Source organism: Microvirga sp. KLBC 81 (assembly GCF_003075415.1).
In the GTDB taxonomy this organism is placed as follows: Bacteria; Pseudomonadota; Alphaproteobacteria; order Rhizobiales; family Beijerinckiaceae; genus Microvirga.
This window is the reverse complement of record NZ_QDAH01000011.1, coordinates 1-55,426: the sequence shown is the minus strand read 5'-3', so window position 1 is coordinate 55,426 and position 55,426 is coordinate 1. Positions and strand designations below refer to the sequence as shown.

Sequence of the window (55,426 nt, the reverse complement as noted above, 5' to 3'; positions counted from 1 at the left end):
CGATCGGCGGGCCGTTCGTGGGTGCCCGCAACCCCTTCCCGACTTTCGGTGTTCCGGATGTCGAAGCCACGGGCTCGATCCGCTGACAAGCAGAAAGCCCCGGCATGAACCGGGGCTTTCCTGTTCCTGACGCTTCGCGCGGGAGCTTTCAGGAGAGAGCCTCCAGCTCCTTCACGATGGCATCGCCCACATCCTGCGTACCGACCGCATTCGTGCCGGGAGCCGCGATATCCTTCGTGCGAACGCCGGAAGCGAGCACGTTGGCGATAGCCTTCTCCAGACGATCCGCCTCCTCGATGAGGCCGAAGGAATAGCGCAAGGCCATGCCGAAGGAGCCGATCATGGCGATCGGGTTGGCAAGGCCCTTGCCGGCGATGTCGGGAGCCGAGCCGTGCACCGGCTCGTAGAGCGCCTTGCGCTTAGCCGTTTTCGGGTCTTCCGCGCCGAGCGAAGCGGAAGGCAGCATGCCGAGCGAGCCGGTGAGCATGGCGGCGATGTCGGAGAGAATGTCGCCGAAGAGGTTGTCGGTGACGATCACGTCGAACTGCTTGGGCCAGCGCACGAGCTGCATGGCGCAGTTATCGGCGAGCACATGCTCGAGCTCGACCTCCGGGAACTCCGCCTTGTGGATGCGCGTGACGGTCTGACGCCAGAACACGCCGGTCTTCATGACGTTGAACTTCTCAGCCGAGGAGACCTTGTTGCGGCGCTTCTTGGCGAGATCGAAGGCGACGCGAGCGATACGCTCCACCTCGTGGGTGGTATAGACCTGCGTGTCGACGGCGCGCTGGGAGCCGTCCTCGAGCGTCACGATCTCCTTCGGCTCGCCGAAATAGACGCCACCCGTGAGCTCGCGCACGATCATGATGTCGAGGCCTTCCACCACCTCGCGCTTGAGCGACGAGGCATCGGCCAGGGCGGGATAGCAGATGGCCGGACGCAGGTTGGCGAAGAGGCCGAGATCCTTGCGCAGGCGCAGCAGGCCGGCCTCGGGGCGCACCGCATAAGGCACGTTCTCCCACTTGGGGCCGCCGACCGCGCCGAAGAGCACCGCATCGGCAGCTTGAGCGCGGCCCATGGCCTCCTCGGAGATGGCTTTGCCATGCGCATCATAGGCCGAGCCGCCGACGAGGTCCGTCTCGGTTTCGAAGCCGACACCGCGCTTGCGGAACCAGCCCACGATCTTCTCGACCTCGCGCATGACCTCGGGGCCGATGCCGTCGCCGGGGAGAAGGAGAAGCTTGTGCGTTGCCATGGGATGGATCCCTTGTTGTGCGAAAATGAGTGCTCGTTCTTAAAAAGCCGAATGGGCCGCTTGGCAAGCGCTTCCCGCCTTCGTCGTTAGGTGAAGGGCCGAAAAGGGAAGGGTTTTACCCTTCCGCCTGCCGCCGGTCCCTGGGCGTACGGACCACGGTGACCGAACAGGAAGCCTCCGCAACGACTTGCGACGAGACGCTGCCGAGATAGCGCCGGAGCGCCGAGGAGGCCCGCGCGCCGAGGACGATGTGATCCACGTTGTTGTGGCGCGCGTAATCGATGAGGGCGGTGGCCGGGTCGGTCGCCTCCAGCACGCTGTAGGTGATCCGCTCCTTCGGGATGTCGAGGGCCGCGCCCCAGTGCTTGAGCTGGACGAGGCGCTGGACATGGAGGCTGCGCCCCTCCTCGTCCTCCAGCACATCGACGGCGATGCGGGAGAGTTTGAGAACGTTCACACAGGCGACGCGCGCCTGCTTCTCCATGGAGATGATGCGTCCGATCAAATTGCGCTGCGCCTCCACCAGATCCTCGTTGCCGGCTGAGAGATCGATGGCGACGAGGATGATCGGCGCCCGCGAGAGCTGGCCGACGATATTGGGCACCTCCAAGGTTTTCGCCTTGCGGGCTTTGAGCCAGCGGCGAAACGTCTTCATGCCGCTGTCGCGCTCGAGCCGCTCCGCCCGCTCGGTGAGCGTCACCTGATCCGGGTTTTCGAGATCGAGCGCGAGCTGCGCTGCCGTGGCATAGCGATCGTTCGGATCAACCTCCAGGCAGCGCAGGATGATCTCCTGGAGCCAGGGCGGACAATCGGGGTTCCTCGCGCGCGGCGGCACCGGATCGCGCCACAGGCGGCGGCGGATCTGGCCTCCTTTCGGCGTGCCGAAGGGGCGCTCGCCGGTGACGAAGAAATAGAGCATCACGCCAAGCGCGAAGAGATCGCTGCGCGGATCGGCACGGTCCTCCAGCACCTGCTCGGGCGCCATGTAGGGCGTGGTGCCGAAGGGCTCGCGAAACTCTTCCGCTAGGAGATCGGGCAATTGCTCGTGCCGCGCGAAGCCAAAATCGATGAGCACGGCCTCGCCGGTTTCGCGGAACATGATGTTGCTCGGCTTCACGTCGAGATGGATGACATGCTGGAGATGCAGATCGTGCAGAGCGCGCGCCACTTTCGCGCCGATCTCCACCACCTCGCGCCAGGGCAGCGGCATATCCGCGAGGCGCGCTTTGAGCGAGTGACCGGGAATGCGCTCCATGACGATATAGGCCTGCGGGTCGAGCGGGCCTGCGGCGACGAAGCGGGGCACGTGCCGGCCGCTCAAGCGCGGCATGATCATCTGCTCGGTCTCGAAGCAGACGATCGGGATCGGATCGTCGCTGTCGATGAGCATCGGGAATTTCATCACGAGAGCATCGGACCCGAAAGTGGATTCCACTTTCGGGTCCGATCCGATGCTCCCTTTTTCAAGAGGCGCATCGCTGACGCGGACCTCCGGTTCCGCACCATGCGCGAGCGGCGTCGGATCGCCCTCTCGCTCCACCGACCAGATCTGGGCCATGCCCCCGGTGCTCAAATGCTCGTGAAGCGTGAACCCGTCGATCTCCATGCCGGGCTCGAGGCGAAGCCGCATGCTCAGCGACCTTCCTCAAGGCGCTGGGCAAGCCTTTCGGGCAGGCCGGCCTCCCGTACCTTCTGCGCCGCCGTGCCGTTATCGTACGGCACGCGGAAATAACGCAGGCTCTGGCGGCCTACGTCGAACACGGCATAGTTCGCCGCCGGTACTCCATCGCGCGGCTGGCCCACGGCGCCGATGACCGCGAGCCATGAGCGCGTGGCAAGCAGGGGAATCTCGTTGTCCGAAACGGGCGAGAAGGAGCCCACCTTCGCCGTGGTGCTCATGTGATAGAGCATCGGCACATGCACGTGCCCGCAGAAGGTGATGTGGGCCTCGACCCGGCTGAAATGCCGTGCCGCCTCCAGCGTGTCGGTAATGTAGTGCCAGCTCCGCGGCGCATAGCCATTGGCATGGACGTAGAGAACATTTCCCTCCTCGTGGATCAGAGGGAGATCGGCCAGGAAGGCACGCTGCTCCATGCCGAGCTGACCTCGGGTCCAGCGGATCGATTCCCGGGCAAGGATGTTCATGTCCTCGTCGGACCCATCGATAGCGGCGTCGTGATTGCCGAGGAGCGCGATGGCGCCCTCGTCCACGAGCGTCCTGACGGTATCGACGACCCAGGCCGGATCGGCGCCATAGCCGACGTAATCGCCGAGGAGAATGAACCGATCGACGGGGAGCGAGCGCGCATGCGCCAGGCAGGCCGAGAAAGCCTCGCGATTGCCGTGAATGTCAGTCAGGAGCGCAATGAGCATGCGCGCACTAAACTCCCAACATTGCTCTACCGCAAGCTAGCCGATGGGCGGCTGTGAGAGCTTATTATCTAAGCGGGCCGCCTCGTGAGCAAGAGAGCGACTCCGAAACCGATCATCGTGGTGCCGGACAGCCTGTTCAACCAGCCAAATACATTCCGGTTGCGCGACAGGCGGTTGAGACGATGGCCGAGCACCGCATAGAGAAAGACGGCAATCACCTCGAGCGCGAGGAACACAGCACCCACGATGGCGAAGCTGAGCCAGTAAGCGCCGGGGTCGATGAATTGCGGCAGAAAGGCCGTGAAGATCAGGATCGCTTTGGGATTGCCGATCGCGGTCCAGAACTCCTGCAGCGCCAGCACCTTCAGGGGCCGCCGGTTGCCGGATGTCAGGGACGTATCGATAGCGGCGGCGCCTCTTAGGATCCTGATACCGAGCCAGATCAGATAAGCCGCACCCGCCCATTTCAGGATCGTGAACGCCGTCTCGGAGGCTGCCAGCACGGCTCCGACGCCAAGCGCCGTCAGCGCGATCATGAAGGCGAAGGCCACAAGGCGGCCCGCCGAGGCCATCACGGCGGTGCGGACCCCGTCGTGCAATCCATATGTCAGGGAGAGCAGGTTGTTGGGCCCGAACGCCATGTTGAGCGCGAAGCACGCGGGCACGAAGAGAAGCAGGACGCTCCAGGACACAGCCGTTTACCCCCGCAGCGCTTCGAGCACCTTGCCGCCGGGGCGGCCGCGCGGTTCGAGTCCGATGCGGCGCTCCACGTCCTTGATGGCCTCGCGGGTCTTGGCGCCGATCTTGCCGTCCGGCTCGCCGACATCGTAGCCGCGTGCGGTGAGAAGCTGCTGCAGCTCGCGACGCTGGGCGCGGGAGAGCGGAGGATCGTCCGTGGGCCATGCGGTACGGATACCGGGCAGACCTTTCAGGCGGTCGCCGAGCAGCGCGATGGCGAGGCCGTAGGACTCGGCGGCGTTGTAGGAATAGACCGCGTCGAAGTTCTTGGTGACGAGGAAGGCCGGGCCGTTCACGCCGGCCGGAATGATGATGCCGGCCTGGTAGTTGCCCTGCACCGGCTTGCCATCCATGCGGGTCACGCCCATGGCGGCCCAGGACGATACGGGCCGCTTGTTCTTGCGACCGGCCAGGCTCGCGTTGAAGTTCTGCGGCAGGCGCACCTCGTAGCCCCAGGGCAGGCCGTTCACCCAGCCCGCCTTCTTGAGGAAGTTGGCCGTCGAGTGCACCGCATCGGGCACGGAGGCCATGATGTCGCGACGCCCGTCGCCGTCGCCATCGACGGCAAGACGCTGGAAGGTCGAGGGCATGAACTGCGTGTGACCGAAAGCGCCGGCCCAGGAGCCGCGCAAGGCTGCCGGGTTGATGTCCCCGTCCTGCACGATCTTGAGCGTCGCCATCAGCTCGCCCTTGAAATAGTCGTTGCGGCGTGGCGCGTAGCAGACAAGCGTCGAGAGCGACTGCACGAGAGGCCGCCCGCCGATATCCTTGCCGAAATTGGATTCCACGCCCCACACGCCGGCAATCGCATAGCGGTCGACGCCGAAGCGTGCCTCGGCGGATGCAAGGGCCTGCCCCCATTGGCGCATGGCGGCCTTGCCGTCCTGCACGCGCTCGTCATCCACCAGCGCCGCGAGATAATCCCAGATCGGGGTCTTGAACTCCGGCTGGTTCTTCATGAGGTCGAGGATCGTCAGGTCCGGCTCGACGCCGCTGGTGGCGATGTCGAAGGCTTGGCCCGAAATGCCCTTGGCGGCGGCTTGGCCGCGCAAGGAGGACAGGCACGAGCGGAAATCGGCCTGGGCGGAGGCCGAAGGAGCGGCAGTCAGCGAGAGGATGCCGAGGAGTGCGGGAACAAGGATGCGTTTCATGCCCGCGACCTTGCAGGCAATTTGGTTAATCTTATGGAAACGGGGCTGCATTCGCTGGGATCGCCAGCTTCGGCCGGTGATCCCGATGGGGTGAACCGTAACGCTTTCCTGGATGCAAGAGGGCCGGACAAGTCCGGCCCTCTTGCATCCTCTCAATTGACAGGAGGTTCGGGCTTCGGGCCGTATTCCCGCACGCGCTCCTGGTGCCGGGTCCTGGTGTGCAGGAACTGGGGGTACTTCCAGTCGAACAGATTTTGCGGGTTCTGGTCGATCGGCGGCTCGGCGTTCCAGAGAAGCGAGTATCCGTTGTACAGCCCTTGACAGGTGTGCACGAAGACCGAGAACACCGCCGTCACGGCGAGCACCGCCGCCGCGATCCGCAGGCGCCGCGTGTCGAGGGCCGTCGGCCAGGCGCGCAGGGTGAGCAGGAACAGGCCCGGCAGCACATCCATCAGGAGGCGCGGACCATAGGACCAGCCCGCCCACCAATGCGGGAAGCGCGAGATCACGATCAGATGCAGCACCGGCCAGGCGAGGCCGAGGCCCCACCACAGGGGATTGAGCCGGAACGTCTCAGGCGCGCGCCGGGCGCACAGCCACACCGCGACGAGGAAGGGCGAGAACACCAGCAATCCCCGCGCCGGGCTGAACAGGTTGCCGTACAGGGCGGTGGTGACATCCGAGGCGCCGCTCACGCGGCTGGGCAGGTAATAGCTCGGCAGCACCTGGCCGAACTCGTGCTGGCTGAAGGCCACGAAGCCGCCCAGCAGCGCCGCCAGCACCAGGCCGGCCTTGACGGCGGCGAGCCGGTGGCGGGCGAACAGGAACAGCAGCAGGAACGGGCTGAGCAGGGACAGGGTGGGGCGGCAGAAATAGGCCAGGAACAGGCACAGGCCGATCCGGGCCCAGGAGCGGCTGTGCTCGGCTTTGCTGTCGCGGATGGCCAGATCGAGGGCGATCAGCCCGAACAGGGTGGCGAGATTGTGCGACCAGAGGGCGGTGGCGCCGGTGGAGGCCAACGAGGTGCCGAACCAGAACAGGCCGGCGGCCAGCGCGGCGTTGCCGGGCTCCAGGAACTGCCGCGCCAGCCGGTACAGCATCGCAATCATCAGCATCGCGACGACGGCCGTCATCACCTTCTGCACCTGATGATCGTAGCGCGTCATCTCCATGCCGAGCAGATTGGCCACGGCCACAAAGGGTATGCTGGCGATCGAGGCACCTAAAGGGAAAACATAGTAGAAGTGCTTGTTCTTGCGAACGAGCCGATAGCTCAGTATTTTTCGGACGTCTTTCTTGTAGTGATCGAGTTTGATGGTTCCCTTTTGCAAGATTGACTCGGCAACAAGGGTTGTTCCTCGAGGATCACTCGTCTCATTCTCGATTACGGTCGTGCTTACGACCAGTAATGCCAGCGCACATAGAATAACAATAATGACATAGTCGTTCTTCAGATAAGTATTTATTATCTCTCTTTTATGTTCCAGACTAAATAAATACATGAATTTATGTGCCACGAACCTCAGAAGGCTCAAGCAATAATTTGTACTCCGAGCCAAAGGCCGTGTTGTTTATAATGCCAAATGGCTCGGATGCGTGTGAGCTTTAAGCCCAAGCGCGCTCGGAGAGCTTCTTCTCGAAGCTGTCAATGGCGGAGGCCTTCTCAAGCGTCAGGCCGATGCCGTCGAGACCGTTGAGCATGCAGTGCTTCTTGAACGGGTCGATGTCGAACTTGATCTTGCCGCCGTCGGGACCGCGGATTTCCTGGTTCTCCAGATCGACGGTCAGCGTGGCGTTGGCGCCGCGGCTCGCATCGTCGAAGAGCTTTTCCAGGTTCTCGGGGCTCACCTTGATCGGCAGAATGCCGTTCTGGAAGCAGTTGTTGTAGAAGATGTCGGCGAAGCTCGTGGAGATCACGCAGCGGATGCCGAAATCGAGCAGCGCCCAGGGGGCATGCTCGCGGGACGAGCCGCAGCCGAAATTGTCGCCCGCGATCAGGATCTTGGCGTTGCGATAGGCGGGCTGGTTCAACACGAAATCCGGGTTCTCCGAACCGTCCTCGCGATAGCGCATCTCGGAAAACAGACCCTTGCCGAGCCCCGTGCGCTTGATGGTCTTCAGGTACTGCTTGGGGATGATCATATCGGTATCGATATTGATGATCCTCAGCGGCGCCGCGACGCTTTCCAGCACGGTGAACTTGTCCATGGTCCAAACTTCCTTCAGGCGGCAAAGGGCCGTCGTGGGATGCCTCATATCAAAGGCTTGGCGAAACGGCTAGCCTCACGATGGTCGCGCCTGGCAAAGATTTGGTCGTAAAGACCGGGCTCGAAGCAAGCTTCGGATAAGAGCCCATCGCCTCCGTCGGAGGCGCTGCCAGAATGTGGCGGCGGAGAACCATCCGCTTCGTCCCTGCACGAAGGTCAACATTCACAGATTCGAACTTGCCTCGAAACATCATTGAAGCAACTTTATCGCAATGAATGGCTGATCGAACAAAATCCTGTCCATCGTCCTTGAGGACGTCGGTGCTCGCCTGATCGGTGGAGCCATGCTTGCCGGATGGATTCTGGCCCGCGGCTTGGCTGGCAAGTGTTTCTCGCATTGCTCACGGGTGTCGCCACCCTTGTGCTTGCCGCACCGTTTTGGCGCTCTGGCGATATCTGCAGAAAGATTCCTCTTAACGCCCAAGCTATATCACAAGGCAGCCGCCTCGATGGCTTCCATGTCGTCCAAGAAGCCGAAATGGCGGCCTTGGCTCTCCTCGTGCTCGGCCCAATCCCAGGAGCGGGCGGTGGTGATAGAGCCGAATCCAGGATGGCCGAAGGGCGCAAGCTTGGTCAGTCCTTCAGCTGACTGGACACTTCCGACTTCGGGCCGTATTCCCGCACGCGCTCCTGGTGCCGGGTCCTGGTGTGCAGGAACTGGGGGTACTTCCAGTCGAACAGATTTTGCGGGTTCTGGTCGATCGGCGGCTCGGCGTTCCAGAGAAGCGAGTATCCGTTGTACAGCCCTTGACAGGTGTGCACGAAGACCGAGAACACCGCCGTCACGGCGAGCACCGCCGCCGCGATCCGCAGGCGCCGCGTGTCGAGGGCCGTCGGCCAGGCGCGCAGGGTGAGCAGGAACAGGCCCGGCAGCACATCCATCAGGAGGCGCGGACCATAGGACCAGCCCGCCCACCAATGCGGGAAGCGCGAGATCACGATCAGATGCAGCACCGGCCAGGCGAGGCCGAGGCCCCACCACAGGGGATTGAGCCGGAACGTCTCAGGCGCGCGCCGGGCGCACAGCCACACCGCGACGAGGAAGGGCGAGAACACCAGCAATCCCCGCGCCGGGCTGAACAGGTTGCCGTACAGGGCGGTGGTGACATCCGAGGCGCCGCTCACGCGGCTGGGCAGGTAATAGCTCGGCAGCACCTGGCCGAACTCGTGCTGGCTGAAGGCCACGAAGCCGCCCAGCAGCGCCGCCAGCACCAGGCCGGCCTTGACGGCGGCGAGCCGGTGGCGGGCGAACAGGAACAGCAGCAGGAACGGGCTGAGCAGGGACAGGGTGGGGCGGCAGAAATAGGCCAGGAACAGGCACAGGCCGATCCGGGCCCAGGAGCGGCTGTGCTCGGCTTTGCTGTCGCGGATGGCCAGATCGAGGGCGATCAGCCCGAACAGGGTGGCGAGATTGTGCGACCAGAGGGCGGTGGCGCCGGTGGAGGCCAACGAGGTGCCGAACCAGAACAGGCCGGCGGCCAGCGCGGCGTTGCCGGGCTCCAGGAACTGCCGCGCCAGCCGGTACAGCATCGCAATCATCAGCATCGCAGTCAGGATGGTCAGGATCATCTGAACGCGATGCTCCGACTGAACCATCTCGATTCCGATGGCATTGGCCGCAGCAACGGCCGGAATGCTGAGAACCGATGTCCCCAAAGGAAAAAGATAATAGGAGTGACCCGCATTCTGGTAAATTCGGGTGCCAAGGTCCTTGAGGTAATTGGCGTCGTACTGGTCGAGCTTGATCGTGCCATTCCGCAGGACCGATTCTGCGACAACCAGGGATCCCCGCGGATCACTTCCGGTATATCTCACTTTTGAAGTGACGATCGCGACGGCTACCAGGAGCGACAGCATGAGAGCTATCGCGATTTCATATTTTTCCCCGATGGTCCGTGGCATCGATTGACTCTGTTAAGGCTGCGTCTGTGTTCAGGCGTGCGTCGCTCCTCGTGTCACATCTGAGAGACATCGAAGAAGCGGAGCTCGTTACATCATTTCCGGATTTTCGCCCAGAGGACCAGAACAGGAGCGGCAATTCATCCGACCGCCGCCTCGATAGCCTCCATGTCCTCGTCCGAGAGGCCGAAATGATGGCCGATCTCGTGCACCAGCACATGGGTCACGAGAGCGCCCAGGCTCTCCTCGTGCTCCGCCCAGTAATCGAGGATCGGGCGGCGATAGAGCCAGACCATGTTGGGGAACTGGCCCGTCTGCATCATCGCGCCGCCTTGCGCGAGACCGATGCCGCGAAAGAGGCCGAGGAGATCGAAAGGCGTCTCGCAGCCCATGGCCTCCATGGTCTCGTCGTCCGGGAAATCCTCGACGCGGATGACGACTCCCTCACAGAGCGCGCGGAACTCTTCCGGGAGGCGCGCGTATGCCGCTTCCGCGAGAGCTTCGAAATCCGCAAGAGAGGGAGCGTGGAGACGGGCCCAGTCGGTCATCGACTCAGAGAATGCCAAGCTGGACCAGAAGCCACAAGCCGAGAACGACGACGCCGACCAGCGACAGCCCTCGCCCGATGCGGCGCCCCCAAAGCTCGATGGGATCCGTGCCGCCGTCCTCGCCCGCGCCAACGGCGTCCCGGCCGCTGAAATGATCCTGCGCCTGCCGGCTCATGCGTGCGAGTGCCGAGGAGCCGAGTGACTCCGAGTCGCGCTGCACACGTTCCAGTGCCTCGCGGGCTTCGCGTTCGCGCTCCTGGTCGTTCATGAAGGGCTCCTCAAGCGTTCACCGTTCATCAACCATAAGTCCTGGTGCGGCCTTACGCCAACGGAACGCCTCGCGGGCTATGCCGTTGATACCCCCGAATAGGCAACTCGAAGTGAGGCTTCAATGCGTAAGATTCTTGGTATCCTGGCATTCGCCGGGCTGGCCGCTTTCGGCTCCGCGACGGCGTCGGCCCAAGGCGTCGGTGTGCATGTCGGCCCGTCCGGCGTTCGTCTGGTGCAGGAGCGTCCCGCTTATCGTGAGCGTATCGTCGAGCGCCGCATCGTGCGTCCTGCTCGCACGCGCACCGTGTGCCGCACGGAATATCGTGAACGCGTGCGCCCGAGCGGCGTCGTGGTTCGCCGCCCGGTGGAGATCTGCCGCCAGGTGGTGGGTAGCCGCCGGGTCTACGTGGACTAACCGCTTCCATATTCAGGCGTGAAAGGGCGGCGGTTCGCAGGAGCCGCCGCCTTTGCGTTTGTCGCCTCCGCTATGAGGCCGGAGGGGTCAGTTCATAGACGACATATCCGTGGGATGGAGGCTCGCGCAGGGGCCTCAATCCCCATCCATGGCGCCGCAGGTCATCGGCCAGATCGCCCCAAAATTCATCGTTGAGAATAACCGCGTGACTCACGCGGCTGCGCCTGGCGATCTCGTGCACGGCTACGTGCCGCTCCTGTGCGCGGCTCGGCAATGTCCAGCGGCGATGATCCGCGATCGAGCTCGGCGTCTTGAGCCCCACGATATCGAACAGGGCAAAGGGCGTGGCCCACGCGAAATATCCGGCATCGTGAATGAGAATGCGTGCTCCGGCGGGCAGATGCTCCCTGGACCATCGCGCAGCCTCGTCCAGCTCCGCCGTGAACCGCCGTCCGCCCGCCACGTGCGGCCACGTATTGAACCCGATGACGACATAGATCGCGGCCAGCGCGCCAAAAGCCCATCTCATGCCCCTGCTGTCCCGCGTGGCGATGCCCCAGCCGAGCAGGCCGATCGGCAGGAGCGGGTAGCAATAGCGATAGAAGTTATGAAACAGGCCTCCCGGAAAGGTCACGGCGAACATGAGGAGGATGACCACCAACGAGAGCAGCACCGGAACGCCTATGGACATACGCCTGACGAACAAAGCCGCCAGCAGAAACGCTCCGACACCGGACTGAACCGTGAAGATGAGCGCGATCTTGAGCTTGAACCAGAACGGATAGAGCTCTTCCGCGAAAAAGGCGCGCTTGGCCGATGCCGTCAGCGGCGTCACGGACCCGGTTGCGATCCATGACCAGAGCAGCCAGGGCGCGGCCGTAAGAGCGGCAAGCGCGAAATCGACGGCGATGCGATCCATCGTGTTTCGCTGTTTCCAGGTGCGCCACACCAGGAGCGCGCCCGCCGGAACAGCAAGTTCCGGCCGGATGAACGGCATCAGGCCGCAGAGAAGCGGCAGGAGAAAGCGTGAGCCGGAGAGGGCCAGCACCAGGGCCCAGGTGACGGCTGCCATCGCAAGGCCGGTCTCGAGTCCGTTGAACAGGTGGTAGGGAACATGGGCGGCCGACAGGCCGAGCGCGACAAGTCCTGCCGCAATCCGGCGCGACGGCTGCACCCAGAAGGCCAGACGGGCGAGGCCCACCCCATAGAGAATGGTGGCCGCGAGATTGAGGAGATAGCTGGCGAGCGGCAGATCGAGGATCAGCCCCAGCCCGGCGACGAGGGCCAGATGCACCGGGCTCGTTGCGCCCACGAGAGCCGGAACGCCAAAGCCGCGGTCAACGCCTTCGAGAAGGACCCGCGCATTGTGGAGCGTGATGTAGGCATCATCCAGCGGAAAGACGATGGGCCAGCAGAGGACGAGCCCCACGAGACCCGCAGCCGCGACCAGTGCCGCGACGGCCCATTCAAATGTCCGGTGCCCCTGCACGTTCTTCGCGCCGCCCGCGACGGCGCCCCTTGTTCAATAAAAAGACGGCGGCTCGCCGGAGCCGCCGTCTCATTCTTCGTCGTCTGACTGAAAACTTTGTTACTGCCAGTTGCGAATATCCACGAACCGACCCGCGATCGCCGCCGCCGCCGCCATGGCGGGGGAGACGAGGTGCGTACGGCCCTTGAAGCCCTGGCGGCCCTCGAAGTTGCGGTTCGAGGTGGAGGCGCAGCGCTCGCCGGGAGCGAGGCGATCCGCGTTCATGGCCAGGCACATGGAGCAGCCGGGCTCGCGCCAGTCAAATCCCGCTTCCTTGAAGATCTTGTCGAGACCTTCGGCTTCGGCCTGCATCTTCACGATGCCGGAGCCGGGCACGATCATGGCGTTGACGCGCTCATGCACTCGTCTGCCCTCGACGACCTTCGCGACAGCGCGCAGATCCTCGATGCGGCCATTGGTGCAGGAGCCGATGAACACACGGTCGAGCTCGATATCGGTGATCTTCGTGCCGGGCTTGAGGCCCATGTATTCGAGCGCGCGCCACTTGGAGAGACGCTTGTTCTCGTCCTGGATGTCGTCCGGGTTCGGCACCACGCCGGCCACCGAGATCACGTCCTCGGGAGAGGTGCCCCAGGTGACGATGGGCGGCAAGTTCGCGGCATCGAGCTTGATCTCGGTATCGAAGAACGCGCCTTCATCGGTGCGCAGAGAGTCCCAATAGCGCACGGCCGCTTCCCAGGCCTCGCCCTTCGGAGCCTTGGGACGATCCTTCAGATAGGCATAGGTCTTCTCGTCGGGAGCCACCATGCCGGCGCGTGCGCCACCCTCGATGGACATGTTGCAGATGGTCATGCGGCCTTCCATCGACAGCGAACGAATGGCCTCGCCCGCATATTCGATCACGTGGCCGGTGCCGCCAGCGGTGCCGATCTCGCCGATGATGGCGAGGATGATGTCCTTCGCCGTGACGCCGGCGGGCAGCTGCCCGTCCACGGTCACGCGCATGTTCTTGGCCTTCTTCTGGATCAGCGTCTGCGTGGCGAGCACGTGCTCGACTTCCGAAGTGCCGATGCCGTGGGCGAGCGCCCCGAAGGCGCCGTGGGTCGAGGTGTGGCTGTCGCCGCAGACGATGGTCATGCCCGGCAGCGTGAAGCCCTGTTCCGGGCCCACCACGTGGACGATGCCCTGACGGGTATCGAGCTCGTTGTAATACTCGACGCCGAATTCCTTGGCGTTCTGGGCCAGCGTTGCCACCTGCGTTGCGGATTCGGGGTCCTCGATGCCGTGCGACCGGTCGGTGGTGGGCACGTTGTGGTCGACGACCGCGAGGGTCTTCTGCGGCTGGCGCACCGTGCGGCCCGCCGTACGCAGGCCTTCGAAAGCCTGGGGCGAGGTCACTTCGTGGACGAGGTGGCGGTCAATGTAGAGAAGGCACGTCCCGTCATCCTGCTGATCGACGACGTGGTCGTCCCAGATCTTGTCATAGAGGGTACGGGCTTTGGCCATAGGTGTCTTCCAACGGTGAAAAATGTCGTGGTCGTCTTCTAACGGCACCCGCGCAGAAGGAAAAGGCGTCCTGAACGCGCACCGCTTTGAAAGTATCGCATAGCCGATTGCCCGAAACGCGCAATAAAATTCTTTTGCGAGGAGCCAGCAGCGACGCTTATCGCCATAAGCAAAAAGCGCGGTTCGCACCGCGCTTTTCGGGAAACTTGCTGAATGAAGGCCTCACTCGGCGGCTTCGGAGGTCTCGCGGCGCTCGGCGCGCTCGGCGATACGGGCCGACTTGCCGCGACGGTCGCGCAGATAGTAGAGCTTGGCGCGACGGACGGCACCGCGGCGCACGACCTTGATGGACTCGACGTTCGGCGAATAGATCGGGAACACGCGCTCCACGCCTTCGCCGTAGGAAATCTTGCGGACCGTGAAGCTCTCCTGGAGGCCGCCACCGGAACGGGCGATGCAGACGCCTTCATAGGCCTGCACACGGGTGCGCTCGCCTTCCTTCACCTTCACGTTGACGATCACGGTATCGCCGGGCTGGAAGTCGGGGATCTTCTTGCCGAGCTTGGCAATCTGCTCCTGCTCGAGCTGCTGGATGATGTTCATGGTCTTGCTCCTGCCGTTGCATGGTCTTGAGACATGCTCAAGCCAGCGGGATTTCGGCGTCCTGTTTTAAGTTGAGGCCGGCGCTATACAGGAGTTTTCCCACTTTGTCGATGGGGATCTAGCCCCAGCCTTCACCCTATCGGCGGGAGCCTGCGCCTGACGGGCGATGTCTTGACGATGGAGGTGCTCGTCTGGGCACGCTGGGCGATCCGCTCAAGGATCGGGTCGAGTTCCTCGATCGACCGCAGGAGGTAGCGGGCCACATAGCAGTCATCGCCGGTGACCTTGTCGCATTCCACCACCTCGGGGCTCTCCACTAGGAGCTTCTCGACGGCGTGGAGCTGGCCCGGCAGGGGGCGGATGCGCACGATGGCGGTGAGCGTATAGCCTAAGGCCTTGGGGTCGATCTCGACCCGATAGGCCTTCACCACGCCGTCCTCCTCCAATCGCCGCAGACGCTCCGCCACGCTGGGGGCAGACAGACCCACGCTCCGGGCCAGTTCCGCCATCGGAAGGCGCGCATTCTCCGAGAGAAGCGCGATCAGGGCTTGGTCGACCTCATCGAGAACATCGCTTTTGTTTCTGAGGTTCTTTGCTGGTGCCGCCATCGATTCATAAGCCAAAAAGGTTGATTCGGCTTCGAACCATAAAGTACATCGCCTCCTGAAGAGGGTAAAGTGCTGCCTCGTTCAGGAGGACGAGCCATGAAGACATCATCCGCGCTGTCCGGACGGCTGGAAATGATCGCCGCAATGACGCTTTCGGGCACCATCGGCTTCTTCGTCGTCGAATCCGGGCAGAGCGTCTGGAACGTGGTGTTCTTCCGCTGCCTGTTCGGCGCCGTCGGTCTCTTCGTCTATTGCGCAGCCAGGGGCCTGCTGCTGCCCTGGCGCTTCACGACCAAAGCCTTGAGCCTCACGCTTGTGGCCGGTGCGGCCATCGTCCTGAACTGGGTGCTGCTCTTCTCATCCTACGGCCATGCGTCGATCTCGATCGCGACCGCCGTCTACAACACGCAGCCCTTCTTCCTCATTCTGCTCGGCGCGGTTCTGTTCGGCGAGCGGCCCACGGCGGACATGCTGGGCTTCGTGGCCCTTGCCTTTGCCGGCCTCCTGCTGGTGACGCAGATCGACGCGGCAAGCCTTAACCTCACGAGCGGCTACATGATCGGGCTCCTCCAGGCCTTGGGAGCAGCCCTGCTCTATGCGGTGGCTTCCGTGATCATCAAGCGGCTCAAGGGTTTTTCGCCTCACGTGATCGCTCTCGTGCAGGCGATCCTCGGCACGTTGCTGCTTCTGCCTCTCGCCGATTTCTCCCACCTGCCCGTCGATGCGGCGCAATGGGGGTGCCTGGTGGTGCTCGGCGTGGTTCACACCTGCATCATGTACATCTTCCTGTACTCGGCCCTTCAGAAGCTGCCGACGACTGTGATCGCGGTGCTCTCCTTCACCTATCCGGTGGTGGCTATTCTGGTCGATCACCTGGCCTTCGGCCGCACGCTGTCTCTGAACCAATGGAGCGGCATCCTGCTGATCCTGATCGGCAGCGCGGGAGTGAATCTCAAATGGCAGCTGGGCCTGAACCGCCTGACAAACCGCGCGGCGCTGGAGCGTGGATGATACGACACTAAGATCGCCCGCAGGTACGATGCGTTCGCGGGCGACGAGTCCAGCTCCCTATTTGGTATCCGGCGGAGCCATAGCGCCGATCTTCGTCGCCATGTCCATGCACTCGGCTTCCTTGCCTTGCTGATCGAGTTGCTTGGCCCGCTGGATCATCTGCATGGCCTCATTGCGACTTTGGCTCCGGGCGGTAACGTTTACCCCCTGTCCTGGACTGGGAGATGCCTCTGATCCCGTAGAGCCTGTCGTCGCGGGCGCATCCAGCGCAGGTCCTGCCCCCTCCTGTCTGGCCGAAATGGATTTTTCGAGATCGGCCAGACGCTGCGTGCATGGTCCGGCGATACCAGGTCCGGCAAGAACGAATGCAAATGCTGTTCCGAGGATGAATTTGCTGACCATGTCGATCTCCTCTGATCGAAGGCCCCGCCTTGTTAATCGCCCCGTTCGGATCGACGTTCCGCGTGTGGAGACGCTTTAGAGCTGTTTCCATTGGGATGGAATCAGCTCTCTTCTTTGCTGAGCCGCATTGTTTGACGGTGAACCGGATCCACTTCACCGAAAATGCGCTAGCGCTCCATGGCCGCGTGATCGTCGGGGAGCGCAGGTCGGGAATGATGCCCTCCTCTCACCTCCGGATCGCTGGGCCGATATGTGCGAAGAGATACCGCTCGAACCAGTCCGGAAACGCCCGCGCCAGTTCCTTCGGCCCCTCCACCGTCAGACCCATCCGCTGTGCTTCGGCAAAGTCTTCATCCCCACGCCACCAAGCGGCCAAGGCGTGCAGGCGCGCCCGAACACGTAAGGGCTCCGGAAAGCCTGGATTATGCGCGCAGAGCGTAGCTTCTCCCGCTCGCAGCAGCATGAAGCGGGGCTTGTGCCGCCCGTCGATGTCGAAGCGGACCACGATCGGATCCTTGGGCAGCGCGTCGGTACGGACGCGCCTTTGCATGTCGACGAGCAGAGGTTCGAGTTCGAGGTCCTCGTCCTGCGCGTGTCGTGGCAGCCATCGCTGACCCCAGGTGCCGAGAGCGCCCACCAGGGTCATGAGCTCCCGACCTGCCTCGGTGAGCGCGTATTCGGGACCATGCTCGCCCTCGATGCGCATGACGGCTCCGACATGAACCAGTTCCTGCAGCCGTTCCGAGAGCATGGTGCGGGAGATGCGCGGGATACCGCGACGGATGTCGTTGAAGCGGCGGCTGCCGCAGAGGAGTTCGCGCACGACAAGCAAGGTCCAGCGCCCGCCGATGGCTTCATGGGCGCGCGCAACGGAGCAGAATTGACCGTAGCCCGACATGATCAAGCGCTAGCACGGGTCGTTTGAGCGGAGAAGTCCGGATTTCGGACCTGACAGGACGATCACGCGCGCCTATCGAAGGCTTCGGATCAGCTCGCGAAGAAAGCGCAGATCATGAGCGAAAAGCAGCAGAGCCTTCTTGATCACATCGGCAACACGTCCCTGCTCGCCTTGCGCAAGATCGTACCGTCGCACGGCGCCCGCATCCTGGTGAAGCTGGAAAACGAGAATCCGACGGGCAGCATGAAGGATCGCATGGCACTTGCCATGATCGAGGCAGCAGAGGCGGATGGACGCTTGGCGTCAGGCGGCCCGGTCGTCGAATATACCGGCGGTAGCACCGGCGTATCCTTGTCCCTCGTCTGTGCGGTGAAAGGGCATCCCCTGCACATCGTCACGTCCGATGCGTTTGCGCGCGAAAAGCTCGATCACATGAGGATTCTCGGAGCGAAGCTCCAGGTCATTCCGAGCGATTCCGGGCGCATGACGGAAAAGCTCACCAAGGACATGATCGAGGCGGCCCGCGCCATCGCTGGGGAGACGGGTGCCTTCTGGACCGACCAGATGAAGAACCGGGATCAGCTTGCGGCCTATCATGCGATGGCGGATGAAATCTGGAGCCAGACAGGCGGCAGGATCGACGGCTTCGTCCAGAGCGTGGGCACCGCAGCCTCCCTGCGGGGCATCGCGGAAGGTCTGCGGCGGCATGATGAGCGCATCAGCATCGTCGCGGTGGAGCCCGCCGAATCCGCTGTGCTGTCAAGCGGCCCGTCGGGCGCCCACAAGATCGACGGGATCGGCGCCGGCTATGTCGTGCCGCTCTGGCACGAGAGCATCGCCAATGCCATCGAGCAGGTTTCAACCGAGGAAGCCACGGCGATGGCCCTTCGGTTGGCGCGAGAGGAAGGTCTCTTCGCAGGAACGTCCACGGGTGCCAACGTCATCGCAGCCCTGCGCCTGGCCGAACGACTGGGGCCTGGTGCCACCATCGTCACCGTGATGTGCGATACGGGGATGAAGTATCTCAGAACCTATGGCGCGAAGCTCGAAGAGAGCTTTAAGAACCCCTCATCCTGAGGAGCAGACGAAGTCTGCTCCTCAGGATGAGGCTCAGGGCGGTTTGTGAGACGCTCGAAGTCCTGACGGAGAAGAGCCGTTACCGCTCCAGCAGATCCGGCCGCCGCTCCCGCGTGATCCGTTCCGATTCTTCCCGCCGCCAGCGCTCGATGGCGGCGTGGTTGCCCGACAGCAGCACGTCGGGGATCGTGCGCCCTTCCCATTCGCGAGGCCGTGTGTAGTGCGGGTATTCGAGGCGGTTCGACTCGAAGCTCTCCTCCGTGCCGGAGGCTTCCTTGCCCATGACACCTGAGAGCAGCCGCACGCAAGAATCGAGCACGATCATCGCCGCGATCTCGCCGCCGGAGAGCACGTAATCGCCGATGGACACCTCTAGCAGGCCGCGTGCTTCGATCACGCGCTCGTCCACGCCCTCGAACCGGCCGCAGACGATGACGATGCCGGGGCCGGATGCGAGCTCACGCACGTAGCTTTGAGTGAGCGGCTTGCCGCGCGGGCTCATGAGGAGCTTCGGACGCGGATCATCGGCGGGTATCGCCGCATCGATGGCATTGGCCAGCACATCGCAGCGGATCACCATGCCGGGGCCACCACCGGCGGGCGTATCGTCCACTGCGCGGTGACGGCCGAGGCCGTGATCGCGGATGTTCCTGGTCTCCAGCGACCAGACACCACGTGAAAGCGCATCGCCGGACAGCGACAGGCCTAAGGGGCCTGGAAACATCTCAGGGTAAAGCGTGAGGATGGTCGCAGAAAAACTCACGCGCGATCCTCACCGGATTCGGGCTTGCCGATCTCGAAGAAATCGTCCGGGAGGGCTGCAATGACGCGCTTTCCGGCGATGTCGACCACCGGCACGAAGGCCTTGGTGAACGGCAGAAGCGCGGTCGGGCCCTTTTGCGCAGGCGCAATCTCGAGAAGATCGCCGCCGCCGTAATTCGGCACGCCGACGATGGTGCCGATGGTTTCGCCCGCCTCGTTCTGAACGGCAAGGCCGATCAGATCCGCGAGCAGGAATTCATCTTCTTCGTCAGGCGGCGGAAGCTTGTCGCGCTCCACATAGAGCTGCACGCGATTGAGGGCCTCGGAGGCTTCGCGCGTGGTCACGCCATCGACGATTGCGATCAGGAGATCGGGTGCGCCGCCGGGAGCCTGCCGAACATTCTTGAGGAAGTAAGTTTTGCCATTTGCCGCAATGAGCGGCTTGTAATCGGCAATCGCCCGCGGATCGCCGGTATGGGATTTCAGCCGCACTTCGCCTTTGAGGCCATGCGCGCGACCGAACTCGCCGACCAGGACGAGATCCTTTCCCTGGTACGAAGCAAGCCCTCCTCCCCCACGGATCTCGGGTGTTCCCGAGATCCGCTCATCCTTGCGCAAGTCGGGAACACCCGACTTGCATGGGGAGGAGATGGAGGTGGGGGTGTCAGCGCCATGGTTTGTCGTCTTGACGCTCGCACCCCCACCCCCGCCCCTCCCCACAGGGGGGAGGGGTGAGGCGGAGCGTTGTTGGGAACGCTCGCGCTTTGTCATGAGAATTAAGCAGCCTCGCCTTCACCAGCGGCAGCAGCGGCGGCCTTGGCCTCGGCGCGCTCCTGGGCCTTCTTGCCCGGAACGGCCTTCTGCGGGTTGTTGCGGGCCGGACGCTTCAGGAGGCCGGCGGCGTCGAGGAAGCGCAGGACGCGGTCGGTCGGCTGGGCGCCCTTGGCGAGCCAGGCCTGGATCTTCTCGACCTCGAGGGTCACGCGGCCAGCGTCGTCCTTCGGCTTCATCGGGTCGTAGGTGCCGACCTTCTCGATGAAGCGGCCATCGCGCGGGGAGCGCGAGTCGGCAACGACGATGCGGTAGTAGGGACGCTTCTTCGCACCACCACGGGTGAGACGGATCTTCAGGGACATGGGTAACTCCTTCTAGTGTCCTGTGATCAAACTTCTTCGGTGTCATCCCCGCGAAGGCGGGGATCCATAACCGCTGACGGCGCCGGGTTGAGAACCGACAGTGGTTATGGATTTCCACGCCTCCGGCGCGGCCCTTCGGGTCGGGCTCCGCTGACGCGGCCCCGGAATGACGGTGAACCTCAAACTCATTTCTTCTTTCCGAACGGGAAGCCGCCGAGGCCAGGCAACCCGGGGATCTTTGGCGCGCCGCCGAGACCCGGCAGGCCGGGAACGCCCTTCGGCATGGGCGGGAGAGCGCCTCCGGCACCGCCCGGAAAATCGGGGAGCTTGCCGCCCATCTGCTTCTGCAGCGCCTCGATCTGCTCAGGAGTCGGCTGGGGCATGCCGCCACCGCCGATTCCGAACATTTTTCCAAGCGCACCCGCCATGCCCTTGGCCTTGCCGCCGCCCATCATCTTCATGACGTCGGCCATCTGGCGGTGCATCTTGAGGAGCTTGTTGATGTCCTCGACCTTGGCGCCGGAGCCTGCCGCGATGCGCTTCTTGCGCGACGCCTTCAGGATGTCCGGGTTGCGGCGCTCGGCGGGCGTCATGGAATCGATGATCGCGCGCTGACGCTTGATGACCTTGTCATCGATATTCGCGTTTTCGAGCTGCGACTTCATCTTGGCGACGCCGGGCAGCATGCCCATCAGGCCGCCGATGCCGCCGATCTTTTCCATCTGGGAGAGCTGATCGCGCAGGTCTTCCAGGTCGAACTTGCCCTTGCGCATCTTCTCCGCAATGCGCTGGGCCTTTTCGTGGTCGATGGTCTCGGCCGCCTTCTCGACCAGCGAGACGATGTCGCCCATGCCGAGGATGCGGCTGGCAACGCGCGAGGGATGGAATTCCTCCAGCGCATCGACCTTTTCGCCCGTACCGATGAGCTTGATCGGCTTGCCCGTGACGGCGCGCATCGACAGAGCAGCACCACCGCGCGCGTCACCATCCATACGGGTGAGCACGATGCCGGTGACGCCAAGGCGCTCGTCGAAGGCGCGGGCGGTGTTGACCGCGTCCTGACCGGTGAGCGCATCCGCCACGAGCAGAACCTCGTGCGGGTTGGTGGCGGCGCGCACGTCGGCGGCTTCCACCATCAGCGCCTCGTCGACGGTCACGCGACCGGCGGTATCGAGCATCACCACATCGTAACCGCCGAGGCGCGCGGCCTCCATGGCACGACGGGCGATCTGCACCGCCGTTTGGCCCGCCACGATGGGGAGCGTATCGACGCCAACCTGCTTGCCGAGCACGGCGAGCTGCTCCATCGCTGCCGGACGGCGCGTATCGAGCGAGGCCATGAGAACGCGGCGGTTTTCGCGATCCGTCAGACGCTTGGCGATCTTGGCGGTGGTGGTCGTCTTACCCGAGCCCTGCAGACCGACCATGAGGATGCCGACGGGCGGAACCGCGTTGAGGCTGATCACCTCCGCGTCCGCGCCCAGCATCTCCACGAGCTGGTCATGGACGATCTTCACCACCTGCTGGCCGGGGGAGACCGACTTGATGACCTCGGCGCCGACCGCGCGGGCACGCACCTTGTCCGTGAAGGAGCGGACGACCTCGAGCGCCACGTCGGCCTCTAACAGCGCGCGCCGGACTTCGCGAAGGGCCGCATTCACATCCTCTTCCGTCAGCGCGCCACGGCGCGTCAGCGAATTCAGGATGTTGGAAAGTTTATCGGAAAGGCCTTCAAACATGATCAATCAATTCCTTTTGCGATGAGGGGTACATCGCGATCCGCAAGGGCCTTTTCAAAGTGATTGATCGCCGCTTCGAACTTGTCGCGGCAGCCGGGATTGCAGAAGCCGACCACCTCGCCGCGATAGAGGGTGAGCGAATCCGCCGCGATCGGCTTTCCCGACCACGGGCAGGTCTCGTTGACCGCGTCCTCGATGCGCAATGTATCCTTCGACATCCATCCATCCTCTTTCGTCATGGTCGCACTTGATGCGGCCATCCACGTCTTTCAAGCGCAAGGCGAGGAGGCGTGGATGACCGGGACAAGCCCGGTCATGACGGGCGAGAGAAAGACCCAAAGAGAAACGCGCCCGAGGGCGCATCGCGCTGTCGGACGTTGACCTCCAGCCTCTCGGGCTGGTCGGCGGCTCAAAGGGGCTCGCTCTACAGATTTGCGGTCAGGCGATAGACGAAAGGGGAGCGGGAGTCAAGAAAAGACCGGAAAAGCCCCGCTTTTTCCGGGCCTTGTGGCAAGAAATATCAATCACCATGCTTAAAGGCTCTGCTTGCTTCGAAGGTCCCAATGAACCGCCGCACCCTGCTGAAAACCTTGAGTTTCCCTGCTGTCGCCGCGACAGGCGTCCTCGGCTGGATGAAAACTGCCCGCGCCACGAACCGCTATTACCAGGGGCCCCCGACCGACCATTTCGACGGGGTGCGGTTCTTCTCGCCCAACCAGCCGCAGGACAAGGGTTTTGCCGAATTGCTGCGCTGGCAGCTCGGCGGCGGGCGGAAGGAATGGCCGGAGATCTTCCCGAGCCCCTTTCAGGACAAGCCCCCGGCTGAGGTAAAAGGCCTGCGCACGGTGCTCATTGGCCACGCCTCGTTCCTGATCCAGGTGGCGGGGCTCAACATTCTCATCGATCCGGTCTTTTCGGAACGGGCGAGCCCCGTCTCCTTCTCGGGCCCCAAGCGGGTCAACCCGCCCGGCATCGCGTTTGAAGACCTGCCCCCGATCCACGCGGTGCTGATCACGCACAATCATTACGATCACCTGGACATCGATGCCTTGGGCCGACTTTGGCAGCGCCACCGCCCTCGCTTCGTCGCGCCCTTGGGCAACGATGCGATCATCCGAGCCGAGCACCCGGAGATCGCGGTCGAGACGCGCGACTGGGGCGGATCGGTCGAGCTTGGCAACGGCGTCATCGCGCATCTGGAGCCCGCCTATCACTGGTCCGCGCGAGGCATCAACGACCGGCGCATGGCGCTCTGGTGCGCTTATCTGCTCACGACGCCCCAGGGCACGATCTATCACATCGGCGATACGGGCTTCGGCGACGGCAGGATTTTCCATGCCGTCCGCGAGCGCTTCGGCAGCATCCGCCTCGCGCATCTCCCCATCGGGGCCTACGAGCCGCGCTGGTTCATGGAGCCGCAGCATATGAACCCGGAGGATGCGGTGAAGGTGTTCCGGATCATCGCGCCCAACCAGGCGCTCGGTCACCACTGGGGCACGTTTCGCCTCACTAACGAAGGCATCGAGGAGCCGCCGCAGGAACTAGCGGTGGCCTTGCGGGCTGCGGAGATCTCATCGGAGCGCTTCAGGCCGTTGAGGCCGGGAGAGGCATGGACGCCGTCAGTGTGAGGATCGGCTCCTGCAGATCGCATGGCTTCTCAACCAGACAGGCGACGCCCGAATCCAGCAGCTCCTGCCGGGATCCATAGCCCCAGGTCACGCCTATGGCCGCAATGCCGTTCGCGCGCGCACCGATGGCATCGTGCTCCCTGTCGCCGATCATGACCGCCGTCGCGGGGTCGAACCGCTCCCGGTCGAGAATATGGCGGATCAAGTCGCGCTTGTCGGCGTTCCGGTTATCGAGTTCGGAGCCATAAACCTCGCGAAAGAACCGCGACAGGCCGAAATGGTGGATAATCCGCTTTGCGAACACATGAGGCTTGGACGTGGCGACGAAGAGCTGAAATCCGACCTCGTGAAGAGCGTCGAGGGTCGCCGGAATATCCGGATAAACCTCGTTCTCGAACAATCCGACTTCGCTGAAGCGCTCGCGATACAGGCGCACCGCCTCGGGAGCATTCTCAGCCCCGCCGAGGAGCTTTGTGAAACCTGAAATCAGCGGCGGCCCGATCATCCATGTCAGGGCATCCGCTTCAGGCACGGGGCGGCCCAGCCTTTCGAGCGCATACTGGATGGAGCGGGTGATGCCTGCCTTGGGGTCGGTCAGGGTCCCGTCGAGGTCGAAAAGAGCGATCATCACTTCGGCTGAACGTAGATGTTCACCTCGAAATTCGTGTCCTGCGAATCCGTGAACTCGCTCACGTATTCCTCGATGAAGGCGTCCTTGGCGACGATTTCCTTGATGTCGAGATAGGCCGTGATCGTCTCGTAGGTGCCGTCGATCTCGTCATAGGCATCCTTGTGCACGAAGCGGAAGGCCTTGCCTTCCGGCGTCTTGCCGAACTTGATCTCCGGGGTCAGCTCGGTCTTGCCCTCGGGTACCTGCGCGATCGGGATCATCGCCTCGAACTTGAACCCGTTGTCGTCCGTATCGACGAAGATCGTGAGCGGGCGGCCCGTCGGCGAGATGCCCGCTTTCTTCAGCTCGCCATCGAGCTTGGCGACTGCGTTTTTGAGGCTGTCGAAGGCCTCGTCCCAGGTGCTGGTGCCGGCGAGCACCACAGCCGGCTTTGCGGTGAGCACGCCTTCTTCCACCCCTGTGGGATCGCTCGGGTTGGGGAAGAGCGTCGTGCGCGCCGTCTGTTGGGCGGGCGCCGGATTAGCAGGAGCAGGTGTGGGCGCAGGCTGTACAGTCGTGGACTGCTGCGGCTGGGCCGGTGTCTCAGAGGAGGAAGGCGCGGGAGCGGCAGCGGCAGGCGCCGGTGTCGAGACAGCCGGGCCGCTTGAAGCCGGTGCCTGAGCGGCTGGAGCCGGATCGGCCGGGGGCGTGCTCGCGGCAGGAGGTGTCTGCGCCAGGGCTACGCTCGAGCAGAGGGCAAGCACAAGAACGAAGTGGGATGAGCGCAGCCGCATGGGAAAGCCTTAAGCCTCGAATCACAAAATGGTGACGAGCCGGAGCATAAGAGGGTTTTGGTCGAGCCGCGAGGTACCCCGGCCTCCTCTGTGGAGGACGGATGGAAGCAGGTGCTTTCCCACACCTGCATAAAAAATCCTCTGGCCACCGGCTTGGCCGCTCTCAACCAACCTGAAATCGTGGCTATGATACCATTCCCACCGCGCGGGGCTGTTTCGAGAATGGAAGACTTTTTGATCTTTGCCGGGATCGGCTTCCTGGCCCAGCTGGTGGATGGGGCCCTCGGCATGGCTTTTGGCGTGCTCTCCACCACGAGCCTTCTGGCCTTCGGCGTTCCGCCGGCAACGGCCAGCGCCGTGACCCATGTGACGGAAATCTTCACCACGGCCGCCTCCGGCGCCTCCCACGTCTTCCACCGTAACGTCGATTGGCGCCTCGTCGCGCGGCTTGCCCCTGCCGGCATGATCGGCGGAGCCATCGGAGCCTTTGTCCTCTCCAACGTCGACGCGAAGATGATGCAGCCCATGGTCTCCGCCTATCTGATGGTGATCGGCCTCTACCTCGTCTTCAAGGCGTTCAGGCCCCTCTGGCCGCGGGAGGTGCAGGACTGGCTCGTGCCCTGGATCGGCGGCGGCGGCGGACTGCTCGATGCCATAGGCGGAGGCGGATGGGGTTCCATCGTCACGAGTTCTCTCATCGGGCGTGGTCACGCGCCCCGGCACGTGATCGGCTCCACGAACCTGACCGAGTTTCTGGTCACGATCGTCATCTCCGCCACCTTCATCCTGACCCTGGGCTGGTCGGAGCTGAGGTCGGCAACCGGCCTCATCGTCGGCGGCGTGCTGGCGGCTCCCTTGGGCGGGTTTCTGGTCAGCCGCGTGCCGACGCGCCCGCTCATGGTCGGCGTCGGCCTCATCATCATCGCCACCAGCATTCCGCGAATCCTGCCGGCCCTCTAGAGCCTCGGACGTGAAAAGTGGATTCCCCTTTTGGGACCCATCCGATGCTTCCTCTTTCAAGCAGAGCATCGTGCGGAAAACCGGGTCCACTTTTCGCTGACGCGGCCCTTCGGGTCCGGACGATGCGCTAACGATATTGCCGCAGGCAGCCTCCTTCCCTCTCGCGATTCCTCGCGTTTTCAGCCATATACGGCCCATGACCGCCCTTTCGAACCACCGTTTTCTCAAGATGAACGGTCTCGGCAACGAGATCACCGTGCTGGATCTGCGCGGCTCACCCCATATCGTGAGCGCTGCGGAAGCGCGCGCCATCGCGGCCGATCCGCGCTCGCGCTTCGACCAGCTGATGGTGCTGCACGATCCGGCCTCCCCCGGCACGGACGCGTTTATGCGCATCTACAACACGGACGGTTCGGAATCCGGCGCCTGCGGCAACGGCACCCGCTGTGTCGCCTGGGCCATGGTGGCGGACCCGGTCATCGGGCGTTCCAACGACAAGGGCCTGGTGCTCGAAACCAAGGCCGGCCTCCTGCCGGTGACACGTGTGTCCGACACGGTCTTTACGGTCGACATGGGCCTGCCGCGCTTAGGCTGGAACGAGATTCCCCTGCGCGATCCCGTTTCCGACACCCGCTCGATCACGGTCGATACGCATCTGCCTGAGCACCCGGAGCTGCAGAACCCTTCCGTGGTGAGCATGGGCAACCCGCACGCTGTTTTCTGGGTGAAGGATGCAAAGGCTTACGACCTGGCCGCCGTCGGCCCGAAGCTCGAGCACGACCCGGTTTTCCCCGAGCGCGCCAACATTTCCTTCGCTGAAGTGGTGAGCCCCGACCACATCGTGCTTCGCGTATGGGAGCGTGGCGCTGGCGCCACCCGCGCCTGCGGCTCCGCGGCCTGCGCCACTCTCGTGGCCGCGGCCCGCAAGGGATTGGCGGGCCGCAAGGCCACCATCTCGCTGCCCGGCGGCGATCTCCTGATCGAATGGCGCGAAAGCGACGATCATGTGCTCATGACCGGCGAGACTGAGCTGGAGCACGAGGGCCTCTTCTCCCCTGCCCTCTTCGCGGGAGCGGCCTGATGAGCGTCGAAGTCGTCACCTTCGGCTGCCGGCTCAACACCTACGAGTCGGAGGCCATGCAGCGCGACGCGGAAGAGGCTGGGTTGGGCGAGGTCGTCATCGTGAACACCTGCGCCGTCACCGCCGAGGCGACGCGCCAGGCGCGCCAGTCCATCCGCAAGATCGCGCGCGAAAAGCCCGATGCACGGATCATCGTGACGGGCTGCGCCGCGCAAGTGGAGCCTGAAACCTTCGCCTCCATGCCGGAGGTCGCTCAAGTTCTCGGCAATCATGAAAAGATGAAGGCCGAGACCTGGGCTTCCATGCGCGATTTCGGCGTGGGGCAAAGCGAAAAGATTCTCGTCAACGACATCATGGCGGTGAAGGAAACCGCCGTGCACCTCATCGACGGCATGCGCGGACGCACCCGCGCCTTCGTGCAGGTGCAGAACGGCTGCGACCACCGCTGCACCTTCTGCATCATCCCTTACGGCCGCGGCAATTCCCGCTCCGTGCCCATGGGCGCGGTGGTGGAGCAGGTGCGCAACCTCGTGGAGCACGGCTCCCGCGAAGTGGTGCTCACCGGCGTCGACATCACGAGCTACGGCAAGGATCTGCCGGGCGAGCCGCAGCTCGGCACGCTGGTGAAGAGCCTGTTGCGCCACGTGCCTGAACTCGAGCGTCTTCGCATCTCCTCCATCGACTCCGTGGAGGCGGACGACGATCTCCTCGATGCGATCGCCAACGAAAGCCGCCTGATGCCGCATCTGCATCTCTCGCTGCAGGCCGGCGACGACATGATCCTGAAGCGCATGAAGCGCCGTCATCTGCGGGGCGATGCCATCGCCTTCTGCGAGCAGGTGAAGCGCCTTCGTCCGGACATGGTGTTCGGCGCCGATATCATCGCGGGCTTCCCGACGGAAACGGAGGAGATGTTTTCCCGCTCCCTCGACATCGTCGACGAGTGCAGCCTCACGCATCTCCACGTCTTCCCCTTCTCACCCCGCCCCGGCACCCCCGCCGCGCGCATGCCGCAGCTCGCGCGTGATGTCGTGAAGGACCGCGCGCGCAGGCTTCGCGAGAAGGGCGAGGCCGCACTGGTGAAGCATCTCGCTAAGGAGGTGGGTGCAAAGCGCAACGTGCTGATCGAGACCAACCAGCTCGGCCGCACGGAAGGATTTACGCTCGTGCGCTTCGCAGGCGAGGTGAAGCCCGGAGAGATCGTGCCGGTCACCATCGCCGGTCACGACGGCAAGGAATTGCTGGCGGCGTAATTTGAACGTCATTCCGGGGCCGCAAAGCGGAACCCGGGATCGTTTTCAGAATAGAACACTGTCATCCCGGCGAAGGCCGGGATCCATAACCACGACAGCCCTTCAGTCTGCACCGACGGTGTTTATGGATTCCCGTCTGCACGGGAATGACAAGGGGAGGCTCCTCCACTTTACTCAGCCAGCGATCCCGGATCGGCTGCGCCGTCCGGGATGACGCCACATAGTCTCACCCGTTCGTGCATATGCTCCGGCACCGGCGCTTCCACAACGATCGGGGGCTTCTTCGGGTAGAGCGGCACCGTGATGCTGCGGGCATGGAGATGCAGGCCCGGGCCATGGAAACGCGGGGCCGTGCCGTAGATCGGATCGCCCAGGATCGGGAAGTTCATGGCGGCGCAATGGACGCGTAGCTGATGGGTGCGGCCCGTGATGGGACGCAGTTCGAGAAGCGTGAGGCCTTCCGCGCGCCCGAGCACCCGCCACTTGGTCAACGAAGGCTGGCCCTTCGGGTCCACCTTCATCCACCAGCCGCGATCGGGCGATTTCGGCGCAAGCGGCAGATCGATCTCGCCCTCGTCCTCAGGAGGCCCGCCCTCGACCACGGCCCAATAGACCTTGTCGACCTCGTTCTTGCGGAAAAGCTCGTTGAGGCGGGCGATGGCCTTCGGGTGCCGGCCCAGCACGAGGCAGCCGGAGGTGTCCTTGTCGAGACGGTGTGCGACCTCAGGCCGCCGGGGCAGGCCGAAGCGCAAGGCATCGAGGTGATGAAACAAGGTCTCGCCACCTTTAGGGCCAGGATGCACGGCTAAGCCGGCGGGTTTGTCGATCACGAGCATCAGGGCATCGCGATAGAGCAAACGGCTTACTATCTCTTCCGTATTCATGATGCCTCGGCTAGAGCATCGGACCCAAAAGTGGAACTCACTTTTGGGGTTCATCCAATGCTTACGCTTTATACTGGCGCATCGTTTGCGCGGAACCGGAGGTCCGCGTCAGCGAAAACCGGATCCACTTTTCCGCACGATGCGCTATCGAGGCACAGGCACTAAATCAGGCACCAGCATTCACGAGGCAGCTAAGACCCATGGCCGAAACGAAGCCCGACAAGCCCGGATTCCTGTCCCGTCTCTTCGGGCGTAAGGCGGAGACTCAGCCCGAGGTCGCTCCCCAGACGCCGCAGGCGGGCGGCGAACCGGAAGCCATGCCCTCCCCGCCGGCTACGGGTGCGGACGATCTGTCGGGTGCTCCGCCGACCGTGACGACGGCCTCGCCCGACACGCCTGAGGAAAACAAGACGCCGCCTGAGCTTGCCGGGGCGGATCTGCAGCCCGTCGAAGGCGTGGAGCCGGAAGGCGGCAATCCGAAGGAGCCGATCCCGCGCATCGAGACGGAGGCCGGGCCTCAGCCGCGTCCCGATGTGGCCGAGGCCGAAAGGTCGGTTGCTCCGGCTCCCGAAGCCCAGCCCGCCCCGGCGGAGAAGCGGGGCTGGTGGCAGCGCCTGACGGAGGGCATGCGCCGCACCTCGTCATCCCTGTCGGAGAGCGTCACGGGCCTCTTCACCAAGCGCAAGCTGGACGATGCCACGCTTCAGGATCTGGAGGATGCCCTGATCCAGGCCGATCTCGGCGTGCCCACCGCCATGCGGATCACGGAGGCGATCTCGGCTGGCCGCTACAACAAGGAGATCTCGCCGCAGGAGGTGCGCACGATTCTCGCGAGCGAAGTGGAGAAGACGCTGCAGCCCGTGGCCCAGGCGCTGAACATCGACCGCGCGAAGAAGCCTTTCGTGATCCTCATGGTCGGCGTGAACGGCGCAGGCAAAACCACGACCATCGGCAAGCTGAGCCAAAAGTTCCGGCAGCAGGGTCTGAAGGTGATGCTGGCAGCGGGCGATACCTTCCGGGCCGCCGCCATCGAGCAGCTGAAAGTGTGGGGCGAGCGGGTCGGCGCACCGGTTCTCGCCCGCGAGCAGGGCGCGGATGCGGCAGGTCTCGCCTACGACGCGCTTCAGGAGGCGAAGGCGAATGGCACCGACGTGCTGCTCATCGACACGGCAGGCCGGTTGCAGAACAAGGCCGGCCTCATGGCCGAGCTCGAGAAGATCGTGCGCGTGATCAAGAAATTCGACGAGAGCGCACCGCATGCCACGCTCCTCGTGCTCGATGCGACGGTCGGCCAGAATGCGGTGAGCCAGGTCGAGCTGTTCCAGAAGGCCGCAGGCGTCACGGGCCTCGTGATGACCAAGCTCGACGGCACGGCGCGCGGCGGCATCCTGGTGGCGCTCGCCGCCAAGTTCGGGCTGCCCGTCCACTTCATCGGCGTCGGCGAAGGCGTGGAGGACCTGGAGCCCTTCACCGCAGGGGATTTCGCCAAAGCCATTGCCGGGTTAGAAGCAATATCATGACCAACGAAAAGCGCCTCCCGCCCCTTCTCAAGCTCGCCCTCGAACTCGGGCCGCTCGCTCTCTTCTTCGTTGCGAATGCCTATGCGGACCGGTTCGGCTTTGCGGAGGGCCAGCGCATCTTCTTCGCAACGGCTCTCTTCATCGGCGCGACATTGGTGGCGCTTGCGGTTTCTTACGCACTTCTGCGCAAGCTGCCGATCATGCCGCTCGTATCGGGCGTCGTGGTGGTGGTGTTCGGCGGGCTCACGCTCTTCCTGCAGGACGAGACGTTCATCAAGCTCAAGCCCACCATCGTGAACACGATGTTCGGCGCGATCCTTCTCGGCGGCCTCTATTTCCGCAAACCTCTGCTCGAGATCGTGCTCGACAGCGTTTTCGATCTCACTGAAGAAGGATGGCGCAAGCTCACGCTTCGCTGGGCGCTGTTCTTCTTCACGCTCGCCGCGCTCAATGAGATCGTCTGGCGCACGCAGAGCACGGATTTCTGGGTGAGCTTCAAGGTCTTCGGCATCATGCCGCTCACCATCGCCTTCGCGCTTGCGCAGACGCCGCTATTGTTGCGGCATGAAGCCAAGAAGGCGGAAGAGGCTTAAACTCATCATGTCATCACCGGCCTTGTGCCGGAGATCCCGATAAGGAGAGCGCAGCGCTGTTCCAAGTCGGGATGGCCGGAACAAGCCCGGCCATGACAAGAAGTAGAATGCCTCAACCCACAGGCTTCAACAGGACGATTTTGCGGGTGACGCCGGGCAGAGGCTCGTGCGCCACCTCGACCCAAGAACCTTCTTCGCCCGCATCCTGCACCGTTTCCGCTGAGGCCAGCAGGTCGCAATCCGTGCTCTTCGTGGCCTGCTCGATGCGCGACGCAATGTTGACCGTCTCGCCGACGACCGTGAATTCGAGGCGGCTCTCGTCGCCCACCACGCCGCAAAAGACCTCGCCCGTGTGAATGCCGATGCCAACGCGCACGGGCGGGTCGAACTGCCGCTTGATGTTCCAGCGCTCGATCAACCGCAGCAGCGTGCGCCCGCAGGCGAGCGCGCGGCCCGCATCGTCATCGCCTGCGCCCGGCACGCCAAAGAGGATCAGCGCGCCGTCGCCCGTGAACTTGTCGATGACGCCGCCATGGCGGCTTGCGGCCCTGAGCACGCGGCGGCGGAACGAGGTGATGAATACGGCGAGCCGCGCCGGGTCCATGGTCTCGCCGAAGGAGGTGGAGGCGCGCATGTCCACGAACAGGACCGTGACGCGGGCGCGCCGCCCTTGCCTTAACGATGCGAAGGCCTGTTCCGTGAGAACGGGCGCGAGCTCGCGCGGCAGATAGCGGGTGAGATTGACGCGCAAGGTCGTCTCTCGCACCGCCCGCTCCAGCAGCACACGGCCTTGCCGCGCCACGAGAATGAGGATCAGCGCGAGCGACAGGATCATGGCGAGGCGAACCAGGTTCGCCTGTTCGGAAAATACGGCGTTGATCTCGGAGAGATCCCGCTGCCGCTCGGCGGGGGTCAACGCCTCGCCGCCGAAGGCGAGCAGCGACAGGCCCACCACATAGATGAGCGCGACCAAGATTTGCAGGCGCGGCTGATAGTGAATGGCGACCGCGGCAAGCGTGATGGGGACCACCCAGACAACCGGAAAGACTGCAAACAACCCGCCAGGGATCCCCAGGCCCCAATGGCTGTAGGCGAGATTCCCGAGGACCAGCAGCGCATCGAGCACGGCGGTAAAAACGGGGAGCTGCTCCACCGCAATGCGCTTCGAGGCGAGCCAGGCGCTCCCCCAGCCCGAGGCCCCGAAAAGAGCCAATGTCATCTCGGCCGCGGCAATCTGCTTCATGGCCATCGGATTCACGAGCTGAACGCCATGGGCGGCGAGCACCACCGTGATGAGCAGAATGCCTGCTACGACCATACGGGCTATGCCGGCCCGCTGCAGGGCTCCCGTATCCGCCTCGCGGATCAGCCGGGTCGTGGCGTCACTCAGTTCCCGTGAACGCCGCCGTTTGCGGAGGGAGACCCAGGCGGATCGGATGCGCGAAGAATGGTCCACGGGGGTTCTTTTCGGCAGGTGCTGAGGTTAACAACGGGAATGGACCCGATTCTTAAGGATGTTCTTCGATTCGGGCTAAAGATTGCCGCCAAAGGAATAAATGGCTCATGACCGGGACCTCTCAAGCCATCGTGATCTATGTGGATGCCGATGCCTGCCCGGTGAAGAACGAGGTCTACAAGGTCGCCGAGCGGCACCGGGTGAAAACATTCGTGGTGGCCAATGCTTTCCTCATGGTGCCGCAAAGCCCGTTGATCGAACGCGTCGTGGTGAGCGCCGGTTTCGACGCGGCGGACGACTGGATTGCGGAACGGGCGCGGCGTGGCGCCATCGTGATCACCGCCGACATCCCTCTCGCCCATCGCTGCGTGAGCGCGGGCGCGGACGTGATCGGCCCCACGGGCAAGCCGTTTACGGAAGCCTCCATCGGCATGGCGCTCGCCACGCGCAATCTCATGGAGGATCTGCGCGCCATGGGCGATGTGACCGGCGGGCCGAAGCCGTTTTCGCAGAAGGATCGCTCGGCCTTTCTCTCGGCGCTGGATGTGGCGATCAACCGCCTCAAGCGCGCGGGATTTGGCTTAAGCGCTCCTTGAAGCCTGCAATATTTTCCGGCGTCAGCGGGCCGATATGCTTGTGGCGGATCATGCCGTCCGGGCCGACGATGAAGGTTTCCGGCACGCCGTAGACGCCCCAATCGATGGAGGCGCGGCCATTCGGATCGACGCCGACGGCAGCGTAAGGATTGCCGAGCGCGCCGAGGAAGCGGCGAGCGTTGTCCGGATTGTCCTTCTGGTTGATGCCCACAAGGCGCACGGACGGGTCCTTGGCCAGCTCCACGAGCAGCGGATGCTCCTGTCGGCAGGGCGCGCACCAGGAGGCCCACACATTCACGATGGTGACGCGGCCCTTCAGGTCCTCGTTCGAGAAGCCAGGCACGGGCTTGCCATCGGCGGAGAGGCCTTCGAGCGGTGCGAGGTTGAAGGTGGGCACCGGCTTGTTGAGGAGAACCGAAGGAAGCTCTGCCGGATTGCGACCCGAGGTGAGCTGCACGAAGAACAGACCCGCCAGCGCAACGAAGACGATCACCGGCAGGACGAAGATCAGCCGCGAACGCGGCGCGGTTGCCTCAGCCACGGCGCGATCTCCGGCCGACGCCACGGGATTCCAGCTCGGCCAATGCACGCACCTGCGCGCGATGATCGATCACGGCGCGTAAGGCGAGACCCGTGATCACCAGCGCCGTGAGAATATAGGAAAAGGCAATGAAGAAGGTATGCGTCATCAGGCGGCCTGTGCGTCGAGGCGCTCGGCCTCAAGAATGGTGAGCGTGCGCACGCGGCGGCGCAGAATCTCCGTGCGGATGCCCGACAGATGCAGGGCGATGCCGATAAAGGTGAAAGCGAGCGCCATCACGAGCAGCGGCACGAGCATGGAGGTGTGGATCGTCGGGCCGCCGAGACGGAACACGGAAGCAGGCTGGTGCAGCGTATTCCACCAATCGACCGAGAACTTCACGATCGGCACGTTCACAGCGCCGACCAATGTCAGGATCGACACGGCGCGCGCCGCGCGGTTCGGCTCCTCGATGGCGCGCCAGAGTGCGAGAATGCCGAGATAGATGAGCAGCATCACGAGCATCGAGGTGAGGCGCGCGTCCCATTGCCAATAGGTGCCCCACATGGGCTTGCCCCAGAGCGAGCCCGTCACGAGGCAGATGAGCGTGAAGGCCGCGCCGATGGGCGCGGCTGCCTTCTGCGCCACGTCCGCCAGCGGATGCCGCCACACGAGTGTGCCCAAGGCGGAGCTTGCCATGATCATGTAGAAGAACAGGGACAGCCAGGCCGCCGGCACGTGGATGTACATGATCTTCACCGTCTCGCCCTGCTGGTAATCCGCGGGTGCGACGAACCAGATCATGTAGAGGCCCAGCCCAAGCAACAGCACGGCCAAGCCCGTGACCCAGGGCAGAAGGATGCCGCTGAGGTTCATGAAGCGGGTGGGATTGGCAAGCTCACGGATCATACGCACGATGTAGCGGCCTTGGCTTGCGCCTGCAACGAGGAGCAGGTCCAAGCTGAATAACGATTTCGCCAGGATTGCCGTTCTGTAGCGATCAAAGGCGTGGTCCTGCAATCCGGTATTGTCCGTAAGTCCATAGCAGGCTTTGCCTTTCAATCGCCACGGTAGGGGCTATGGTCATGCGCATCATTGTTGCGGAGAAAGCCATGCGTCTTCCTGCCTTCAGCCTGATTGCCTCATGCCTCGCCATACCGGGGGCCGTGCACGCGCAGGACATCTCGCTTCGCTTTCCCGTCGCCTGCGAGGTCGGGCGCACCTGCTTCATCCAGCATTACGTGGATCACATCGCCGATTCGGGGATCGGCGATTATCGCTGCGGAACGCTCACTTACGATGGCCATGACGGCACCGATATCCGTGTCCCGACCACGGCCGCCATGAAGGCTGGCGTGGACGTAGTCGCGGCAGCCGACGGCAAGGTTCTGCGCACCCAGGACAGCATGGAGGATGTGTCCATCATGGGTCGGGGCCGCGAATCCGTCGAGAACACCGAATGCGGCAATGGGGCTGTCGTCGACCACGGCAACGGCTGGCAAACCCAGTATTGCCACATGGCCAAGAGCAGCCTTGCCGTGAAGCCCGGCGAGATGGTGAAGGCCGGCGACAGGATCGGGCGTATCGGCCTGTCCGGCGCAACCGAGTTCCCGCATCTCCATTTCACCGTTCGCAAGGACGGCAAGGTGGTCGATCCCTTCACCTCCGGCCCCGCCAGCCAGGCCTGCGGAGCCGGACAGCAGGCCTCGCTCTGGGAGCCTTCGGTGCAGAGCGCCCTCGCCTACCAGGCCGGCAGCGTGCTGAACAAGGGATTTGCTCCAGGCCCGGTGACGATGGAGGCGATCGAATCGGGTTCTGCGGAGCAGAACACGCCCACCACCACCTCCCCGGCTCTCGTGGCCTATGCGCGCGCCATCGGCCTGAAGGGCGGCGACGTGCAGGTTCTCACGCTCTTCGATACGGATGGAAAGCCGATTGCGCAGAACAAGGCCCCGCCCCTTGACCGCGACAAGGCGCAATGGATGATATTCGCCGGCATCAGGCAGCCTGCCGGCGGCTTTCGCCCCGGCCTCTATCGCGCGATCTATCGCGTGGAGCGGGACGGAAAGCCCGCCATCGAGCAGGCCTTCGGGATGAGCTTGAGGCCATAATCACTCCCCCGACCTCAGCGCCGCAGCAGCTCCCACTGTGCCGACGACGGCGGCGATCAGCGACAGCGCGACGAGAATCAGGAACGGCGTCGCAAAGGGCACTGTGCCGCCCACCGCCGCATTCGCCGCCGAGACGCCGAAGATCAGGGTCGGGATCATGAAGGGCAGCACCAGAATCGCCAGGATCAGACCGCCGCGCCGCAGCGAGGCTGTCAGCGCCGCGCCTATCGCGCCGATGAAAGTGAGCGCGGGCGTGCCGACGAGCAGGGTCACCACCATGGCAAGCATGCCCTCGGGCGAGAGCGCCACGAGGAGGCCGAAGAGCGGCGTCGCAATCGCGAGCGGCAAGCCGGTCGTCAGCCAATAGGCGGTAACCTTGGCGAGCACGATCAATTCGAGCGGCGCGGGCGAGAGGCGCAGCAGTTCGAGCGACCCATCCTCCTGGTCCGCCTGAAACAAACGGTCGAGACCGATCAGCGTGGCCAGCAAGGCCGCGATCCAGAGTATCGCCGGACCGATTCGCGACAGGAGGTTGAGATCAGGGCCTAATGCGAAGGGAATCAGCGTGACGATCATCAGGAAGAAGATGAGGCCCATGACCCCGGAGCCGCCCACGCGGGCAGCGAGTTTCAGGTCGCGGATCAGCAGCGCGCGGAAGGACCTCAACATCATCCCTCTCCCGCAAGGGGGGAGGGTATGCTGGTGCGCTCGATCCGGATCTCTTTCGGTTCGGAGAGAAACAGCGGCGAATGGGTGGTGGCGGCGATCATGCCGCCTTGTGCGCGGTGATTCTCCAGGAGCTGGCGCAAGGTCTCCTGCGAGGCGGTATCGAGCGCCGAGGTCGGCTCGTCGAGGAGCCACAAGGGGCGGTGCGCCACGAGAAGGCGGGCCAATGCTACGCGATGGCGCTGTCCCGCCGAGAGATAGCCTACCGGCAGCCGGGCCGCATGGGCGAGGCCCACCGCCTCCAGCGCCTCAGCAGCGGACAGGGCCGGGGTGCCGAGGAAGTCACGGGCGAAGTCCAGATTCTCCTGGGCCGTCAGCGCGCTTTTGAGCGCATCCCGATGGCCGACGTAATGAAGGCACTCTGGCAGACCGCGTTCGCCGGCCTCTTCCCAGATGATCTTTCCGGCGGCGGGATGGAGACGCCCGGCGAGCAGCTCCAGCAGGCTCGACTTGCCGGCCCCGTTGCGCCCGGTGATCACCAGGGCCTCGCCGGGTTGAAGGGTGAACGACACGCCCTCGAAGATCCGGCGCCCGCCTCGGTCACAAGCCAAATTGTTAACGCTCAGACGCAAACCTTGCCCCAAACTTGGCCCCCTGCCCTCATTGCACCCCAGAACCGTTCTAAACCGTGTAGCGGGATGGTTGGAAATGATCTATAGCACCCTCGGCTGCGCCGCGCGCCAAGGCGTCCAATCCGCCTCGCGCGCTTTTCCCCTGTCCGGGCGCCCCCGGAGCGGCGCGCGCTTTTCGCGCTTTCGGCCGAACAAACTGTTCGTTCGTAACCCAATGCACGCGAGGATTCGCCGTGACGCTCAACAACAGCTTCAATGCCCGTCAGACCCTGACAGTGGGCGATAAGACCTACACCTACTACTCCCTCGTCGAGGCCGAGAAGAACGGCCTTAACGGAGCCTCGAAGCTGCCCTTCTCCATGAAGGTGCTGCTCGAGAACCTGCTCCGCTACGAGGATGGCCGCACGGTCACCAAGGCCGACATCCAGGCCGTGGCCGATTGGCTCAACAACAAGGGCAAGGACGAGAAGGAAATCGCCTATCGCCCCGCCCGCGTCCTGATGCAGGACTTCACCGGCGTTCCGGCCGTGGTGGATCTCGCCGCCATGCGCGATGCCATGAAGAACCTCGGCGGCGACCCGCGCAAGATCAACCCGCTGGTGCCCGTCGACCTCGTGATCGACCACTCGGTGATCGTGGACGAGTTCGGCACGCCGAAGGCCTTCGACCGCAACGTGGAGCTGGAATACCAGCGCAACGGCGAGCGCTACCGCTTCCTCAAGTGGGGCCAGACCGCGTTCGAGAATTTTTCCGTCGTTCCCCCCGGCACCGGCATCTGCCACCAGGTGAACCTGGAGTTCCTGTCCCAGACCGTGTGGACCCGCAAGGACACGGCCACGGGTGAGGAAGTGGCCTATCCGGACACTCTCGTCGGCACCGATTCGCACACCACCATGGTCAACGGCCTCGCCGTTCTCGGCTGGGGCGTGGGCGGCATCGAGGCTGAGGCCGCCATGCTCGGCCAGCCGGTCTCCATGCTCATCCCTGAAGTCATCGGCTTCAAGCTGACCGGCAAGCTGAAGGAAGGCGTGACCGCCACCGACCTCGTGCTCACCGTCACTCAGATGCTGCGCAAGAAGGGCGTGGTCGGCAAGTTCGTGGAATTCTACGGCCCCGGCCTCAACGACATGTCGGTGGCCGACCGTTCCACGATCGGCAACATGGCTCCGGAATACGGCGCGACCTGCGGCTTCTTCCCCGTAGACGCCAAGACCATCGACTACCTGCGCACAACCAGCCGCACGGACGAGCGCGTGGCCCTCGTCGAGGCCTACGCCAAGGCTCAGGGCATGTGGCGCACGGCCGAGACGCCGGACCCGGTCTTCACCGACACCCTCGAGCTCGACCTCGGCGACGTGGTTCCCTCGCTCGCCGGCCCCAAGCGTCCGCAGGATCGCGTGACTCTCGACAATTCCAAGACCGAGTTCCTCGGCGCCATGGAGAAGGAGTTCCGCAAGGCCGGTGAAACGGCCAAGCGCGTGAAGGTGGAGAACGCCAATTACGATCTCGGCCACGGCGACGTGGTGATCGCGGCGATCACCTCCTGCACCAACACCTCGAACCCGAGCGTGATGATCGGCGCGGGCCTGCTCGCCCGCAATGCGGTCGCCAAGGGCCTGAAGTCCAAGCCGTGGGTGAAGACCTCGCTCGCGCCCGGATCGCAGATCGTCGAGGAATACTTCAAGAAGGCCGGCCTCCAGGACGACCTGGATGCGCTGGGCTTCAACCTCGTGGGCTTCGGCTGCACCACCTGCATCGGCAACTCGGGTCCGCTGCCGGAGAACATCTCGAAGGCGATCAACGACAACGACCTCGTGGCCGTGTCGGTGCTCTCGGGCAACCGCAACTTCGAGGGCCGCGTGAACCCCGACGTGCGCGCGAACTACCTCGCTTCGCCTCCGCTGGTCGTGGCCTACGCTCTCGCCGGCTCCATGCTCGTGGACCTCACGAAGGATCCGATCGGCTTAGGGAACGATGGTCAGCCGGTGTACCTGAAGGACATCTGGCCGTCCTCGGCGGAAGTGCAGGAGTTCATCGATCGCACGATCACGAGCGAGCTGTTCAAGACCCGCTACTCGGACGTGTTCGCCGGTGACGCCAACTGGAAGAAGATCACCTTCGAACCGGGCCTCACCTACGAGTGGCCCCCCGGTTCGACCTACGTCCAGAACCCGCCTTACTTCGAAGGCATGACGAAGGAGCCGAAGCCGGTCACGGATATCGTGAACGCCCGCATCCTCGGCCTCTTCCAGGACTCGATCACCACCGACCACATCTCGCCTGCCGGCAACATCCGCGCGGCATCGCCCGCCGGCAAGTACCTGCAGGAGCACCAGGTCGCGGTCGCAGACTTCAACCAGTACGGCACCCGTCGCGGCAACCACGAGGTCATGATGCGCGGCACCTTCGCCAATATCCGCATCAAGAACCAGATGGTGAAGGACGAGAGCGGCCACGTGGTCGAGGGCGGCTACACGATCCACCAGCCTAGCCGAGAGCGGATGTTCATCTACGATGCCGCCATGCGCTACAAGGACGAAGGCGTTCCGCTGGTCGTTCTCGCGGGCAAGGAATACGGCACCGGCTCGTCCCGCGACTGGGCGGCCAAGGGCACGAACCTGCTCGGCGTGCGCGCCGTGATCGCCGAGAGCTTCGAGCGCATCCACCGCTCGAACCTGGTCGGCATGGGCGTGGCTCCCTTCGTGTTCGAAGGCGACACCTCCTGGGCGTCGCTGGGCCTGAAGGGCGACGAGACGATCACCATCAAGGGCCTCGCCGGCGACCTGAAGCCGCGTCAGCGCATGGATCTGGAGATCACCTCCGCCGACGGTTCGGTGAAGCGCGTTCCGGTGCTCTGCCGCATCGATACGCTCGAGGAGGTCGAGTACTTCCGCAACGGCGGCATCCTGCACTACGTGCTGCGCCAGCTTGCAGCGTAAGGCAATAAAGCAAAACGCCCGCTCTTCGGACGAGGAGCGGGCGCACCGGACAAAAGCCCCAGGTGATGCAGCGATCCCCCGGGCTTTTGCTTAGGACGATGAAGTCGTTAGAGGTGATGGCCTTCTTCGCGCCGATATTGGCGAACACGCCCCTGCCGCCCTACGCATCGCCATTGGAACCGGACTACGGGTCGTTCGCTGCGGTTTTCGGCGCAGGCTGGTTACTGAAATTACCATAGGAGCTCGTCACAGCAGGTTGCCTCGTCGGCCAAGAGAGTCACGTACGGCCGCACGACAGGTCGGAATACGATTCGTCCATAGAGTTCATGACCCGCGGCTGCTTTAAAGGAGCTTGCGGCGTTTTGCCTGTGCCCCGCTGCATCTCATTTGGCTTAAACAAAGCCACGCTTCGCTGGCTTGGCTCTTCGCGCTTGTTAACGCCTTGTTAACCATGATCCGGCGAAGCTGTTTTCATTGCCTCGAAAGACATTGCCGCGAGCCATGAGCGACCTTCTCGTCAGTATCCGTCACGCCAAGCCCGATGACGCCCCGGCCCTCTCCAGGGTCTTCGACGCCGCCTGGCGCGAGGCCTATCTCGGCATCATTCCCGGCGTGACCCTCGACAAGATGTTCTCCCGGCGCGGCGAGCGCTGGTGGCGCTCCACGGTGGCCCGTGGCCGTCCCCTCGTGGTGCTGGATATCGGCCAGGGCATCGCGGGCTACGCCTCTTACGGCCGCTGCCGCGACCGGTCGCTGCCGGCGGACGGCGAGATCGACGAGATCTATCTCCTGCCGGAATACCAGGGAATCGGGCTTGGCCGGCGGCTGTTCAAGGCCGTCCTCAACGACCTGCGCCACAGCGACATGCCGCGGGTCGCGGTGTGGGCTTTGGCCGAGAACGAGCGGGCCTGCGCCTTCTACGAGGGGCTTGGCGGGCGCAGCGTCGCCCGCGTGGAGGAGCGGATCGGCGGCACCCCCCTTGCCAAAGTCGCCTATCTCTTTCGCTAAAAACCCCTTTTGGTCCTTGTTGCGAGCGCGCAGTCCGGCTAGGAAGCGCCAAAGCCTCAGCGAGCGGCATCCCGGGCCGTCAAGCCGGACCGCTCCAGAGGGCTTCCTTTTGCTGCATTGATCGGTGAAGCGGCGTGCCCTTCACTGAGGCAATGTCTCAAGCCTCGTTCCGGAGAACAGTTCCATGCGCCTTGACGCGATCCCGACTGGAAAGAACCCGCCTGAGGACGTGAACGTCGTCATCGAAGTGCCGCTCGGCGGCGAGCCCATCAAATACGAGATGGACAAGGAGTCGGGCACGCTCTTCGTCGACCGCTTCCTCTATACCGCGATGCGGTATCCCGGGAATTACGGCTTCATCCCGCACACCCTTTCCGGCGACGGCGACCCGTGCGACGTGCTCATCGCCAATACCCGCGCCATCGCGCCGGGCGCCGTCATGAACGTGCGTCCGGTCGGCGTGCTCGTGATGGAGGACGACGGCGGCCAGGACGAAAAGATCATCGCGGTCCCGTCGAGCAAGCTCACCCAGCGCTACGACCGGGTGCAGAACCATACCGATCTGCCGGAGATCACCCTCAAGCAGATCGAGCACTTCTTCGAGCACTACAAGGATCTCGAGCCCGGCAAGTGGGCCAAGATCATCCGCTGGGGCGACGCAGCCGATGCCCGCCGCCTCATCGTCGAAGGCATCGAGCGCGCCAAGAAGAAGTAAGTCTCACGCTCGGAAGCGAATAAAGCGCCCGGTTACGCGGCTGGGTGCTTCTTCCATGAAAGCCCGGTTTTTGATGAACCGGGCTTTTTCCTTGATGATCTCGACACCATCAGTAGACGACGATGTCCCTGTATGTCAGCCTGAGGCCTGCTTCCAAGTCGGCGATCTGAACCCATTTGTACGTCGTGGCGGCCCCATCGCGGTCATAAAACAGACCGCCGCTTCCCGGTTCGTAGACGATCCGATCGGACGAGTCGAAGCTGTTGCCGACCTTGAACGCAGTGCTCGACAGAGTTCCCGTTCTGCTGATCCCGCTGAAGATCGCTCGCGAGAGATAGATCGTGTCGTATACCGGGTTGAAGTCGGTGATGATGTCGTAATACGAGCTGCTCGGAGCCGTGTCGAAGTAGAATCTGTCGTAGCCGTCTCCACCGGTCAGACGGTCACCGCCAGTTCCGCCAAAGATCTTGTCGTTGCCGGTTGCACCGCTGATCGTATCGCTGCCGCCCATGCCCCTGATGATGTCGTTTCCGAGTTCGCCGGACAGCGACTCACTGGCCGATGTGCCGATGCGGGTAACGTTGCCAGCCTCAGCCTCATTGATGATCTTGATCACGACGTCCCGATCGGCGGTTCCGACCGTGGCATCATCGCTGACGTTCTTGATGCCGTCGCTCACCCTCACCTTGATGGTGAAGGTGGAGTGGAGCTCGTAATCGAGGCCTTCTTTCTTCTTGACGAGGATCGTCTTGCCGTCGTCGTCAAGTTCGAAGAGACCTCCGGCATCCGTGAGCAAGGTGTAGGTCAGCGCGTCGCCGTCGGCATCGGTGGCGGACAGGACTCCGACGACCGTGCCAACGTTGCTGTTCTCCTTGACCCCGCTGCCCGAAAGATTGACGACGGTCGGTGCAGCGGAATTGCTGAAAGCATAGAGCTGGTCGTCGCTGGCATCCGTGAGGTTATTGCCCAGGAACTTCAGGAGGCGAATGCCCTTGAGGCTATCCACACCGCCTGCACCGACAATCGTGTCCTGGCTGTTTTCTGCAGCCGGCACCTTATGGGTCACCGTGTAGGACGTGTTTTCGTCAGCGGTGGTGACCGAGATGTTGTAGGCAGCCTTGAGGCCGAAGAAAACGGCCATGTCGTTGCCGTCGCCGCCCCAAAGAGTATCGTTGCCGGCCTCGCCAATCAGCTCGTCGGTGCCGATTCCGCCGATGAGGCTGTCATTGCCGATTCCGCCTTTTAGGCTGTCGTTGTCTGCGCCGCCGTCGAGCGTGTCGTTGCCGTCGGCGCCCTCAAGGGTGTCGTTGCCACCATGACCGTTGAGGCTGTCGCTGCCGCTCCAGCCCCAGAGCTTGTTGGCAGTGTCGCTGCCGTCGATGGTGTCCCAGTTGCTGCTGCCGTTGACGTTTTCGATGTCCTTCAGCGTATCCCAGCCCGAGCCCAAGGTATTCTGGGAGACACCATTGAACCTGAGGTCCACTCGGATCGCAGCCGTGCCGTAGTAATTGGCCGTGTCCTCGCCCTCGCCGCCGAGGAGCGTGTCGCTGCCGGCACCGCCTTCGAAGGTGTCGTTGCCGGCTCCGCCCTCGAGCACGTTGTCGGCGCCGTTGCCTTTGATCCAATCGCTGTGCTGACCGCCGATGATGTTCTCGATGTTGACGAGCGTATCGGAGTCATTGCCGCCGCCGATCGCCTGCTGGCCCGTCTGCGACAGATCCACGTTGATGCCACCCGTCGCACCCGAATAATCGACCGTGTCGCTGCCTGCGCCGCCGTCGATGAAATCATTGCCCTGTCCGCCGGCGAAGACCTCGGAGCCGGCGCCGCCATAGGCACGGTCACTGCCCTCGCCCAGGACGATCTTGCCGATGACCGCACCGGCGCTGCCGTCGTAGATGTCATCGCCTGCGCCCAAGTCGATCGCGATTCCCTCAGTCCCCGTGGAGCGGATCAGGCCGGTATTGACCACTTTGTCCTGGCCGGAGCCGCTCACGACGGCTTTGCCGGAGGCGACGATCGTGCCGGTATTCAGCACCTCCAGCTTGCCGTTGTTATCCATCTTGATGCCGGTCGGGCCGGTGATGGTGCCCTGGTTCGTGACGATGCCTTCCCCGCCGGCGGCGAAATGAATGCCGGCGCCGGTCACGGACGAGATGAAGCCGCCGCCGTTGAAGACCCTGTTCGCGTTCGTAGAGATGCCGGCCGCCGCAAAATTGATGCCGTCGTTCTGGCCGCGGATGGTCACGCCGGGAATGATCGTGATGTCCTGGATTCCGATGGCGCGGACCGCATCTCCCCCAGTCGTGCTGTTATAGAATGTACGACCGAAGAAAGCTGTTCCTGCAGCAAGCTTAACGGCGTTGTCGGTGTCGTAGCCGTCGACGGAGTTGGGGGGATTAGAAGGATCAAAGTAATAGTCGGCCATGGGTCTCTTCCGAAGAACAAAGGATCGATAGCCGAATTTGATACGTTATTTCGTCATTATCGGAAAGGGCTTGGATTGGAATTTTTCCGCCGCGCCTTTGCAGATCTGAGGCGTCCTTCCATGCAGTCTCTCGAGCATTGCAAAGAGAAAGCACCGCTCCATCACCGAGGGGAGCGCTGATCGCATGTAAAGCTGCCGATCAGCCCTTGAGGCGTGCCAAACGGTCAAAATCCAACACTCGGGTACCCAACTCGTGGTGCCCGGTTCAAACCGAAGCGGAGTCGGTGTAGGCGGCAGCTCCTGCTTGGCGGCTTATGCGGGTGTTGAAGCGAGCAGCACCCTTGCGGCCGTGCCCCACATCACGAGACCGATCCCACCATCGAGAACCCGCCACGTCCCCGGGCGGGCGAAGAAGGGACGCAGCAGGCGTGCGCCATAGCCCAGCGAGAGGAAGAAGGTGAAGGATGCGAGCATGGCCCCGAGCGCGAACATCTCCCGCCCCTCATCAAACTGCGTCGAGATCGACCCGATCAGCACAACGGTATCAAGGTAGACGTGAGGATTGAGCCAGGTGAGTGCCAGACAGGTGAGCAAGGCGCCTTGAAGTGTGGTTGTGGCTGTCCCTGACACCTCTAGGCTGGCCTCGGCCGCGAATGCCGATCTGAAGCTACGGACGCCGTACACAATGAGAAAGGCCGCGCCTGCATACCGCATGACGGGCTCTGCCCAGGGCATGATGGCGCTCACCTGGGCAAACCCGGTGACACCGACCAGGATCAATACGGCATCGGACAGGGCGCAGGTCAAGGCTACCGCCAGGACATGCTCTCCCCTCAGGCCCAGGCGCAGCACGAAGGCGTTCTGTGCCCCGATGACGAGGATCAAGCTCAGGCCCAGCATGAAGCCAGCGAAGAGAGGGATAGTCATGTCGATCTCCAACGAGGGGTCGACATGGGCTAGGCCGAGGGTCAGAGTTAGAACAGTTAAAGTTTTTCATCCCACATTAGAGCTTCTAATTCATGCTCGATTACGCCCATCTCTCCGCCCTCGCGGCTGTCATCCGAACCGGCAGCTTCGAGCGGGCTGCGCAGCACCTCAACGTCACGCCCTCGGCCATCTCCCAGAGGATCAAGCTGCTGGAGGAGCGGCTTGGAGTCGTGCTTGTGGTCCGGGGTCAGCCCTGCACGGCAACAGAGGTCGGCCAGCGCCTGTGCCAGCATGTCGAGCAGGTTTCGCTGCTGGAGAGCTCCTTGCACGGGAGCCTTCCGGGCCTTCGGGCCGAGAGCCGGCCTGTGACCCTGCGGATTGCCGTGAATGCCGACAGTCTGGCGACTTGGTTCATCGCAGCCATGGCCAAGACGGAGGGATACCTCTTCGACCTGGTGCTGGATGATCAGGACCACAGCGCGGAATGGCTGCGGCGGGGCGAGGTGGCGGCGGCGGTGACGGCGCACGATACGCCGATCCAGGGCTGTGACTGCCATCCTCTTGGAGCCCTGCGCTATGTTGCGACCGCAAGCCCGGAATATTGCGCCCGGTGGTTTGCCGACGGGTTCAGCGAGCCTGCGGCGGCCTGCGCCCCGTGTCTGATCTTCAATCAGAAGGATCGGCTCCAGGCAGAATGGCTGCGGCAGGTGTTCGGAGCCAACCTTCAGCCCCCGCTCCACTGGCTGCCCTCGTCCCAGGCCTTTGTGGATGCGGCCCTGGCCGGGATCGGCTGGGGCATGAACCCGGAGCCGCTCGTGATCGACCATCTTCGCGCCGGGAGGCTGGTCGCGCTCAGGCCGGATCAACCTTTGGATGTCCCGTTGTTCTGGCAGCAGAGCCGCATTGTGAGCCCTGTGCTGGGCCATGTGACCCGTGCAGTCGTGCACGAGGCCAGGACGATGCTGGTGCCGGTCTGACTTGAGCACGAGGACCCAGGGCTCTGTGAACTTGTCTGCCATCGGCGCTTGACCCTGATGCAGGTGTTGAATGTCTGCACCAGGTCAAACCAGGATGTTGAGAAGAGCCAAGGAGGGTCCGCGCTCCACTTGTTCCACTTCAAGTACTGGCCTTGGCGTCGGTACCAAGCGTTAGATTTTAACCACCAAGTTCGTGAGAAAGGCCGGAGCCCTGAATCCGTTCAGAGCGCCTCGCCCTTCAAGAGGCGCGGCGCGTCGTCTCTCCTCAAGCCCGCCGCCTCGCGGATGAAGAAGCGCTTGAGGCCAGGCATCCTGTCGACGAGCCCCAGGCCGAAATCGCGGATCAGGCGCACCGGCAAAAGGTCGTTTGAGAAGAGCCGGTTCAAGCCGTCCGTCATGATCCCCATGGCCGTGATGTCCGCCCGACGGGCGCGCTCGTATTGCATGAGCACATCGGCGCTGCCCGGATCCTGGCCCAGACGCATGGCGTCTGTGATGATCTCCGCCAGCGCCGCCACGTCGTGCAGACCGAGATTCAGGCCCTGACCGGCAATCGGGTGAATGAGGTGGGCCGCATCGCCCAGGAGCGCGAGACGTTCGCCCACGAAGGAGCGCGCGACACCGAAGGCCAGCGGATAGGCCTGCGGCTTCGTCTCGAACGCGATCTTGCCGAGCTGCAAGCCGAAACGCTTTTCGAGTTCCGCCTGCAGGTCCTCAGGGTGCGATTCCAAAAGCGCCGGCACGTTCTCGCTGCGCTCGCTCCAGACGATGGAGGAGCGGTGCTGCACGGTGCCGTCGGCGCGTACCTCGTCCTTGAGGGGCAGGATGGCGAAGGGGCCTGCAGGCAGGAAGTGCTCCACGGCCCTGCCCTCGTGATCGCGCTCGTGCGAGATCGTCGAGACGATGGCGGATTGATGATACGGCCAGAAGATCCAGCCGATGCCCGCCTGCTCGCGCAGGCGCGAGCGCGCGCCATCGGCGGCAACGAGAAGCGCTGCGGAGACCATCTCGCCTCCCGTCAGCGTCACCTCCGTGCGTGCGCCTTGGGCGGAAAAGCTCTTCACGCCCTCAGGCCTCAAGTTCACGCCGATGTCACGGCAGGCGTCGAGCAGGAGCGCGGTCAGGTCGCCGGAGGTCACCATATGGGCGAAAGCCTCGCCCTCCACCGCCCCCTCGAAGGTGAGAAAGGTGGGACGCACCGGGTCCTGAAGGCTCGAATCGGTGATCACCATGTCGAGGATGGGTTGCGCCTTGTCGACCATCTGGTCCCAGATTCCGAGAGCCTGGAACATCCGTCGGGCGGCGGCGGCGATCGCATAGGAGCGTCGGTCGCCGTGAGGATCGCGTGACAGCGCCGGATCGCACATGACCACGTCGACGCCATCGCCCAGCGCGCGCTTGAGGGCCAGGGACAGGGACAGGCCGGCGAGCCCGCCGCCTGCGATGACAATGCGCGACCGCTCCATGCCCGCTCCTGCACCCATCACTTTTCTCCTCAACTCAATCTTTCCCGAACGCTATACGTTGGATGTCAGCGATCCATTGACCAGCGTCAAGCTTGACCTTCGCCCGTTGCTCGCCGATGGATGACGCTTCCCTTTGATGAGGATGACCGATTCATGTCCCGCGCCGTGACCGACCTTCTCTCCATTCTCGACCTCGAACAGCTCGAAGTGAACCTGTTTCGCGGCCAGAGCCCGAAGAGCGGATGGCAACGCGTGTTCGGCGGGCAGGTGATCGGCCAGGCGCTGGTCGCCGCCACCCGCACGGTGGACGGGCGCCATCCTCATTCGCTCCATTGCTATTTCATGCTGCCGGGCGATCCCAAGGTGCCGATCATCTACGACGTCGACCGCATCCGCGACGGCAAGAGTTTTATGACCCGCCGCGTAGTGGCGACGCAGCATGGCCAAGCCATCTTCGCCATGTCGGCCTCGTTCCAGATCGATGAAGGCGGCTTCGAGCACCAGGCCGAGATGCCGGAAGTGCCAGGCCCCGACGAGCTTCCCTCCGAGGAAGAGGTGAAGGGTGGTCTGCTGCTCCAGATGCCCGAGCCCATGCGCACCTATTACGAGCGCGAGCGTCCCCTCGAGATCCGCCCCGTGGAGATCAAGCGCTACACCTCGCGCGAACCGGGCGAGCCGCGCTTCCATGTGTGGATCAAGACCACGGGCCGCCTGCCGGACGATCCGGCGATCCACCAATGCGTCCTGGCCTATGCCTCGGACATGACGCTTCTCGATACGTCGCTCATCCCCCACGGCAGGACGGTGTTCGACCCGACCGTCCAGGCGGCGAGCCTCGACCACGCCATGTGGTTCCACCGCCCCTTCCGTGCCGACGAATGGCTGCTTTACGCGCAGGACACGCCGAATGCCGGCAGCGCCCGCGGCTTCTCCCGCGGCCTGATCTTCAGGCAGGACGGCACCCTCGTGGCTTCGGTCGCTCAGGAAGGTCTCATCCGCGACCGCTCTGCATAAAAAGGCATTTGCTCAAAATTTAAGCAACCAGGGCTTTTTCTGGTCATTTCGCGCCTGCCTCCGAAAGAGGCAGGTCCGCCGCCTCTTGCCTGATCAGGCTTGGCACGATTGTTGCGTATCCCCTTTCCGACACCGCCTTCAGAGGCGGGTTCATGTGGAAACCATGGCCTGAACTGCCAGGCCAGCGTCTCAAAGGGGGCCAGACCCATGAAAATCGTGATGGCGGTCATCAAGCCGTTCAAGCTGGAGGAGGTGCGTGACGCACTCACCGCCCTCGGCGTGCACGGCCTCACCGTGACCGAGGTGAAGGGATACGGACGGCAGAAGGGCCACACGGAAATCTATCGTGGCGCCGAATATGCCGTGAGCTTCCTGCCGAAGCTCAAGATCGAGGTCGCGGTGCCGTCCGACCTCGTGTCGCAAGTGATCGATGCGATCACGGCAGCCGCACGCACGGGCCAGATCGGCGACGGCAAGATCTTCGTCACGCCTATCGAGAAAGCGGTCCGCATCCGCACGGGCGAGACCGATGCCGACGCCCTTTGACGCTCATTCCTTCTGTTTTCTTCGGAGTTTGAATTCGATGAAGTTCCGTCCTCTTTTTCTGACCGCGCTCGGCGCGCTGGGGCTTGGCCTCCTGGCGGTCGATCCGGCTCTCGCCCAAGACGCAGCAGCAGCCGCGCCCGTGCCCAACAAGGGCGACACCACCTGGGTGATGCTCTCGTCCATCCTGGTTCTCCTGATGATCGTGCCGGGTCTCGCGCTGTTCTACGGCGGCCTGGTGCGCACCAAGAACATGCTCTCGGTGCTGACCCAGGTTTTCGCCATCGCGTGTCTGGCCTGCCTGATCTGGGTGTTCTACGGCTACAGCCTCGCGTTCACCAATGGCGGCGGCCTCAACGACTTCATCGGCGGCTTCTCCAAGGCCTTCCTGAAGGGCGTTGACGTGAACACCGTCGCGGCGACCTTCTCGAACGGCGTCGTGATCCCCGAGCTCGTCTATGTCTGCTTCCAGATGACGTTCGCGATGATCACGCCTGCGCTCATCGTCGGCGCCTTCGCCGAGCGCATGAAGTTCTCCGCTCTCGTGGTCTTCACGGTTCTGTGGCTGACCTTCATCTACTTCCCGATCGCTCACATGGTCTGGTACTGGGCCGGCCCGGATGCGATTGCGACCGCGGCCAGCGCTCTTGCCAGCGCCACCGACAAGGCGGCTGCTCAGGCTGCTCTCGATGCCGTGACCGGCGATGCGGGCCTGCTCTTCAAGTGGGGCGCGATCGACTTCGCAGGCGGCACCGTGGTGCACATCAATGCGGGCATCGCCGGCCTCGTCGGCGCGATGATGCTCGGCAAGCGCATCGGCTACGGCCGCGACCTGATCGCGCCGCACTCGCTCACCATGACCATGATCGGCGCCGCGCTCCTGTGGGTCGGCTGGTTCGGCTTCAACGCCGGCTCGAACCTCGAGGCCAACGCCACTGCCGCTCTCGCCATGATCAACACCTTCGTGGCCACCGCTGCGGCCGGCCTCTCCTGGCTGTTCGTGGAATGGGCGATCAAGGGCAAGCCCTCGCTGCTCGGCCTCGCGTCCGGTGCGGTTGCCGGCCTCGTTGCCGTCACCCCGGCCTCGGGCTTCGCAGGTCCCATGGGATCGATCGTTCTCGGTCTCGCTGCGGGCGCGGTGTGCTTCTTCTTCTGCAGCACCGTGAAGAACGCCTTCGGCTATGACGACTCGCTCGACGTGTTCGGCGTCCACTGCGTAGGCGGCATCATCGGCGCCATCGGTACGGGCATCCTGGTGAACCCGGCCCTCGGCGGCGCGGGCGTCGCGGACTACGTCGCGAACCCCGGCTCGCTCACGGTCGCCGAATACGCCTTCAGCACCCAGGTGTGGGCGCAGGTGAAGGCCGTGCTGTTCACCCTGGTGTGGTCGGGCGTCGGCTCCGCGATCCTCTACAAGCTCGTGGATCTGGTGATCGGCCTGCGCGTCACGCAGGACGAGGAGCGCGAAGGTCTCGACCTCGCAGACCACGGCGAGCGCGCCTACAACTACTAAGCTGAATAACCTGCATCGCTCGGCGGTCGAGACCCTACGTCGAGCGATGCATCAACGAAGCCTTCCAGAGGCTCGAAATGGAAGGCCCCGGTCCTCAAAGGCCGGGGCTTTTCTCGTTCAGGAACGATCAAACGACTCAGTGACTCACCGTTTCCGAGAACACATTGACCACAACCACTCCCGCAATGATCAGCGCCAAACCAATGATCGCGGGAAGGTCGAGGACCTGCTTGAACCAGATCCAGCCTACGGCGGAAATCAGGACGATGCCCACGCCAGACCAGATCGCATAGGCAATTCCGGTCGGGATGGTGCGGAGCGTCAGCGAGAGACAAAAGAAGGCAATGCCATAGCCGAACAGAACGACGAGGCTTGGACCAAGGCGCGTGAATCCATCGGAGACCTTCAACGCGGAGGTTGCGATGACTTCTGCAACGATGGCCACGCCAAGATAGACATAAGCCACGTCTCTCACCCGTTCCTGATCAACTGCTTCAGCTTCGAACGCCGGATCTCGGTCGATTCCTGAAAGTTCGAGGTGCCGTAGAAATCGCCCTTGCCGTCCATGAGGAAGATCGTGGCGGAGTGATCCATGGTGTAGCCGGTATCGGTCGGCACCTTGCGATAGAAGATCTTGTACGCCTTCGCGACGGCGGCGATTTCCTCCTCGGTTCCGGTCAGTCCCACAATGCGCGGATCAAAGGACGAGAGATAGGTCTTCATCAGTTCCGGCGTGTCCTGCGCGGGATCGACGGTGATGAAGGCAACCCGCAGCTTGTCGGCATCCGTCCCTAAGGAAGCCAGATCCTGCGTGAGATCATAGAGCGTGGTCGGGCAGACTTCCGGACAATGGGTGAAGCCGAAGAACACCACGAAGGGCTTGCCCTTCAGATCCGCATCCGTGAACGGCCTGCCCTCATGCGAGGTCAGACGAAACGGCCCGCCAATGGGGACACGTCCGGCACTCTGCTGCTGTTGCGGCTGGAAGATGAACAGCGCGGTGCCGAGCAGGATGCCGAGGCCCGCGAGAAAAACCACGAGCGGGATGAGAAGGGAGCGCTTGAAAGTCATCGTTCAGATCCCCTGCTCAGTGCTTGTGTTCCATGGGAGCAGGAGCAGCCCCGCCCATGCCGCGGACAGTGTATTCCACATTCACCGTTCCGGCCTTCTCGAACACGAGCGTGCCCTTCACCGTCTGGCCTTCGGTCAGCTGCTGTTTCAGATCCATGAACATGAGATGGCCTGCGCCGGGCTTCAGCTCCACGGTCGCGCCTGGCTTGATCTCGAGGCCGCCCTGCACCGGCTTCATGCGCATGATGTCGCCTTCCATCGCCATCTCGTGCACTTCAATGCGCGAGGCGTTGGGGAAGGAGCCGCCGATCAGGCGGTCGGGTTCCTTTCCGTTGTTGGTGATGCGCAGGTATCCGCCCCCCACCTTCGCGCCGGCAGGCGTTGCGCGCGACCAGGGCTGCTCGATGATGAGCGTGCCGGCATGCTGCGCCGCCGCCGGTGCATTCGCCGCCGCCACGATCTTCACGCCCGGTGCGGGCGAAGCGAGATGATGCGGATCCTCGCCGGCGGCGGGGACCTGCACCCATTCCTCGGTGTCCTTCTCGCATTCCTGCACCACCGGGAAGTAAACCGTCGCGCCCGGCTGGAACGCATCGGTGAAGCGCGCCTGGAACACGAACTCGTCATAGAAGCCATCGTCGAGCGAGCCGGTCCAGACGATGTCGGTCACGCCTTCGGAGACGGTTTCGCCATGCACCTGATAGGCGCGCACGTAGGCGCCCTTCGTGGTCTCCAGCTTCCAGCCAGCCTTCGGCATGGGTTTGACGGCGACAATTCCTTCAGGAATGCGCACGCGCACCTTCAGAGTGGGCTGACCATCGCAGCCGTGCGGGATGCGCAAGACCGCCTTGAATGTAGAATTCGGCGTGGTCTGCGCCGTCTCGAAGGAGACATGCGCGAGGGCAGGCGTGGAAACGGCGGTGAGAGCGGCTGCAACGAGCGCGCCGCGGGAACGGGACGACAACATGGAAAAGGCCCTGTGAGACTTGCGTGATTGGCGAAGCGGCAATCAGGCGAGGCGCGGTGGCGCGCGCGATCCGACAGGCAGAACGTTCGATGAAAGGCGGGTCAGGAAAGGATCGACCAGCACGCGCACATCAAGAGCAACAGGCGCGAGCCGTTGGGTCGGGACCGTCTCGGGAGCAGGCCCGGCCGGTCCCGGGCCATGGCAGCTCAAGGTGCAGCACAGCCCGTCATGCGTCGTGGCTGGGCCGTGATCGGGCTGGGCCCGGCCATCCTGAAGGCAGAGAATGCCCTGGGGACCCGCCGCTTCCGCCGCATGGGCCGCACCGCTGAGCGAGACGAGAATCGTCTGCAGCACCAGCGCATAGGCCATCAGCACCGTGAGAACGGCGCGCTTGAAAGCCGTGATCGTGCCCTTGCGCATCATGGCCGGGACACTGGTCTCTCCCGCCCTCGCCGTCAACTGCGCAAATGCCCCTAGCGCATCGGACGAGACAAGTGGACACCGCTTTTGGGCCGATGCGCTAGGGTTAATAGGCCCTTAACCCGCCCCCTCTAAACTCCAGGCAAGATCGTCTCGTTTTATCTGGTTTTCAGAGTGGTTTGATGCGTACGGCACGCCGTTCCCCCTCTTCCGCCTATGACGGCCTTTTCAGCGGGTTGCGGGCTTTCATCGCCCGTCGGACGCAGGAATTGACCGGCCTGTGCCTCGTCGCTGTCGCGGGCGCGGTGGCGGTCGCGCTCGCCACCTGGTCGGTTGACGATCCGAGCCTCAACAACGCCACCGATCTTCCTGTCCACAACGTGCTCGGCTGGCCCGGCGCCATCATCGCCGATCTGCTGATGCAGCTTCTGGGCCTCGGCGCCATCGCCGCGGTGTTGCCGCTCGCGCTCTGGGGCTGGCGCCTCATGAAATCGGGCGAGCTCGGCCGCCTGCAGCTGCGTTTCGCTCTGTGGGTGATGGGCGTGGGCGCCGCCACGGCGCTCGCGAGCGCCATGCCCGCCACCGACCGCTGGCCGCTGCCGACGGGCCTCGGCGGCGTCGCGGGCGACGCGATCCTCACCGGTGCCAAGGCCATCACGGGCCTGTCCAGCGGCTCGGCCAGCGCCGTTCTCGGCTTTCTCTTCGCCGGCATCGCTATTTTGAGCCTTACGGCCGCCTGCGGCCTCAGCCCTAACGAGGAGCGCCACCACGAGGAACTCGAGGAGGAAGAGGCTCCGCGCCCGGTCAGGCGCCGCCAGATCGCCGATTGGGACGAGGCCGAGGAAATCACCCACGACGAGCCCGGCTGGGGCATCGTGTCCCTGGGCGCGCTCGCTCATGGCGTCATGAGCCTTCGCGCCACGGCGCGCCGCTGGAGCGAGAAACGCCACGCGCCGGCAGAAGACGAGGATTTCGAGCCCGCACCGCAGCCCCGTCGCGCCAACCGGGACGGCGGCATGCGCCGCGAGCCCGTGCTCGATGCGCCCCCTGGCCGCGCCTCGCGAACCGCACCTGCGGCAGCACCGGCTTACGAGGATGAGGACGATTCGTATGACGACGCGCCCGTAACGCAGCCGGTGCCTCGCGCCGCCATGCGGCCCGAGCCCGTCTCGGCCAGGGTCGGACCGGCCCCTGTTGCGCCGAAACCCGGCAGGCGCATGGCGCGCGAGGCGCAGCCTTCGCTTCTCGACGAGGAAAAATATCAGCTGCCGCAGCTGAGCCTGCTTGCCGAGCCCAAGAAATCGTCAGCTCCCCTGATCTCGGCGGAGGCTCTGGAGCAGAACGCCAATCTCCTGGAGGGCACGCTGGAGGATTTCGGCGTGCGCGGGGCGATCGCGAAGGTGAGCCCCGGCCCGGTTGTGACGCTGTATGAGCTGGAGCCGGCGCCGGGGACGAAGTCGTCGCGGGTGATCTCGCTGGCCGACGACATCGCCCGCTCGATGAGCGCGGTCTCGGCCCGCGTGGCCGTGGTCCAGGGCCGCAACGCCATCGGCATCGAGCTCCCGAACCACAAGCGCGAGACCGTGTACCTGCGCGAACTCCTCGCCTCGCAGGACTTCGAGACCACCAAGCAGAAGCTCGCCCTGTGCCTCGGCAAGACCATCGGCGGCGAGCCGGTGATCGCCGATCTCGCCCGCATGCCGCACCTTTTGGTGGCCGGCACCACCGGCTCGGGCAAGTCGGTGGCGATCAACACCATGATCCTGTCGCTGGTCTACCGGCTCACCCCGTCCGAGTGCCGCCTGATCATGGTCGACCCGAAGATGCTCGAGCTGTCGGTCTATGACGGCATCCCGCACCTGCTCACCCCGGTGGTGACCGACCCGAAGAAGGCGGTGATCGCGCTCAAATGGGCGGTGCGCGAGATGGAGGACCGCTACCGCAAGATGTCGAAGCTCGGGGTGCGCAACATCGACGGCTTCAACGC

Annotated in this window: 57 protein-coding genes (1 of these 57 cut by a window edge); 20 read left to right on the top strand and 37 right to left on the bottom strand. The window is 63.8% G+C overall.

Annotated features, from left to right (window positions below):
* Positions 1–86 carry the end of a hypothetical protein gene (locus tag DC522_RS10330; RefSeq protein ID WP_116528620.1) on the top strand. It extends 250 nt beyond the left edge of the window, so the window shows 86 of its 336 coding nt (coding positions 251–336); the start codon falls outside the window, past its left edge; it ends in the stop codon at positions 84–86.
* A gap of 62 nt (positions 87–148) precedes the next feature.
* Here the strand turns inward: DC522_RS10330 and leuB are convergent, their stop codons facing one another.
* The 10 genes from leuB to DC522_RS10275 form a co-directional block, all read right to left on the bottom strand.
* The gene (gene leuB / locus DC522_RS10325) at positions 149–1,255 is read right to left on the bottom strand and encodes a 3-isopropylmalate dehydrogenase (RefSeq protein WP_116528619.1); all 1,107 of its coding nucleotides are present in this window, start codon (positions 1,253–1,255) and stop codon (positions 149–151) included.
* A 115-nt stretch (positions 1,256–1,370) separates the two neighbouring features.
* Entirely contained in the window at positions 1,371–2,885 is a 1,515-nt protein-coding gene (locus tag DC522_RS10320; RefSeq protein WP_245444079.1) for a bifunctional serine/threonine-protein kinase/universal stress protein, read from the bottom strand.
* A 2-nt stretch (positions 2,886–2,887) separates the two neighbouring features.
* Positions 2,888–3,628 carry a metallophosphoesterase gene (locus DC522_RS10315; RefSeq protein WP_116528618.1) on the bottom strand — a complete coding sequence of 247 codons (741 nt, stop codon included), beginning with the start codon at positions 3,626–3,628 and terminating at the stop codon, positions 2,888–2,890.
* A gap of 68 nt (positions 3,629–3,696) precedes the next feature.
* Positions 3,697–4,320 carry a LysE family translocator gene (locus DC522_RS10310; protein WP_205769592.1) on the bottom strand — a complete coding sequence of 208 codons (624 nt, stop codon included), beginning with the start codon at positions 4,318–4,320 and terminating at the stop codon, positions 3,697–3,699.
* 6 nt (positions 4,321–4,326) lie between these two features.
* Positions 4,327–5,517, bottom strand: coding sequence for a lytic murein transglycosylase (locus DC522_RS10305; protein WP_116528681.1), 1,191 nt, complete (start codon positions 5,515–5,517; stop codon positions 4,327–4,329).
* Between the two features lie 152 nt (positions 5,518–5,669).
* A complete protein-coding gene (locus tag DC522_RS10300) occupies positions 5,670–7,034 on the bottom strand; it encodes a glycosyltransferase family 39 protein (protein ID WP_133239258.1) in 1,365 nt (454 codons plus the stop codon).
* Positions 7,035–7,122: 88 nt separating this feature from the next.
* The gene (gene leuD / locus DC522_RS10295; RefSeq protein WP_116528680.1) at positions 7,123–7,725 is read right to left on the bottom strand and encodes a 3-isopropylmalate dehydratase small subunit; all 603 of its coding nucleotides are present in this window, start codon (positions 7,723–7,725) and stop codon (positions 7,123–7,125) included.
* 632 nt (positions 7,726–8,357) lie between these two features.
* Positions 8,358–9,641: a glycosyltransferase family 39 protein gene (locus DC522_RS10285; RefSeq protein WP_165820117.1), complete on the bottom strand. Its 1,284-nt coding sequence runs from the start codon at positions 9,639–9,641 to the stop codon at positions 8,358–8,360.
* A gap of 182 nt (positions 9,642–9,823) precedes the next feature.
* Entirely contained in the window at positions 9,824–10,231 is a 408-nt protein-coding gene (locus DC522_RS10280; RefSeq protein WP_116528614.1) for a metallopeptidase family protein, read from the bottom strand.
* Between the two features lie 4 nt (positions 10,232–10,235).
* Complete coding sequence (locus DC522_RS10275) at positions 10,236–10,499, bottom strand: hypothetical protein (protein ID WP_116528613.1); 264 nt, start codon at positions 10,497–10,499, stop codon at positions 10,236–10,238.
* Between the two features lie 123 nt (positions 10,500–10,622).
* On the opposite strand from DC522_RS10275, the gene DC522_RS10270 reads away from it, so the two are divergent.
* Positions 10,623–10,916: a hypothetical protein gene (locus tag DC522_RS10270; RefSeq protein ID WP_116528612.1), complete on the top strand. Its 294-nt coding sequence runs from the start codon at positions 10,623–10,625 to the stop codon at positions 10,914–10,916.
* 70 nt (positions 10,917–10,986) lie between these two features.
* On the opposite strand, the gene DC522_RS10265 is transcribed toward DC522_RS10270, so the two are convergent.
* From DC522_RS10265 to DC522_RS10250, 4 genes are all read right to left on the bottom strand, one after another.
* Entirely contained in the window at positions 10,987–12,405 is a 1,419-nt protein-coding gene (locus DC522_RS10265; protein ID WP_116528611.1) for a hypothetical protein, read from the bottom strand.
* A gap of 99 nt (positions 12,406–12,504) precedes the next feature.
* The gene (leuC, locus tag DC522_RS10260) at positions 12,505–13,911 is read right to left on the bottom strand and encodes a 3-isopropylmalate dehydratase large subunit (RefSeq protein ID WP_116528610.1); all 1,407 of its coding nucleotides are present in this window, start codon (positions 13,909–13,911) and stop codon (positions 12,505–12,507) included.
* Between the two features lie 222 nt (positions 13,912–14,133).
* Entirely contained in the window at positions 14,134–14,514 is a 381-nt protein-coding gene (gene rplS / locus DC522_RS10255; RefSeq protein ID WP_116528609.1) for a 50S ribosomal protein L19, read from the bottom strand.
* Positions 14,515–14,645: 131 nt separating this feature from the next.
* Positions 14,646–15,122 carry an Lrp/AsnC family transcriptional regulator gene (locus DC522_RS10250; RefSeq protein WP_116528608.1) on the bottom strand — a complete coding sequence of 159 codons (477 nt, stop codon included), beginning with the start codon at positions 15,120–15,122 and terminating at the stop codon, positions 14,646–14,648.
* Between the two features lie 96 nt (positions 15,123–15,218).
* Between DC522_RS10250 and DC522_RS10245 the strand changes: the two genes are divergently transcribed.
* Positions 15,219–16,133, top strand: a complete 915-nt coding sequence (locus DC522_RS10245) for a DMT family transporter (RefSeq protein WP_116528607.1) — start codon at positions 15,219–15,221, stop codon at positions 16,131–16,133.
* Between the two features lie 57 nt (positions 16,134–16,190).
* Here DC522_RS10245 and DC522_RS10240 read toward each other — a convergent pair whose 3' ends face one another.
* Together DC522_RS10240 and DC522_RS10235 are read right to left on the bottom strand one after the other, a co-directional pair.
* The gene (locus tag DC522_RS10240; RefSeq protein ID WP_116528606.1) at positions 16,191–16,535 is read right to left on the bottom strand and encodes a hypothetical protein; all 345 of its coding nucleotides are present in this window, start codon (positions 16,533–16,535) and stop codon (positions 16,191–16,193) included.
* 226 nt (positions 16,536–16,761) lie between these two features.
* Positions 16,762–17,433 (bottom strand): helix-turn-helix domain-containing protein, encoded by a 672-nt coding sequence (locus DC522_RS10235; RefSeq protein ID WP_116528605.1) that lies wholly within the window; start codon positions 17,431–17,433, stop codon positions 16,762–16,764.
* 114 nt (positions 17,434–17,547) lie between these two features.
* Between DC522_RS10235 and DC522_RS10230 the strand changes: the two genes are divergently transcribed.
* The gene (locus tag DC522_RS10230) at positions 17,548–18,510 is read left to right on the top strand and encodes a PLP-dependent cysteine synthase family protein (RefSeq protein WP_116528604.1); all 963 of its coding nucleotides are present in this window, start codon (positions 17,548–17,550) and stop codon (positions 18,508–18,510) included.
* Between the two features lie 79 nt (positions 18,511–18,589).
* On the opposite strand, the gene trmD is transcribed toward DC522_RS10230, so the two are convergent.
* The 5 genes from trmD to DC522_RS10205 form a co-directional block, all read right to left on the bottom strand.
* Complete coding sequence (gene trmD, locus DC522_RS10225) at positions 18,590–19,273, bottom strand: tRNA (guanosine(37)-N1)-methyltransferase TrmD (RefSeq protein ID WP_116528603.1); 684 nt, start codon at positions 19,271–19,273, stop codon at positions 18,590–18,592.
* Complete coding sequence (rimM, locus tag DC522_RS10220; protein ID WP_371679301.1) at positions 19,270–19,872, bottom strand: ribosome maturation factor RimM; 603 nt, start codon at positions 19,870–19,872, stop codon at positions 19,270–19,272. The genes trmD and rimM overlap by 4 nt, the downstream gene beginning before the upstream one ends.
* Before the next feature lie 176 nt (positions 19,873–20,048).
* Entirely contained in the window at positions 20,049–20,408 is a 360-nt protein-coding gene (rpsP, locus tag DC522_RS10215) for a 30S ribosomal protein S16 (protein WP_116528602.1), read from the bottom strand.
* 185 nt (positions 20,409–20,593) lie between these two features.
* Complete coding sequence (gene ffh / locus DC522_RS10210; RefSeq protein WP_116528601.1) at positions 20,594–22,147, bottom strand: signal recognition particle protein; 1,554 nt, start codon at positions 22,145–22,147, stop codon at positions 20,594–20,596.
* A gap of 2 nt (positions 22,148–22,149) precedes the next feature.
* The gene (locus tag DC522_RS10205; protein WP_116528678.1) at positions 22,150–22,365 is read right to left on the bottom strand and encodes a glutathione S-transferase; all 216 of its coding nucleotides are present in this window, start codon (positions 22,363–22,365) and stop codon (positions 22,150–22,152) included.
* 345 nt (positions 22,366–22,710) lie between these two features.
* Between DC522_RS10205 and DC522_RS10200 the strand changes: the two genes are divergently transcribed.
* Positions 22,711–23,775, top strand: a complete 1,065-nt coding sequence (locus DC522_RS10200; protein WP_116528600.1) for an MBL fold metallo-hydrolase — start codon at positions 22,711–22,713, stop codon at positions 23,773–23,775.
* Here DC522_RS10200 and DC522_RS10195 read toward each other — a convergent pair.
* Both DC522_RS10195 and DC522_RS10190 read right to left on the bottom strand, forming a co-directional pair.
* On the bottom strand, positions 23,732–24,406 hold the full coding sequence (locus DC522_RS10195; protein ID WP_165820116.1) for an HAD family hydrolase: 675 nt from the start codon (positions 24,404–24,406) through the stop codon (positions 23,732–23,734). The two genes, DC522_RS10200 and DC522_RS10195, sit on opposite strands and share 44 nt — an antisense overlap.
* Positions 24,403–25,179: a GyrI-like domain-containing protein gene (locus DC522_RS10190; RefSeq protein WP_116528598.1), complete on the bottom strand. Its 777-nt coding sequence runs from the start codon at positions 25,177–25,179 to the stop codon at positions 24,403–24,405. Before DC522_RS10190 ends, DC522_RS10195 begins: the two co-directional genes overlap by 4 nt.
* A gap of 222 nt (positions 25,180–25,401) precedes the next feature.
* Between DC522_RS10190 and DC522_RS10185 the strand changes: the two genes are divergently transcribed.
* From DC522_RS10185 to mtaB, 3 genes are all read left to right on the top strand, one after another.
* Positions 25,402–26,139 carry a sulfite exporter TauE/SafE family protein gene (locus tag DC522_RS10185; protein ID WP_116528597.1) on the top strand — a complete coding sequence of 246 codons (738 nt, stop codon included), beginning with the start codon at positions 25,402–25,404 and terminating at the stop codon, positions 26,137–26,139.
* Between the two features lie 196 nt (positions 26,140–26,335).
* Positions 26,336–27,220 (top strand): diaminopimelate epimerase, encoded by an 885-nt coding sequence (dapF, locus tag DC522_RS10180; protein ID WP_116528596.1) that lies wholly within the window; start codon positions 26,336–26,338, stop codon positions 27,218–27,220.
* Positions 27,220–28,473 carry a tRNA (N(6)-L-threonylcarbamoyladenosine(37)-C(2))-methylthiotransferase MtaB gene (mtaB, locus tag DC522_RS10175; RefSeq protein ID WP_116528595.1) on the top strand — a complete coding sequence of 418 codons (1,254 nt, stop codon included), beginning with the start codon at positions 27,220–27,222 and terminating at the stop codon, positions 28,471–28,473. The genes dapF and mtaB overlap by 1 nt, the downstream gene beginning before the upstream one ends.
* Before the next feature lie 170 nt (positions 28,474–28,643).
* Here the strand turns inward: mtaB and DC522_RS10170 are convergent, their stop codons facing one another.
* Positions 28,644–29,357 carry an RluA family pseudouridine synthase gene (locus tag DC522_RS10170; protein WP_116528594.1) on the bottom strand — a complete coding sequence of 238 codons (714 nt, stop codon included), beginning with the start codon at positions 29,355–29,357 and terminating at the stop codon, positions 28,644–28,646.
* Positions 29,358–29,557: 200 nt separating this feature from the next.
* Between DC522_RS10170 and ftsY the strand changes: the two genes are divergently transcribed.
* Together ftsY and DC522_RS10160 are read left to right on the top strand one after the other, a co-directional pair.
* Positions 29,558–30,877 carry a signal recognition particle-docking protein FtsY gene (gene ftsY, locus DC522_RS10165; RefSeq protein WP_116528593.1) on the top strand — a complete coding sequence of 440 codons (1,320 nt, stop codon included), beginning with the start codon at positions 29,558–29,560 and terminating at the stop codon, positions 30,875–30,877.
* On the top strand, positions 30,874–31,470 hold the full coding sequence (locus DC522_RS10160) for a septation protein A (RefSeq protein ID WP_116528592.1): 597 nt from the start codon (positions 30,874–30,876) through the stop codon (positions 31,468–31,470). Before ftsY ends, DC522_RS10160 begins: the two co-directional genes overlap by 4 nt.
* A 112-nt stretch (positions 31,471–31,582) precedes the next feature.
* On the opposite strand, the gene DC522_RS10155 is transcribed toward DC522_RS10160, so the two are convergent.
* Positions 31,583–32,926, bottom strand: coding sequence for an adenylate/guanylate cyclase domain-containing protein (locus DC522_RS10155; RefSeq protein ID WP_116528591.1), 1,344 nt, complete (start codon positions 32,924–32,926; stop codon positions 31,583–31,585).
* A gap of 107 nt (positions 32,927–33,033) precedes the next feature.
* Here DC522_RS10155 and DC522_RS10150 point away from each other — a divergent pair, with 107 nt between their 5' ends.
* Positions 33,034–33,522, top strand: coding sequence for a YaiI/YqxD family protein (locus tag DC522_RS10150; RefSeq protein ID WP_116528590.1), 489 nt, complete (start codon positions 33,034–33,036; stop codon positions 33,520–33,522).
* Here DC522_RS10150 and DC522_RS10145 read toward each other — a convergent pair.
* Genes DC522_RS10145 through DC522_RS10135 form a run of 3 tightly spaced genes read right to left on the bottom strand, consistent with a single transcriptional unit; the run spans position 33,488 to position 34,951 of the window.
* Positions 33,488–34,063 carry a DsbE family thiol:disulfide interchange protein gene (locus DC522_RS10145; protein ID WP_205769589.1) on the bottom strand — a complete coding sequence of 192 codons (576 nt, stop codon included), beginning with the start codon at positions 34,061–34,063 and terminating at the stop codon, positions 33,488–33,490. The two genes, DC522_RS10150 and DC522_RS10145, sit on opposite strands and share 35 nt — an antisense overlap.
* A complete protein-coding gene (gene ccmD / locus DC522_RS10140) occupies positions 34,056–34,211 on the bottom strand; it encodes a heme exporter protein CcmD (protein WP_116528588.1) in 156 nt (51 codons plus the stop codon). Before ccmD ends, DC522_RS10145 begins: the two co-directional genes overlap by 8 nt.
* Positions 34,211–34,951: a heme ABC transporter permease gene (locus DC522_RS10135; protein ID WP_116528677.1), complete on the bottom strand. Its 741-nt coding sequence runs from the start codon at positions 34,949–34,951 to the stop codon at positions 34,211–34,213. The genes ccmD and DC522_RS10135 overlap by 1 nt, the downstream gene beginning before the upstream one ends.
* 176 nt (positions 34,952–35,127) lie before the next feature.
* Here DC522_RS10135 and DC522_RS10130 point away from each other — a divergent pair, with 176 nt between their 5' ends.
* On the top strand, positions 35,128–36,153 hold the full coding sequence (locus tag DC522_RS10130; RefSeq protein WP_245444078.1) for a M23 family metallopeptidase: 1,026 nt from the start codon (positions 35,128–35,130) through the stop codon (positions 36,151–36,153).
* Here the strand turns inward: DC522_RS10130 and ccmB are convergent, their stop codons facing one another.
* Both ccmB and ccmA read right to left on the bottom strand, forming a co-directional pair.
* Positions 36,154–36,822, bottom strand: a complete 669-nt coding sequence (gene ccmB / locus DC522_RS10125) for a heme exporter protein CcmB (RefSeq protein ID WP_116528587.1) — start codon at positions 36,820–36,822, stop codon at positions 36,154–36,156.
* Positions 36,822–37,451: a heme ABC exporter ATP-binding protein CcmA gene (gene ccmA, locus DC522_RS10120; protein WP_116528586.1), complete on the bottom strand. Its 630-nt coding sequence runs from the start codon at positions 37,449–37,451 to the stop codon at positions 36,822–36,824. Before ccmA ends, ccmB begins: the two co-directional genes overlap by 1 nt.
* Before the next feature lie 233 nt (positions 37,452–37,684).
* On the opposite strand from ccmA, the gene acnA reads away from it, so the two are divergent.
* The 3 genes from acnA to ppa all read left to right on the top strand — a co-directional run bounded on the left by acnA (position 37,685) and on the right by ppa (position 42,113).
* Entirely contained in the window at positions 37,685–40,390 is a 2,706-nt protein-coding gene (gene acnA, locus DC522_RS10115; RefSeq protein WP_116528585.1) for an aconitate hydratase AcnA, read from the top strand.
* 501 nt (positions 40,391–40,891) lie between these two features.
* On the top strand, positions 40,892–41,398 hold the full coding sequence (locus tag DC522_RS10110; protein ID WP_116528584.1) for a GNAT family N-acetyltransferase: 507 nt from the start codon (positions 40,892–40,894) through the stop codon (positions 41,396–41,398).
* 184 nt (positions 41,399–41,582) lie between these two features.
* Positions 41,583–42,113: an inorganic diphosphatase gene (gene ppa, locus DC522_RS10105; protein ID WP_116528583.1), complete on the top strand. Its 531-nt coding sequence runs from the start codon at positions 41,583–41,585 to the stop codon at positions 42,111–42,113.
* A 109-nt stretch (positions 42,114–42,222) separates the two neighbouring features.
* On the opposite strand, the gene DC522_RS10100 is transcribed toward ppa, so the two are convergent.
* Positions 42,223–44,541 carry a cadherin domain-containing protein gene (locus DC522_RS10100; protein WP_116528582.1) on the bottom strand — a complete coding sequence of 773 codons (2,319 nt, stop codon included), beginning with the start codon at positions 44,539–44,541 and terminating at the stop codon, positions 42,223–42,225.
* A gap of 312 nt (positions 44,542–44,853) precedes the next feature.
* The gene (locus DC522_RS10095; RefSeq protein ID WP_116528581.1) at positions 44,854–45,468 is read right to left on the bottom strand and encodes a LysE/ArgO family amino acid transporter; all 615 of its coding nucleotides are present in this window, start codon (positions 45,466–45,468) and stop codon (positions 44,854–44,856) included.
* A 92-nt stretch (positions 45,469–45,560) separates the two neighbouring features.
* On the opposite strand from DC522_RS10095, the gene DC522_RS10090 reads away from it, so the two are divergent.
* Positions 45,561–46,445, top strand: coding sequence for a LysR family transcriptional regulator ArgP (locus DC522_RS10090; RefSeq protein ID WP_116528580.1), 885 nt, complete (start codon positions 45,561–45,563; stop codon positions 46,443–46,445).
* A gap of 221 nt (positions 46,446–46,666) precedes the next feature.
* Here the strand turns inward: DC522_RS10090 and DC522_RS10085 are convergent, their stop codons facing one another.
* Positions 46,667–47,929 (bottom strand): ubiquinone biosynthesis hydroxylase, encoded by a 1,263-nt coding sequence (locus tag DC522_RS10085; RefSeq protein WP_116528579.1) that lies wholly within the window; start codon positions 47,927–47,929, stop codon positions 46,667–46,669.
* 135 nt (positions 47,930–48,064) lie between these two features.
* Between DC522_RS10085 and tesB the strand changes: the two genes are divergently transcribed.
* From tesB to DC522_RS10070, 3 genes are all read left to right on the top strand, one after another.
* Positions 48,065–48,925, top strand: a complete 861-nt coding sequence (tesB, locus tag DC522_RS10080; RefSeq protein WP_116528675.1) for an acyl-CoA thioesterase II — start codon at positions 48,065–48,067, stop codon at positions 48,923–48,925.
* 207 nt (positions 48,926–49,132) lie between these two features.
* Positions 49,133–49,471 (top strand): P-II family nitrogen regulator, encoded by a 339-nt coding sequence (locus DC522_RS10075; RefSeq protein WP_116528578.1) that lies wholly within the window; start codon positions 49,133–49,135, stop codon positions 49,469–49,471.
* A gap of 37 nt (positions 49,472–49,508) precedes the next feature.
* Positions 49,509–50,981, top strand: a complete 1,473-nt coding sequence (locus DC522_RS10070; protein ID WP_116528674.1) for an ammonium transporter — start codon at positions 49,509–49,511, stop codon at positions 50,979–50,981.
* Positions 50,982–51,117: 136 nt separating this feature from the next.
* Here the strand turns inward: DC522_RS10070 and DC522_RS10065 are convergent, their stop codons facing one another.
* From DC522_RS10065 to DC522_RS10050, 4 genes are read right to left on the bottom strand one after another with little or no spacing between them, the layout of a single operon-like run.
* On the bottom strand, positions 51,118–51,447 hold the full coding sequence (locus DC522_RS10065; RefSeq protein ID WP_116528577.1) for a multidrug efflux SMR transporter: 330 nt from the start codon (positions 51,445–51,447) through the stop codon (positions 51,118–51,120).
* Positions 51,448–51,452: 5 nt separating this feature from the next.
* The gene (locus DC522_RS10060) at positions 51,453–52,052 is read right to left on the bottom strand and encodes an SCO family protein (RefSeq protein WP_116528576.1); all 600 of its coding nucleotides are present in this window, start codon (positions 52,050–52,052) and stop codon (positions 51,453–51,455) included.
* Between the two features lie 16 nt (positions 52,053–52,068).
* Positions 52,069–53,019, bottom strand: coding sequence for a DUF1775 domain-containing protein (locus DC522_RS10055; RefSeq protein ID WP_205769588.1), 951 nt, complete (start codon positions 53,017–53,019; stop codon positions 52,069–52,071).
* Between the two features lie 42 nt (positions 53,020–53,061).
* A complete protein-coding gene (locus tag DC522_RS10050) occupies positions 53,062–53,442 on the bottom strand; it encodes a hypothetical protein (protein ID WP_116528575.1) in 381 nt (126 codons plus the stop codon).
* Positions 53,443–53,621: 179 nt separating this feature from the next.
* On the opposite strand from DC522_RS10050, the gene DC522_RS10045 reads away from it, so the two are divergent.
* A partial coding sequence (locus tag DC522_RS10045) for a DNA translocase FtsK 4TM domain-containing protein (RefSeq protein WP_133239257.1) occupies positions 53,622–55,426 on the top strand: 1,805 nt, incomplete at its 3' end.

What these genes read in the sequence shown, in the direction of transcription:
- leuB (WP_116528619.1), bottom strand. Translation starts at nt 1,255, where the DNA reads ATGGCAACGCACAAGCTTCTCCTTCTCCCCGGCGACGGCATCGGCCCC.
- ffh (WP_116528601.1), bottom strand. Translation starts at nt 22,147, where the DNA reads ATGTTTGAAGGCCTTTCCGATAAACTTTCCAACATCCTGAATTCGCTG.
- ftsY (WP_116528593.1), top strand. Translation starts at nt 29,558, where the DNA reads ATGGCCGAAACGAAGCCCGACAAGCCCGGATTCCTGTCCCGTCTCTTC.
- DC522_RS10095 (WP_116528581.1), bottom strand. Translation starts at nt 45,468, where the DNA reads ATGACTATCCCTCTCTTCGCTGGCTTCATGCTGGGCCTGAGCTTGATC.
- DC522_RS10320 (WP_245444079.1), bottom strand. Translation starts at nt 2,885, where the DNA reads ATGCGGCTTCGCCTCGAGCCCGGCATGGAGATCGACGGGTTCACGCTT.
- DC522_RS10275 (WP_116528613.1), bottom strand. Translation starts at nt 10,499, where the DNA reads ATGAACGACCAGGAGCGCGAACGCGAAGCCCGCGAGGCACTGGAACGT.
- DC522_RS10285 (WP_165820117.1), bottom strand. Translation starts at nt 9,641, where the DNA reads ATGCTGTCGCTCCTGGTAGCCGTCGCGATCGTCACTTCAAAAGTGAGA.
- DC522_RS10090 (WP_116528580.1), top strand. Translation starts at nt 45,561, where the DNA reads ATGCTCGATTACGCCCATCTCTCCGCCCTCGCGGCTGTCATCCGAACC.
- DC522_RS10135 (WP_116528677.1), bottom strand. Translation starts at nt 34,951, where the DNA reads ATGATCCGTGAGCTTGCCAATCCCACCCGCTTCATGAACCTCAGCGGC.
- DC522_RS10085 (WP_116528579.1), bottom strand. Translation starts at nt 47,929, where the DNA reads ATGGGTGCAGGAGCGGGCATGGAGCGGTCGCGCATTGTCATCGCAGGC.
- dapF (WP_116528596.1), top strand. Translation starts at nt 26,336, where the DNA reads ATGACCGCCCTTTCGAACCACCGTTTTCTCAAGATGAACGGTCTCGGC.
- DC522_RS10055 (WP_205769588.1), bottom strand. Translation starts at nt 53,019, where the DNA reads ATGTTGTCGTCCCGTTCCCGCGGCGCGCTCGTTGCAGCCGCTCTCACC.
- DC522_RS10235 (WP_116528605.1), bottom strand. Translation starts at nt 17,433, where the DNA reads ATGTCGGGCTACGGTCAATTCTGCTCCGTTGCGCGCGCCCATGAAGCC.
- leuC (WP_116528610.1), bottom strand. Translation starts at nt 13,911, where the DNA reads ATGGCCAAAGCCCGTACCCTCTATGACAAGATCTGGGACGACCACGTC.
- DC522_RS10170 (WP_116528594.1), bottom strand. Translation starts at nt 29,357, where the DNA reads ATGAATACGGAAGAGATAGTAAGCCGTTTGCTCTATCGCGATGCCCTG.
- DC522_RS10280 (WP_116528614.1), bottom strand. Translation starts at nt 10,231, where the DNA reads ATGACCGACTGGGCCCGTCTCCACGCTCCCTCTCTTGCGGATTTCGAA.
- DC522_RS10060 (WP_116528576.1), bottom strand. Translation starts at nt 52,052, where the DNA reads ATGACTTTCAAGCGCTCCCTTCTCATCCCGCTCGTGGTTTTTCTCGCG.
- mtaB (WP_116528595.1), top strand. Translation starts at nt 27,220, where the DNA reads ATGAGCGTCGAAGTCGTCACCTTCGGCTGCCGGCTCAACACCTACGAG.
- DC522_RS10075 (WP_116528578.1), top strand. Translation starts at nt 49,133, where the DNA reads ATGAAAATCGTGATGGCGGTCATCAAGCCGTTCAAGCTGGAGGAGGTG.
- ppa (WP_116528583.1), top strand. Translation starts at nt 41,583, where the DNA reads ATGCGCCTTGACGCGATCCCGACTGGAAAGAACCCGCCTGAGGACGTG.
- DC522_RS10305 (WP_116528681.1), bottom strand. Translation starts at nt 5,517, where the DNA reads ATGAAACGCATCCTTGTTCCCGCACTCCTCGGCATCCTCTCGCTGACT.
- DC522_RS10130 (WP_245444078.1), top strand. Translation starts at nt 35,128, where the DNA reads ATGCGCATCATTGTTGCGGAGAAAGCCATGCGTCTTCCTGCCTTCAGC.
- DC522_RS10245 (WP_116528607.1), top strand. Translation starts at nt 15,219, where the DNA reads ATGAAGACATCATCCGCGCTGTCCGGACGGCTGGAAATGATCGCCGCA.
- DC522_RS10070 (WP_116528674.1), top strand. Translation starts at nt 49,509, where the DNA reads ATGAAGTTCCGTCCTCTTTTTCTGACCGCGCTCGGCGCGCTGGGGCTT.
- ccmB (WP_116528587.1), bottom strand. Translation starts at nt 36,822, where the DNA reads ATGTTGAGGTCCTTCCGCGCGCTGCTGATCCGCGACCTGAAACTCGCT.
- leuD (WP_116528680.1), bottom strand. Translation starts at nt 7,725, where the DNA reads ATGGACAAGTTCACCGTGCTGGAAAGCGTCGCGGCGCCGCTGAGGATC.
- DC522_RS10240 (WP_116528606.1), bottom strand. Translation starts at nt 16,535, where the DNA reads ATGGTCAGCAAATTCATCCTCGGAACAGCATTTGCATTCGTTCTTGCC.
- DC522_RS10190 (WP_116528598.1), bottom strand. Translation starts at nt 25,179, where the DNA reads ATGCGGCTGCGCTCATCCCACTTCGTTCTTGTGCTTGCCCTCTGCTCG.
- rpsP (WP_116528602.1), bottom strand. Translation starts at nt 20,408, where the DNA reads ATGTCCCTGAAGATCCGTCTCACCCGTGGTGGTGCGAAGAAGCGTCCC.
- DC522_RS10250 (WP_116528608.1), bottom strand. Translation starts at nt 15,122, where the DNA reads ATGGCGGCACCAGCAAAGAACCTCAGAAACAAAAGCGATGTTCTCGAT.
- DC522_RS10270 (WP_116528612.1), top strand. Translation starts at nt 10,623, where the DNA reads ATGCGTAAGATTCTTGGTATCCTGGCATTCGCCGGGCTGGCCGCTTTC.
- tesB (WP_116528675.1), top strand. Translation starts at nt 48,065, where the DNA reads ATGTCCCGCGCCGTGACCGACCTTCTCTCCATTCTCGACCTCGAACAG.
- ccmD (WP_116528588.1), bottom strand. Translation starts at nt 34,211, where the DNA reads ATGACGCATACCTTCTTCATTGCCTTTTCCTATATTCTCACGGCGCTG.
- DC522_RS10205 (WP_116528678.1), bottom strand. Translation starts at nt 22,365, where the DNA reads ATGTCGAAGGATACATTGCGCATCGAGGACGCGGTCAACGAGACCTGC.
- DC522_RS10230 (WP_116528604.1), top strand. Translation starts at nt 17,548, where the DNA reads ATGAGCGAAAAGCAGCAGAGCCTTCTTGATCACATCGGCAACACGTCC.
- DC522_RS10315 (WP_116528618.1), bottom strand. Translation starts at nt 3,628, where the DNA reads ATGCTCATTGCGCTCCTGACTGACATTCACGGCAATCGCGAGGCTTTC.
- DC522_RS10200 (WP_116528600.1), top strand. Translation starts at nt 22,711, where the DNA reads ATGAACCGCCGCACCCTGCTGAAAACCTTGAGTTTCCCTGCTGTCGCC.
- DC522_RS10100 (WP_116528582.1), bottom strand. Translation starts at nt 44,541, where the DNA reads ATGGCCGACTATTACTTTGATCCTTCTAATCCCCCCAACTCCGTCGAC.
- DC522_RS10050 (WP_116528575.1), bottom strand. Translation starts at nt 53,442, where the DNA reads ATGATGCGCAAGGGCACGATCACGGCTTTCAAGCGCGCCGTTCTCACG.
- DC522_RS10185 (WP_116528597.1), top strand. Translation starts at nt 25,402, where the DNA reads ATGGAAGACTTTTTGATCTTTGCCGGGATCGGCTTCCTGGCCCAGCTG.
- DC522_RS10160 (WP_116528592.1), top strand. Translation starts at nt 30,874, where the DNA reads ATGACCAACGAAAAGCGCCTCCCGCCCCTTCTCAAGCTCGCCCTCGAA.
- DC522_RS10110 (WP_116528584.1), top strand. Translation starts at nt 40,892, where the DNA reads ATGAGCGACCTTCTCGTCAGTATCCGTCACGCCAAGCCCGATGACGCC.
- DC522_RS10150 (WP_116528590.1), top strand. Translation starts at nt 33,034, where the DNA reads ATGACCGGGACCTCTCAAGCCATCGTGATCTATGTGGATGCCGATGCC.
- rplS (WP_116528609.1), bottom strand. Translation starts at nt 14,514, where the DNA reads ATGAACATCATCCAGCAGCTCGAGCAGGAGCAGATTGCCAAGCTCGGC.